General features: G+C 43.9%; 56 protein-coding genes, 1 tRNA gene and 2 other annotated features (1 of these 59 running past the window's edge). Of the genes, 54 read left to right on the top strand and 3 right to left on the bottom strand.

What is annotated here, in order from left to right; all coding sequences use genetic code 11:
* The 11 genes from HOP45_RS13100 to yihA form a co-directional block, all read left to right on the top strand.
* Positions 1 to 621, top strand: partial view of a GerMN domain-containing protein gene (locus HOP45_RS13100; RefSeq protein ID WP_181349755.1) — the 3' portion only. Its footprint begins 477 nt before the window's first position; the window shows 621 of its 1,098 coding nt (coding positions 478–1,098); its start codon lies beyond the left edge, outside the window; the stop codon is at positions 619 to 621.
* A gap of 596 nt (positions 622 to 1,217) precedes the next feature.
* Positions 1,218 to 1,451, top strand: coding sequence for a DUF4367 domain-containing protein (locus HOP45_RS13095; RefSeq protein ID WP_181349754.1), 234 nt, complete (start codon positions 1,218 to 1,220; stop codon positions 1,449 to 1,451).
* A gap of 202 nt (positions 1,452 to 1,653) precedes the next feature.
* Entirely contained in the window at positions 1,654 to 2,430 is a 777-nt protein-coding gene (gene rph / locus HOP45_RS13090) for a ribonuclease PH (protein ID WP_181349753.1), read from the top strand.
* Positions 2,427 to 3,017, top strand: coding sequence for an XTP/dITP diphosphatase (locus HOP45_RS13085; RefSeq protein ID WP_181349752.1), 591 nt, complete (start codon positions 2,427 to 2,429; stop codon positions 3,015 to 3,017). The genes rph and HOP45_RS13085 overlap by 4 nt, the downstream gene beginning before the upstream one ends.
* Before the next feature lie 18 nt (positions 3,018 to 3,035).
* Positions 3,036 to 3,548 carry a metallophosphoesterase gene (locus tag HOP45_RS13080; protein WP_181349751.1) on the top strand — a complete coding sequence of 171 codons (513 nt, stop codon included), beginning with the start codon at positions 3,036 to 3,038 and terminating at the stop codon, positions 3,546 to 3,548.
* Between the two features lie 357 nt (positions 3,549 to 3,905).
* Positions 3,906 to 3,979 (top strand) — tRNA-Gly (locus HOP45_RS13075).
* Positions 3,980 to 4,411: 432 nt separating this feature from the next.
* The gene (locus HOP45_RS13070) at positions 4,412 to 5,389 is read left to right on the top strand and encodes a hypothetical protein (RefSeq protein WP_181349750.1); all 978 of its coding nucleotides are present in this window, start codon (positions 4,412 to 4,414) and stop codon (positions 5,387 to 5,389) included.
* 168 nt (positions 5,390 to 5,557) lie between these two features.
* On the top strand, positions 5,558 to 6,844 hold the full coding sequence (tig, locus tag HOP45_RS13065) for a trigger factor (RefSeq protein ID WP_181349749.1): 1,287 nt from the start codon (positions 5,558 to 5,560) through the stop codon (positions 6,842 to 6,844).
* Positions 6,845 to 7,146: 302 nt separating this feature from the next.
* Positions 7,147 to 8,427, top strand: coding sequence for an ATP-dependent protease ATP-binding subunit ClpX (gene clpX / locus HOP45_RS13060; protein WP_181349748.1), 1,281 nt, complete (start codon positions 7,147 to 7,149; stop codon positions 8,425 to 8,427).
* 325 nt (positions 8,428 to 8,752) lie between these two features.
* A complete protein-coding gene (lon, locus tag HOP45_RS13055) occupies positions 8,753 to 11,092 on the top strand; it encodes an endopeptidase La (protein WP_181349747.1) in 2,340 nt (779 codons plus the stop codon).
* The gene (yihA, locus tag HOP45_RS13050; RefSeq protein WP_181349746.1) at positions 11,073 to 11,657 is read left to right on the top strand and encodes a ribosome biogenesis GTP-binding protein YihA/YsxC; all 585 of its coding nucleotides are present in this window, start codon (positions 11,073 to 11,075) and stop codon (positions 11,655 to 11,657) included. Before lon ends, yihA begins: the two co-directional genes overlap by 20 nt.
* A gap of 127 nt (positions 11,658 to 11,784) precedes the next feature.
* On the opposite strand, the gene HOP45_RS13045 is transcribed toward yihA, so the two are convergent.
* Positions 11,785 to 12,267 carry a LiaI-LiaF-like domain-containing protein gene (locus HOP45_RS13045; RefSeq protein ID WP_181349745.1) on the bottom strand — a complete coding sequence of 161 codons (483 nt, stop codon included), beginning with the start codon at positions 12,265 to 12,267 and terminating at the stop codon, positions 11,785 to 11,787.
* A gap of 218 nt (positions 12,268 to 12,485) precedes the next feature.
* Between HOP45_RS13045 and hemA the strand changes: the two genes are divergently transcribed.
* The 7 genes from hemA to spoVID all read left to right on the top strand — a co-directional run bounded on the left by hemA (position 12,486) and on the right by spoVID (position 20,387).
* The gene (gene hemA / locus HOP45_RS13040) at positions 12,486 to 13,859 is read left to right on the top strand and encodes a glutamyl-tRNA reductase (protein WP_181349744.1); all 1,374 of its coding nucleotides are present in this window, start codon (positions 12,486 to 12,488) and stop codon (positions 13,857 to 13,859) included.
* A 12-nt stretch (positions 13,860 to 13,871) separates the two neighbouring features.
* Positions 13,872 to 14,690, top strand: coding sequence for a cytochrome c biogenesis protein (locus HOP45_RS13035; protein ID WP_181349743.1), 819 nt, complete (start codon positions 13,872 to 13,874; stop codon positions 14,688 to 14,690).
* Between the two features lie 15 nt (positions 14,691 to 14,705).
* Positions 14,706 to 15,635 (top strand): hydroxymethylbilane synthase, encoded by a 930-nt coding sequence (gene hemC, locus HOP45_RS13030; RefSeq protein WP_181349742.1) that lies wholly within the window; start codon positions 14,706 to 14,708, stop codon positions 15,633 to 15,635.
* Entirely contained in the window at positions 15,635 to 16,396 is a 762-nt protein-coding gene (locus tag HOP45_RS13025; protein WP_181349741.1) for a uroporphyrinogen-III synthase, read from the top strand. Before hemC ends, HOP45_RS13025 begins: the two co-directional genes overlap by 1 nt.
* A 17-nt stretch (positions 16,397 to 16,413) precedes the next feature.
* Positions 16,414 to 17,382: a porphobilinogen synthase gene (hemB, locus tag HOP45_RS13020; RefSeq protein ID WP_181349740.1), complete on the top strand. Its 969-nt coding sequence runs from the start codon at positions 16,414 to 16,416 to the stop codon at positions 17,380 to 17,382.
* A gap of 23 nt (positions 17,383 to 17,405) precedes the next feature.
* Positions 17,406 to 18,692: a glutamate-1-semialdehyde 2,1-aminomutase gene (gene hemL / locus HOP45_RS13015; RefSeq protein ID WP_255437643.1), complete on the top strand. Its 1,287-nt coding sequence runs from the start codon at positions 17,406 to 17,408 to the stop codon at positions 18,690 to 18,692.
* A gap of 645 nt (positions 18,693 to 19,337) precedes the next feature.
* On the top strand, positions 19,338 to 20,387 hold the full coding sequence (spoVID, locus tag HOP45_RS13010; RefSeq protein ID WP_181349738.1) for a stage VI sporulation protein D: 1,050 nt from the start codon (positions 19,338 to 19,340) through the stop codon (positions 20,385 to 20,387).
* On the opposite strand, the gene HOP45_RS13005 is transcribed toward spoVID, so the two are convergent.
* The gene (locus tag HOP45_RS13005) at positions 20,384 to 20,572 is read right to left on the bottom strand and encodes a hypothetical protein (protein WP_181349737.1); all 189 of its coding nucleotides are present in this window, start codon (positions 20,570 to 20,572) and stop codon (positions 20,384 to 20,386) included. The genes spoVID and HOP45_RS13005 overlap by 4 nt on opposite strands.
* A gap of 80 nt (positions 20,573 to 20,652) precedes the next feature.
* Positions 20,653 to 20,875 (top strand) — a binding site (T-box leader).
* Positions 20,876 to 20,925: 50 nt separating this feature from the next.
* Between HOP45_RS13005 and HOP45_RS13000 the strand changes: the two genes are divergently transcribed.
* The 16 genes from HOP45_RS13000 (at position 20,926) to radC (ending at position 39,861) form a co-directional block, all read left to right on the top strand.
* Positions 20,926 to 23,568: a valine--tRNA ligase gene (locus tag HOP45_RS13000; protein ID WP_181349736.1), complete on the top strand. Its 2,643-nt coding sequence runs from the start codon at positions 20,926 to 20,928 to the stop codon at positions 23,566 to 23,568.
* A 72-nt stretch (positions 23,569 to 23,640) separates the two neighbouring features.
* Entirely contained in the window at positions 23,641 to 24,936 is a 1,296-nt protein-coding gene (locus HOP45_RS12995; protein ID WP_181349735.1) for a bifunctional folylpolyglutamate synthase/dihydrofolate synthase, read from the top strand.
* A gap of 100 nt (positions 24,937 to 25,036) precedes the next feature.
* On the top strand, positions 25,037 to 26,776 hold the full coding sequence (locus tag HOP45_RS12990; protein ID WP_181349734.1) for a sensor domain-containing diguanylate cyclase: 1,740 nt from the start codon (positions 25,037 to 25,039) through the stop codon (positions 26,774 to 26,776).
* Positions 26,777 to 27,136: 360 nt separating this feature from the next.
* Positions 27,137 to 27,850 (top strand): hypothetical protein, encoded by a 714-nt coding sequence (locus HOP45_RS12985; RefSeq protein WP_181349733.1) that lies wholly within the window; start codon positions 27,137 to 27,139, stop codon positions 27,848 to 27,850.
* Between the two features lie 320 nt (positions 27,851 to 28,170).
* A complete protein-coding gene (locus tag HOP45_RS12980) occupies positions 28,171 to 29,499 on the top strand; it encodes a VanW family protein (RefSeq protein WP_181349732.1) in 1,329 nt (442 codons plus the stop codon).
* Between the two features lie 34 nt (positions 29,500 to 29,533).
* On the top strand, positions 29,534 to 31,153 hold the full coding sequence (locus HOP45_RS12975; protein WP_181349731.1) for a GspE/PulE family protein: 1,620 nt from the start codon (positions 29,534 to 29,536) through the stop codon (positions 31,151 to 31,153).
* A gap of 12 nt (positions 31,154 to 31,165) precedes the next feature.
* Positions 31,166 to 32,206, top strand: coding sequence for a type IV pilus twitching motility protein PilT (locus HOP45_RS12970; RefSeq protein ID WP_181349730.1), 1,041 nt, complete (start codon positions 31,166 to 31,168; stop codon positions 32,204 to 32,206).
* Entirely contained in the window at positions 32,207 to 33,412 is a 1,206-nt protein-coding gene (locus tag HOP45_RS12965; protein ID WP_181349729.1) for a type II secretion system F family protein, read from the top strand. It begins immediately after the preceding gene.
* A gap of 154 nt (positions 33,413 to 33,566) precedes the next feature.
* Entirely contained in the window at positions 33,567 to 33,971 is a 405-nt protein-coding gene (locus HOP45_RS12960) for a prepilin-type N-terminal cleavage/methylation domain-containing protein (RefSeq protein ID WP_181349728.1), read from the top strand.
* A gap of 335 nt (positions 33,972 to 34,306) precedes the next feature.
* Positions 34,307 to 35,059, top strand: coding sequence for a prepilin peptidase (locus tag HOP45_RS12955; RefSeq protein ID WP_181349727.1), 753 nt, complete (start codon positions 34,307 to 34,309; stop codon positions 35,057 to 35,059).
* A gap of 19 nt (positions 35,060 to 35,078) precedes the next feature.
* Positions 35,079 to 36,044, top strand: a complete 966-nt coding sequence (gene pilM, locus HOP45_RS12950; protein WP_181349726.1) for a type IV pilus biogenesis protein PilM — start codon at positions 35,079 to 35,081, stop codon at positions 36,042 to 36,044.
* A 27-nt stretch (positions 36,045 to 36,071) separates the two neighbouring features.
* Complete coding sequence (locus HOP45_RS12945) at positions 36,072 to 36,659, top strand: hypothetical protein (protein ID WP_181349725.1); 588 nt, start codon at positions 36,072 to 36,074, stop codon at positions 36,657 to 36,659.
* A complete protein-coding gene (locus tag HOP45_RS12940; RefSeq protein ID WP_181349724.1) occupies positions 36,652 to 37,377 on the top strand; it encodes a hypothetical protein in 726 nt (241 codons plus the stop codon). The genes HOP45_RS12945 and HOP45_RS12940 overlap by 8 nt, the downstream gene beginning before the upstream one ends.
* Positions 37,378 to 37,513: 136 nt before the next feature.
* A complete protein-coding gene (locus HOP45_RS12935; RefSeq protein WP_181349723.1) occupies positions 37,514 to 38,374 on the top strand; it encodes a hypothetical protein in 861 nt (286 codons plus the stop codon).
* 187 nt (positions 38,375 to 38,561) lie between these two features.
* Positions 38,562 to 39,134: a Maf family protein gene (locus HOP45_RS12930; protein ID WP_181349722.1), complete on the top strand. Its 573-nt coding sequence runs from the start codon at positions 38,562 to 38,564 to the stop codon at positions 39,132 to 39,134.
* A 55-nt stretch (positions 39,135 to 39,189) separates the two neighbouring features.
* On the top strand, positions 39,190 to 39,861 hold the full coding sequence (radC, locus tag HOP45_RS12925; protein ID WP_181349960.1) for a RadC family protein: 672 nt from the start codon (positions 39,190 to 39,192) through the stop codon (positions 39,859 to 39,861).
* 166 nt (positions 39,862 to 40,027) lie between these two features.
* On the opposite strand, the gene HOP45_RS12920 is transcribed toward radC, so the two are convergent.
* A complete protein-coding gene (locus HOP45_RS12920; protein WP_181349721.1) occupies positions 40,028 to 40,456 on the bottom strand; it encodes a DUF4181 domain-containing protein in 429 nt (142 codons plus the stop codon).
* Positions 40,457 to 40,954: 498 nt separating this feature from the next.
* Between HOP45_RS12920 and HOP45_RS12915 the strand changes: the two genes are divergently transcribed.
* The 20 genes from HOP45_RS12915 (at position 40,955) to HOP45_RS12820 (ending at position 57,248) form a co-directional block, all read left to right on the top strand.
* Positions 40,955 to 41,995, top strand: coding sequence for a rod shape-determining protein (locus HOP45_RS12915; protein ID WP_181349720.1), 1,041 nt, complete (start codon positions 40,955 to 40,957; stop codon positions 41,993 to 41,995).
* A 15-nt stretch (positions 41,996 to 42,010) separates the two neighbouring features.
* The gene (gene mreC / locus HOP45_RS12910; protein WP_181349719.1) at positions 42,011 to 42,895 is read left to right on the top strand and encodes a rod shape-determining protein MreC; all 885 of its coding nucleotides are present in this window, start codon (positions 42,011 to 42,013) and stop codon (positions 42,893 to 42,895) included.
* A complete protein-coding gene (gene mreD, locus HOP45_RS12905; RefSeq protein WP_181349718.1) occupies positions 42,892 to 43,419 on the top strand; it encodes a rod shape-determining protein MreD in 528 nt (175 codons plus the stop codon). Before mreC ends, mreD begins: the two co-directional genes overlap by 4 nt.
* 48 nt (positions 43,420 to 43,467) lie before the next feature.
* On the top strand, positions 43,468 to 44,154 hold the full coding sequence (gene minC / locus HOP45_RS12900; protein ID WP_181349717.1) for a septum site-determining protein MinC: 687 nt from the start codon (positions 43,468 to 43,470) through the stop codon (positions 44,152 to 44,154).
* The gene (minD, locus tag HOP45_RS12895; protein WP_181349716.1) at positions 44,147 to 44,944 is read left to right on the top strand and encodes a septum site-determining protein MinD; all 798 of its coding nucleotides are present in this window, start codon (positions 44,147 to 44,149) and stop codon (positions 44,942 to 44,944) included. The genes minC and minD overlap by 8 nt, the downstream gene beginning before the upstream one ends.
* A gap of 185 nt (positions 44,945 to 45,129) precedes the next feature.
* Positions 45,130 to 45,891 (top strand): M23 family metallopeptidase, encoded by a 762-nt coding sequence (locus tag HOP45_RS12890; RefSeq protein ID WP_181349715.1) that lies wholly within the window; start codon positions 45,130 to 45,132, stop codon positions 45,889 to 45,891.
* Positions 45,878 to 46,735 (top strand): site-2 protease family protein, encoded by an 858-nt coding sequence (locus HOP45_RS12885; protein ID WP_181349714.1) that lies wholly within the window; start codon positions 45,878 to 45,880, stop codon positions 46,733 to 46,735. The genes HOP45_RS12890 and HOP45_RS12885 overlap by 14 nt, the downstream gene beginning before the upstream one ends.
* Before the next feature lie 883 nt (positions 46,736 to 47,618).
* Positions 47,619 to 47,692, top strand: a sequence feature (ribosomal protein L21 leader region).
* 13 nt (positions 47,693 to 47,705) lie between these two features.
* The gene (gene rplU, locus HOP45_RS12880; protein WP_181349713.1) at positions 47,706 to 48,014 is read left to right on the top strand and encodes a 50S ribosomal protein L21; all 309 of its coding nucleotides are present in this window, start codon (positions 47,706 to 47,708) and stop codon (positions 48,012 to 48,014) included.
* An 11-nt stretch (positions 48,015 to 48,025) separates the two neighbouring features.
* The gene (locus HOP45_RS12875) at positions 48,026 to 48,355 is read left to right on the top strand and encodes a ribosomal-processing cysteine protease Prp (protein WP_181349712.1); all 330 of its coding nucleotides are present in this window, start codon (positions 48,026 to 48,028) and stop codon (positions 48,353 to 48,355) included.
* A gap of 16 nt (positions 48,356 to 48,371) precedes the next feature.
* Entirely contained in the window at positions 48,372 to 48,662 is a 291-nt protein-coding gene (gene rpmA, locus HOP45_RS12870) for a 50S ribosomal protein L27 (RefSeq protein WP_181349711.1), read from the top strand.
* 234 nt (positions 48,663 to 48,896) lie between these two features.
* The gene (locus HOP45_RS12865; RefSeq protein ID WP_181349710.1) at positions 48,897 to 49,433 is read left to right on the top strand and encodes a Spo0B domain-containing protein; all 537 of its coding nucleotides are present in this window, start codon (positions 48,897 to 48,899) and stop codon (positions 49,431 to 49,433) included.
* Positions 49,434 to 49,437: 4 nt separating this feature from the next.
* Positions 49,438 to 50,718 (top strand): GTPase ObgE, encoded by a 1,281-nt coding sequence (gene obgE / locus HOP45_RS12860; RefSeq protein ID WP_181349709.1) that lies wholly within the window; start codon positions 49,438 to 49,440, stop codon positions 50,716 to 50,718.
* A gap of 23 nt (positions 50,719 to 50,741) precedes the next feature.
* A complete protein-coding gene (locus HOP45_RS12855) occupies positions 50,742 to 51,191 on the top strand; it encodes an ACT domain-containing protein (RefSeq protein WP_181349708.1) in 450 nt (149 codons plus the stop codon).
* A 20-nt stretch (positions 51,192 to 51,211) separates the two neighbouring features.
* Positions 51,212 to 52,090, top strand: coding sequence for a prephenate dehydratase (gene pheA / locus HOP45_RS12850; RefSeq protein WP_181349707.1), 879 nt, complete (start codon positions 51,212 to 51,214; stop codon positions 52,088 to 52,090).
* Between the two features lie 199 nt (positions 52,091 to 52,289).
* Entirely contained in the window at positions 52,290 to 53,438 is a 1,149-nt protein-coding gene (gene safA / locus HOP45_RS12845; RefSeq protein ID WP_181349706.1) for a SafA/ExsA family spore coat assembly protein, read from the top strand.
* A complete protein-coding gene (locus tag HOP45_RS12840) occupies positions 53,422 to 54,387 on the top strand; it encodes a phosphotransferase (protein WP_255437642.1) in 966 nt (321 codons plus the stop codon). Before safA ends, HOP45_RS12840 begins: the two co-directional genes overlap by 17 nt.
* Positions 54,388 to 54,420: 33 nt before the next feature.
* On the top strand, positions 54,421 to 55,161 hold the full coding sequence (gene nadE, locus HOP45_RS12835) for an NAD(+) synthase (protein WP_181349704.1): 741 nt from the start codon (positions 54,421 to 54,423) through the stop codon (positions 55,159 to 55,161).
* Between the two features lie 69 nt (positions 55,162 to 55,230).
* The gene (locus tag HOP45_RS12830) at positions 55,231 to 55,791 is read left to right on the top strand and encodes a YhcN/YlaJ family sporulation lipoprotein (protein ID WP_181349703.1); all 561 of its coding nucleotides are present in this window, start codon (positions 55,231 to 55,233) and stop codon (positions 55,789 to 55,791) included.
* Positions 55,792 to 55,883: 92 nt separating this feature from the next.
* Positions 55,884 to 56,636 carry a YebC/PmpR family DNA-binding transcriptional regulator gene (locus HOP45_RS12825; protein ID WP_181349702.1) on the top strand — a complete coding sequence of 251 codons (753 nt, stop codon included), beginning with the start codon at positions 55,884 to 55,886 and terminating at the stop codon, positions 56,634 to 56,636.
* 75 nt (positions 56,637 to 56,711) lie between these two features.
* Positions 56,712 to 57,248, top strand: coding sequence for a BofC C-terminal domain-containing protein (locus HOP45_RS12820; protein ID WP_181349701.1), 537 nt, complete (start codon positions 56,712 to 56,714; stop codon positions 57,246 to 57,248).
* The last annotated feature ends 423 nt before the right edge of the window (positions 57,249 to 57,671 follow it).

Raw genomic sequence — 57,671 nt, 5'->3', positions numbered from 1 at the left:
GCGGAAGAAGAAGCGGATATTTTGCAGGCGATGACTTTCACTCTTACACAATTTGATAATGTAGACAAAATAAAGTTATGGATCAACGGCTATGAAAAAACGGAAATGCCTGTGAGCGGAACACCTATATCTGATGGCGTATCGCGTTCAAACGGCATTAACTTGCAAGGCGGGCAATCAGTAGATTTAGTGGATAGTAGAGCAGTAACGCTCTACTATCCTGCTCAAAACGAAGCCAATCACGTGTATCATGTACCTGTCACCACAAGGGTCAAAGGTGATGGTGAACTGAACGAAGCCATTGTACAAGCTTTAGTTGACGGACCTGCCTTTAATCTTCCATTGCTCAGTGCATTCAATGACGGGGTACAATTGCAAAATACGGCACTAGATGACGGTGTTTTATCTCTCACATTCAATGAAGCTTTGCTAACAAACGCTGAAGAAAGTTCTGTGTCAGATGCAGTCATGAAGAGTCTGGTTATGTCTTTGACTGAACAGGAAGGCGTCGAGGCTGTAAACGTTCAAATTGAAGGGTTCGAGCAAATTTATAATGAAAACGGCGAGGATTATGCTGAGCCCGTTACCCGGAATGATGTGACAGGGGCGGAGCCGCTATAACCCTTAACAAGGCGCTATCATCCATATGGATATTTCAGACCAGGTTGGAATAAAACTAAATAAAACACAAAAATCCCAAACGATTCAGCGAAACGTTCGGGATTTTTGTGTTTTAGAAAGGTGTTCCATGACCGCTCCGTCAAAACACGCCGCTTTCCCACGGGCACGGACTCTGCTCCAAAGGCAAAGAACGCTTTTCTGCGGGATCGTCGACTCGCGCTGTTCGGAGGAGACTACGTGTTTTGACGACGCTCATGAACATCGTTGAAACGTATATCCATTTTCAATGGTTCATTCCTTTTGGAGAGAAGTTGAGTTGATGTAATATTTTTGAAATAATAATGATTAAGTTAAATTTGAAAGGGGAACTTACTTTGGCGAAAAAATGCGGTTGTCTTGCGTTTTTCTTATTGATGCTGTTATTCGGGTGTTCAGGGAAAAGTTCCGAGATGTATCAAGTGGAGCAATCAAACGTGAGCAACCAACTATAAGGAGTCGACTTTGAATATCAATTGCCAGTAGAATTACCTTTTGAACTAGTCAAAGTTGATGTTACTCAACCTTCTCATAGCCAACCTATTTTTATAGTGGATTACATGGGTGAAGAAGATGTGCATATCTCGTTAGAAGTAGCCCATGCAGATGTTAATCTATCGAGTCAAACGGATATAGAAGAAGTTGGGATTGATGGCGAAACAGGTGATTATTTCGAAAATGAACAGGATGCTCGTTTTCTTGTTTGGGAAGTAGAAGGTGTCAATTATCTAATGAGCACTAGACGTGAGATTGGTAAAGAGGCATTAATTTCTACTGCGGAGTCATTCCAGTAAAGCGTTTTGATAAATTATGATAACGGAAAAAGATATAATATCACCGTCCTTTCCTTAGTTACGAATCCTGCTATTATGAATAATGCACGCTGAGCAATTCATATCAACACGTTTATTTTTATACACGACCCGCTTTCATCTCTCACTCAAGAATTAAAATATGTTACGATAGGCTAGGATAAGGAATAAGGAGGCAAACGTCATGAGAGTGGATGAACGTGATAGTAATCAATTGAGACCTATAAAAATAGAGACGAATTATATAAAGCACCCGGAAGGATCGGTGTTGATTTCAGTCGGGGATACGAAAGTGATTTGCAACGCCAGTGTGGAGGACCGCGTCCCCCCATTTTTGCGTGGGCAGAACAAAGGCTGGATCACAGCGGAATATGCGATGCTTCCCCGGGCGACGGAACAGCGGAATATCCGCGAATCGTCCAAAGGCAAAGTAGGGGGGCGGACAATGGAAATCCAAAGACTCATCGGGCGCGCTTTACGTTCAGTCGTTGATCTTGATCAAATCGGTGAACGGACGCTTTGGGTCGATTGTGACGTCATACAAGCTGACGGGGGTACGCGGACCGCCTCCATTACCGGAGCATACGTAGCCGTCGTACTAGCGTTTGGCAAACTGATCGAGAATAAGACGCTCAAAAAAATGCCGATAACAGACTACTTAGCAGCCACGTCGGTTGGCGTGCTGCCTGAGGGATCTGAAATTCTAGATTTATGTTACGAAGAAGACAGCCAGGCACAAGTAGATATGAATGTTGTGATGACCGGTAACGGTGAATTTGTTGAACTGCAGGGAACGGGAGAAGAGGCTACCTTTTCAAATGTTCAGCTTCAGAATATGCTCAGTCTAGCCCATGAAGGAATAGAAGACATTTTTAAGCAGCAGCAAAGTGTTCTGGGTCAATTGAGCGAGAAGATTGACGAAAACCGACTCAAGCATAGCTCAGCGGAGGCACAGAAATGAACCAAATCGTAGTCGCAACAAAAAATCCGGGAAAAGTAGAAGAGTTCAAGACGATGTTGTCCCGCCACGGATATGCGGTTAAATCCTTACTGGACTTTGACGAACCAATTGATGATATCGTTGAAAATGGGCAAACGTTTGAAGAGAATGCTGCTATTAAAGCAGAGACGATTTCACAGCAATTCGGAGTCGCCGTGTTAGCTGATGATTCCGGGTTAGAGGTCGACGCGCTAGAAGGCCGACCTGGCATCTATTCTGCCCGTTACGCTGGAGAACATAAAAGTGATCATGATAATCTTCAAAAAGTATTGAATGAATTACAGGATATGCCTGATAATGAGCGGGCTGCCCGTTTTGTATGCAGCATTGCGCTTGCCACTGTAAACGAAGAAACATTATTCGTCAGAGGTACGTGTGAAGGCTCGATTGCCAGAGAGCCCCGGGGGCACAATGGATTTGGTTATGATCCGATCTTCATCCCGAATGGAGCAAACCGGACATTGGCCGAGCATTCCGCAGAGGAGAAAAACGCAATCAGTCACAGAGCTGAAGCCATCCGTCAAATCGACCAATGGCTCACACACTAATGTAAAAGAGGTGGTATTATGCCTAGTGTACTTATCATAAGTGACAGCCATGGGCTGACTCAAGAAGTACAAGATATAAAAGCACGCCATCAGCAGCAAGTCGATGCCATGATTCATTGCGGCGATGCAGAGTTAAGTTTAGAGTCTGAACCATTACAAGGATTTTATTATGCAAAAGGTAATTGTGATTTTGAGTCCTCTATGGAAAATGAACAGGTTTTTTCAGTGGAAGGCTTAACATTTCTCGTAACCCATGGTCATCTTTTTCAAATCAAATCGACCTTGATGCCACTTTCCTATCGAGCAGAACAAGTTGGTGCTGATGTGGTGTGTTTTGGTCACTCGCATCAAGTAGCCGCAGAGAAAGTGAAGAACCAATTTTTTATCAATCCAGGAAGCTCTAGACTGCCTCGAGATCGCAAGGAAGCCACGTATGCCATCTTGGAATGGGAAGGCAACGATTTAACACTCCACTATTATGAAGTGAATGGAAAGCCGCTGGAGTCGTTGCGCGTAGATGTAACCCTTTAAGCAGAGGAAAAGCCTCTGCTTAAAAGGTATTGACAAAAGCTGTCTGGATTTATATAATTACTCTTGTCTGAAAACAGCCACGAGCAATGCATCCACCGAATAAGCTACGAGTTGCCTCGACGGATACGCCTCTCTGAATCAGCTAGAAGAGGAAGAGGCATGCCGGTTTAACAGCCGACAAGGCTAATGGCAAAAATGTTATGCGGGTGTAGTTTAGTGGTAAAACCTCAGCCACGAGCAACGCATCCACCGAATAAGCTACGAGTTGCCTCGACGGATAAGCTACTCTGAATCAGCTAGAAGAGGAAGAGGCATGCCGGGTTAACGGCCGACAAGGCTAGTGGCATAAAATGTTATGCGGGTGTAGTTTAGTGGTAAAACCTCAGCCTTCCAAGCTGATGTCGTGGGTTCAATTCCCATCACCCGCTCCAATAGAATAGTAATGTCCCAGTAGCTCAGTAGGATAGAGCAACGGCCTTCAAATAGGAGCCTTTATAGGGAAAATCAACCTGTAAAGTGGACGACACTGTATCGGTGAAACCTTAACAGATAAAGCTGATGGTAATACCGAGGAAACTCTTAGCCTGAGAGGATCCGTAGAGACTATACGTGTCGCACCTGAAATGGTGAAGATATAGTCCAGACTACAAACAGTTTTTACATTGGTGGCGAAAGCCATAGTGGTAAGCTAAGCCGTAGGTCGGGAGTTCGAATCTCTCCTGGGACACTATAAATGATTACATAGAAGCTTCGGTCAATCCGAGGCTTTTTATTTATACCATGTCCTGGTTTTATTTTTCAGAGAATAGGATAAAATAAATACACAAGCAACCCAGTAATTTGATTTACAGGAAGGGTGTCCTATGGAAAACAATAATGGAAACATCGTGATGTTTCCCGGATGGAAGACGACATTAGAGAAAGAGGGCTTAGAGGCTGTCCGGAAAAAGCGCTATCAGGAAGCACTTGATAAGTTCAAGCCTTTGTTTGATTATAATGTAGCTTCAAAGGAAGTCGTAACTGCCCAATTAGTCAGTTTAATGGAACTCGGGCAGTATGAACCCGCAGAAGAGCTCTGTCAGCAGTTGATGAAAACTGAAGAGAATGACTATTTCGAGTACTTACATATTTACTTGACGATTCTATTCCAAACCAGTCGATATCAAGAATTGGTGGACCTGTTAGATGAAATATTTGAATCAGAAGAGATTCCTCAGCAAAGCCGTACCCAGTATTGGCACCTTTATGAGGTCAGTAAGAAGCTGTTAGAAGAATCGAATGTGGAGATGGGCAGTCAGTTTATCCAGGAATGGAAGCGAAGCATTGAATCCGAGGATTTACATAAACAATGGAAAACGATCAGTAAATTGAAAGAAATTAACGCCCAGCCTTTTGTTGAGCCATTTATTGATTTCCTGACTTCCCAATCAGGCCATCCCATAATAAAAACAGGGGTGATCCAGTGGCTGCAGGAAAGTAAAGTCGACCGGGAGATTCCTCTGTATAAATTAGGTGTGACAGAGAAGATTAACCCGGCTCACCTGAAAGAACTACGTTCAGACTATGTAAAAAACCAAATACAACTTCGGCTTAGTAATATTGAACAGCAAAACCCGACATTATATAAGTTACTCGATCAGCTTCTCTATCGTTATATGTTCGTCAGGTATCCTTTGTTTCCGATGGAAGAAGAAGTTCCTTCCATTGTACAAGCCTTAAAATATCTGGGGCATCTGTACTTACAAATGCCGTTTGATGATAAACTCAATGAAGAGACTCATCATTACATAGAAGAAATTCAACTTTGCGAACAGCATTATTCGCTTATCATAGGTGAATAATGCTCGTTATTTTCAAATCTTGTAAAGCAAGATACATAGGTTGAAAGCACGCATGATTATGTTATAATGAAATGGTTGCAAATAGCACCGTGTAGATAAAATGATGACTATTTATTAGAATTGTCATCTTATTAGAATGGAATTAATAGATGTTGGAGGGAATTTTTTATGTCAGCAAAATGGGAAAAACAAGAAGGGAATCAAGGGTTACTTACAGTAGAAGTACCTGCTGATGAATTTGATCAAGCTTTGGATCAAGCGTTCAAGAAAGTTGTGAAAGATGTACAAGTACCTGGATTCCGTAAAGGAAAAGTACCACGTAAGCTTTTTGAACAACGGTTTGGAGTTGAATCGTTATATCAGGACGCCCTTGATATTGTTCTTCCTCAAGCTTATCAACAGGCAGTAGAAGAAACAGGGATCGAGCCCGTCGACCGTCCTGAAGTGGACGTTAAAGAAATTGAAAAAGGTGAAGGTGTTGTATTCACAGCAGAAGTGGTTGTTAAACCGGAAGTAGAACTCGGTGAATACAAAGGGCTTGAATTCGACGAGTTGAGCACCGAGGTTACAGACGAAGATGTAGAAGATGAGCTCAAACAAATGCAGGAAAAACAGGCAGAGCTCGTCGTAAAAGAAGAAGGCGAAATTGAGGATGGCGACACCGTCGTTATGGACTTTGAAGGGTTCGTTGATGGTGAAGCGTTTGAAGGCGGCCAAGCGGATAACTATTCCTTGGAAGTCGGTTCCGGCACATTCATTCCAGGCTTTGAAGAGCAGCTTAAAGGTAAGCAAAGCGGTGAGGAAACAGATGTTACCGTGACTTTCCCAGAAGAGTATCACGCCGAAGAGCTGGCTGGTAAAGAAGCAACTTTCAAAGTGAAGATTCATGAAGTCAAGGCGAAAGAACTTCCTGATCTTGACGATGAATTTGCTAAAGATGTTGATGAAGAAGTAGAATCTCTTGAAGAACTTCGTCAGAAAACACGCGACCGTCTTGAAGAGCAGAAGAAAACCGAGGCAGAAAACCATAAACGTGACACTTTAGTCGAACAGGCAGCTGAAAATGCTGATGTTCAAATCCCGCAATCCATGGTGGATACAGAACTTGACCGCATGATAAGCGAATTTGAACAACGTCTGCAAATGCAGGGAATGACGAAGGACATGTACTTCCAATTCACCGGATCTGATGAAAATGCACTTCGTGAACAAATGCAAGAAGACGCAGAGAAGCGTGTGAAAACGAACTTGACCCTCGAGGCAATCGCTGCAAATGAAGACGTTGCTGTAGCGGAAGAGGATGTCGACGCTGAACTTGAAAACATGGCTTCAATGTATCAAACAGATGTTGGTAATTTGAAGCAGATGCTCGGTGGCAATACCGATATGGTTAAAGAAGACCTTAAAGTTCGCAAAGCGATTGATGTTCTTGTAGCTAACAGTAAAGTTCAATAGTGTCTAAACAAACAAGGCGCGCACGACGTGCCTTGTTTTCTAATTAATTCTGAAAAAATTGGCAGGAAAATGAATGAAAGAAGGAGAAAAATACATATAATATAAGAACAGGGCTATGATTTGACTTATGTTTTGAATATCTACATAATGAGATTGATGTAAAAGGTCATGAGCTCATTCGATGGTGTATTGCTTTTTTGAGTAAAGGTAATCTGTTATGATGAGCTAAAGATGACATGAAGAGATGAACGCAGGTTCTAACCTCCAAATCGTAAGTGTTATATAAACAAGGGGTGAAATGAATGTTTAAATTTAATGATGAAAAAGGACAGTTGAAATGTTCTTTCTGTGGCAAGAGTCAGGAACAAGTCCGTAAACTTGTAGCCGGCCCGGGTGTCTATATATGCGATGAGTGCATCGAGCTTTGTACCGAAATTGTTGAAGAAGAATTAGGTAGCGAAGAGGAAGTGGAATTCAAAGAGGTACCTAAGCCTCAGGAGATCCGCGGCACACTGAATGATTATGTAATTGGCCAGGAGCAAGCTAAGAAGAACCTTTCTGTGGCTGTTTATAACCATTACAAACGTATTAACACGTCAACTCAAAAGAATGACGATGTAGAACTGGCTAAAAGTAACATTCTTATGCTCGGTCCGACCGGGAGCGGCAAGACGCTCTTAGCTCAGACGCTCGCTCGAATCTTGAATGTACCGTTTGCTATTGCTGATGCCACATCACTCACTGAAGCAGGTTATGTCGGGGAAGATGTGGAGAACATTCTCCTTAAACTGATTCAGGCAGCGGACTACGATGTCGAGAAAGCTGAAAAAGGTATCATCTACATTGATGAAATTGATAAAGTGGCCCGGAAATCAGAAAATCCATCCATCACACGAGACGTATCAGGCGAAGGTGTCCAACAAGCATTACTGAAAATACTTGAAGGCACATCTGCCAGCGTTCCGCCTCAAGGGGGACGTAAACATCCTCATCAGGAGTTCATCCAAATTGATACGACCAACGTCTTGTTTATTGTAGGCGGTGCTTTCGACGGTATCGACCAGATCATTAAACGTCGCCTTGGTAAAAAAGTGATCGGCTTCGGCTCTGAAGATGCAAATCAAGATATGGATCGTTCAGAATTGCTCACGAAAGTCCTTCCGGAGGATCTACTCCGTTACGGATTAATCCCAGAGTTCATCGGGCGTGTACCGGTTCTTGGAAGCTTAGAGCCGTTAGACGAAGATGCCTTGGTGGAGATTTTGACTCAGCCGAAGAACGCGCTCGTCAAACAGTATGAAAAGCTCTTCCAAATTGATGATGTGGAATTAGAGTTCGAAGAAGGTGCGCTTCGTGAAATAGCCCACAAAGCTATTGAGAGAAAAACTGGGGCACGCGGACTGCGCTCCATCATTGAAGATATCATGTTAGATGTGATGTATGAGCTGCCATCTCGCGATGATATCGAAAAGTGCATCATCACAAAAGATACAGTCATTGCAGAAAATGGGCGTCCTAAACTTGTTCTGACTGATGGCACGATCGAAGATGATAACGAAGAATCACCGAAAGAAAGTGCGTAACACACACGAACATGATAAGTTTGGTCTTGTGACTAAACGAGGATGAATAGAGTGAGACCGACTTTTTCAGGCCGCGCTACGCCAAGACAGTAGCGTGGCCTGAGTTGTTTCACATGTGAAAAAGTACATAGGATGAAATGTTGCCGCTGCGCAAATAATACAGAGGAAACGGTTCTTATTCATGAGGCAGGCTCGCTCTTAACCATCGCTCCATCACTTTTTTTTCGATAAGATTCTTTATCCGAACCCCAACGATTTACTTTGAAACATGTTTTCATTATGATGATTATACTATATGATTGTTTATATTTCGGAGGTGCAAGCAATGACAGATAAACAAAATGTACAAATACCCCTCCTTCCACTTAGAGGTTTACTGGTATATCCATCGATGGTCCTGCATCTGGATGTTGGTCGTGATAAGTCTGTTAAGGCGTTAGAGCAGTCCATGATGGAGAATAGCGAGATTTTTCTCGTCTCCCAAAAAGAAGTGAATATGGATGACCCTTCGGACGAAGATCTTTATCGGATTGGGACAGTAGCCAAAGTGAAACAGATGGTAAAACTCCCGAACGGTACGCATCGCGTACTGGTTGAGGGTATCAAACGGGCTGAGATTGCAGAATTTCTCGATGAAGAAGATTTTTTCGTCGTAAATATACTTAATGTTGATGATATCCATGAAGATCAAAACGAAGAAGAAGCGCTGATGCGCAGTTTGATGTCACAGTTCGAACAATATGTTAAAGTCTCAAAGAAAGTGACCCAGGAAACGTATGATACAGTCGTAGACATAGAGGAACCAAGCAGACTTGCTGATATTGTGAGTTCTCACCTGCCGATCAAAATGAAAGAAAAGCAGTCTATTTTAGAAACAGCCAATGTAAAACAAAGACTCCAAAATTTGGTCGATATCATCAGCAATGAACGTGAAGTCCTTGAAATTGAGAAGAAAATCGGACAACGCGTCAAAAAGTCAATGGAAAAAACCCAGAAAGAGTACTACTTAAGAGAACAAATGAAGGCGATTCAGAATGAGTTGGGCGACAAAGATGGCAAAACAGGAGAAGTAGCTGAACTCAAACAGAAAATTGAAGATGCTCAAATGCCAGAGCGCATTGAAAATGTTGCTTTAAAGGAATTGGGACGCTATGAAAAGGTTCCCCAGAGCTCCGCGGAAAGTTCAGTGATCCGAAACTACATTGAATGGCTTGTCACTTTGCCATGGGAAACGGAAACCGTTGATAATCTTGATGTTCTGCATGCAGAAAAAATATTAGATGAGGACCATTACGGTTTAGAAAAAGTAAAGGAACGTGTGCTTGAGTATTTAGCAGTCCAGCAGCTTACTCAATCGATTAAAGGCCCGATTCTTTGTTTGGTAGGCCCGCCCGGTGTGGGGAAAACGTCCCTTGCTAAATCCATTGCAAGGGCAATCAATCGCAAATTTGTGCGAATATCAGTGGGCGGCATCCGTGATGAAGCGGAGATTCGTGGACACCGCAGAACTTACATCGGTGCGATGCCAGGGCGGATTATCCAGGGAGTGAAGCGCGCCGGCACAGTCAATCCAGTATTTTTACTCGATGAAATCGATAAAATGGCCAGCGATTTCCGTGGAGACCCGTCTTCAGCAATGCTTGAAGTCCTCGATCCTGAACAAAACAGTACATTCAGTGACCACTTTATTGAAGAAAACTATGATCTCTCCAAGATCATGTTCGTGACGACAGCTAATACGATGCAAACCATACCCGGGCCGTTGCTTGATCGTATGGAAGTGATTTCAATTGCAGGCTACACGGAAGTCGAGAAACTTCATATAGCTAAGCAGCATTTGCTGCCAAAACAATTGAAGGAGAACGGTCTGACTAAAAGCAAAATGCAATTCCGTGATGACGCCATGTTGAAATTGATTCGCACGTATACAAGGGAGGCGGGTGTCCGTGGTTTGGAACGTGAACTTGCCTCCATTTGCCGGAAAGCTGCAAAGAAAGTGGTATCGGGCAAAAAGAAACGTATTATTGTGACGGAAAAGCAATTAGAAGAACTATTAGGACAACCGAAATTCCGTTATGGACGCGCGGAAGAAGAAGATCAAATCGGGACAGCGACGGGTCTGGCTTATACGGCATCCGGAGGGGATACGCTCTCGATAGAGGTTTCCATTTATCCAGGTAAAGGTAAACTCACATTGACAGGAAAGCTCGGTGATGTCATGAAAGAATCGGCGCAGGCGGCTTTCAGTTATATACGTTCGCGCGCTGAAGAATTGAAGATCGACCCAGAATTCGGGGAGAATAATGATATTCATATTCACGTTCCTGAAGGTGCTACGCCCAAGGATGGACCGTCTGCCGGCATCACCATGGCTACCGCGCTCGTTTCAGCGCTAACTGGCCGTCCTGTAAGAAAAGAAGTAGGCATGACAGGCGAAATCACGTTGCGAGGGAGAGTGCTGCCCATCGGCGGGTTGAAAGAGAAGGCACTAAGCGCCCACCGTGCCGGCCTTACCACCATCATTATTCCAGCAGAGAACAAAAAGGATTTAGAAGATATTCCGGAGAGTGTCCGGGAAGGATTGAAATTTATTACGGTTAAACATTTAGATGAAGTGTTAGACCGTGCATTAACGGAGGAAAAAGATGAAAGTCAATCAAGCTGAAATCGTGATCAGTGCGGTCAGCCAAAAGCAGTATCCCAAGGAGCCTATTCCGGAGATTGCTCTAGCCGGTCGATCTAACGTAGGGAAATCATCGTTTATCAATAAGCTTATCCAGCGGAAAAGCCTTGCCAGGACGTCGTCAAAACCAGGAAAAACACAAACAATCAACTTTTACCGGATCAATGATAAATTTCATTTTGTCGATGTGCCAGGGTATGGCTACGCCAAAGTTTCGAAAAAGGAACGGGAAAAATGGGGCCAAATGATGGAAGAATATTTCTCCACACGTGAGTTTTTGCGTGCCACCGTTTTAATCGTAGATATGCGCCACAAACCATCTGAAGGGGATCAGATGATGTATGATTATCTCAAGCATTTTGACTTGCCTGTGATCGTCATTGCAACGAAAGCTGACAAAATTTCAAAAGGGAAGCGTCATAAACATCTGCAAACGATCATACAGACGCTTCAGATGGAGGACGAGGATACGATCATCCCGTTTTCAGCTGAAACGGCAGAGGGTAAGGAGTACGCTTGGCGCGCACTCTATCCGTACCTTGATTGAACATCATCCGCCTTTATAAATAAGAGCCCTTAGGCTCAAAAGACCTTCAATACACAACACGTTATCACCTGTTCTATATTGAAGGTCTTTTTAATGGCCAAAATACTGTGCCATAGTTTTGTTAAAGTTATTTTCGTTTATATAAAAAATATAACCCGATGCCGATTAATAAGAGCGGCCAAAAGTTTTCGATTAGATTAATGAGTTGGTTGATCCATAAGAACCAGCCCGGATTAGATGAAGAAAAAATAGCGAAACATGCTAGCCCTACTAAAATCAAACCAGGCAACAAGCCGCTTTTTGTCTTTTGGTAGCGCAGGAGAAACGCGCCGCCGATGATGAGTGGATACACAGCCCAATGATCGATCCAAAAAGAATACGTGTTCACACTGTGGAAATGCAATCCAAACCCTAACAGTAAAGCTCCAGTCAAAATGTTTTGATGTTCATTTGCAATATAACTATGTAATAAGAAGGCGACACCTATAATGATCAGCAGCGTGGGCCAAGAATAAAAATTATCCAGTACGGGTATATTTAGTTGTTGGAGAAAGAAATAAGCGCCGATTCCAATCAATAGAAAACCGATGAAGGTGTTTTGTTTTTTCACGCGTCTCAACTCCTTTGCAATTGATGTCGATTTCTTGCGATTAGGCCAGTATTATGGTAAAGTACAATCGGGTTTGAACAGATGAAGGAAGGACATATCTATCGTACCATAATAGATTCAATCTCTGTTCACATTTATACTGAAAGATCATGATGGTTTCATGTTATAATAATGATTATAAATTGTTCGTAACGAAAGATTCTTTGGGGGTAGAATTCATGCATATTATAGCTGTCGGACTAAATTATAAGAGCGCCCCTGTGCACATTCGGGAGAACCTCGCATTTTCTGATGATGCTCTTTCAGATGCTATGATTCATTTGAATCAGCAAAAGAGTGTGCTCGAGAATGTGATCATTTCCACATGTAATCGCACCGAAATTTATGCGGTCGTGGACCAGGTCCATACCGGTCGCTATTATATTAAACAATTCTTAGCCAACTGGTTTGACGTAGATAAAGAAAGTTTTTCTCCTTATTTGTCCATTTATGAAGCAGAGGGTGCGATTGAGCATTTGATGCGCGTCACTTCGGGACTGGATTCAATGGTGCTCGGGGAAACGCAGATCCTTGGTCAAATGAAATCGGCTTTCCAGCTTGCGCAAGAAGCAGGTACAACGGGGACGATCTTTAATCATTTATTTAAACAAACAGTTACATTAGCCAAACGAGGCCACAAAGACACGGAAATTGGAGAGAATGCCGTGTCTGTCAGTTACGCTGCTGTGGAACTTGCCAAGAAAATTTTCGGCGATCTCGTCAATAAGCATATTGTGATTCTTGGGGCTGGCAAAATGGGTGAGTTAGCTGCAAAGAACTTGCAAGGCTCTGGAGTCAAGCAAGTGACAGTGGTGAATCGGACCCTCGCAAAAGCTCAGGTCGTTGCAGCTCAGTTCAATGGCCATGCCAGAACAATGGAAGATATGGACGCCATCCTTCAAGATGCTGATATTTTGATCAGTTCTACTGGTTCAAATGAGTATGTCTTGACGAAAGAATCAATGGAAGCGGTCCATCGCAGTCGCAAAGGGAAACCGCTTTTCCTCGTCGATATTGCAGTGCCAAGGGATATTGAGCCTGCGATTGAAAGCATGGATAGTGTGTTTTTGTATGATATCGATGATCTGCAAGGAATCGTCGATGCAAATTTAGCTGCCAGAGAAGAAGCGGCTGAAGGAATTGAATTAATGATCGAAGCTGAAATCGTCCAGTTCAACGAATGGCTGCAAACCATTGGTGTCGTTCCGGTCATTTCTGCGTTGCGCCATAAAGCATTATCGATCCAATCTGAAACGATGCAAAGTCTTGAACGAAAATTGCCTGATTTGACGGATCGTGAGAAAAAAGTATTGAACAAGCATACGAAAAGCATCGTCAATCAAATGTTGAAAAGCCCGATTTCTCAAGCAAAAGAGTTAGCAGCACAGCCGGATTCGGACAAGTCCCTTCAACTTTTCATGCAAATATTTGATATAGAAGACGAGGTTGAAAATGAGATGAAGGTTAAAGATCAGCAGACAGAGAAGGAGTCTGATCAAAGCAGCGAAACGGCTTCGTGGCAAACAATGAACAGCCTGACGTCTCATTCTTAAGGTGGCCCATTTATGTTGGAATTGAAATGGGTATATGAGCTGATCATTTTTCTTTATGGATTAAGTTTAATTGGATATTTTATGGATTTCATTCAACATAACCGGAAGGTGAATCGCACTGCCTTCTGGTTACTTAGTATGGTTTGGGCGTTACAAACCATTTTTTTGTTAATTGAAGTATTGGTTAAACATAATTTTCCGGTTCTCAATGTTTATGATGGTTTATATTTTTACGCCTGGATTTTGGTAACCTTTTCGTTAATCATCAACCGGTTGTTCCGGGTTGATTTTCTAGTTTTCTTTACAAATGTCCTTGGTTTTTTTGTCATGTTGATTCACTTATCGACGCGCGCACAAAGTCAAGCTGTCGGTGAAAGTGTCCGTTTGGTAGACGAAATGCTGATTGTTCATATTACCCTTGCGATTATTTCGTATGGCTTTTTCACCTTAGCGTTTATCTTCTCGATTATGTATTTGCTTCAATATCGTTTGTTGAAACAAAAAAAGTGGAATACAAAGTTATTGAGACTGGCAGACTTGAATAAACTTGACAATTTTTCCTATATCGCGATTGTACTTGGCGTACCGCTCCTGCTTATAGCTGTGATACTGGGCGTTACATGGGGGTATACGTCAGAGGATGTGTTTTATTGGTACGACTCTAAAACGCTTGGATCTTTCTTAGTATTGATCGTCTATTTTATTTACTTGTTTTTACGGGTTGTCAAAGGCTATCAAGGACGGGCAATATCCTGGTTTAACACCGGCGCATTTTTGTTTCTGCTCATCAATTTTTTCTTATTCGGTTCCTTATCTAATTTTCATTTCTAATAGGAGGCAACGCATGTGCAAAAAATCGTAATCGGCTCTCGCAAAAGCAACCTTGCCATTACTCAGACTGAATGGGTAATCGAACAATTGAAAGAAATCGACCCCTCTTACGAATATGAGATCAAACGCATCTCTACTAAAGGGGATGAAATCGTCAATGTCACCTTATCCAAAGTGGGAGGCAAAGGTTTATTCATCAAAGAAATTGAGAAAGCGATGTACGAAGGTGAAATTGATATGGCAGTCCACAGCATGAAGGATATGCCTTCAGTCGTTTCTGAGGGGTTGACGGTCGCCTCCATTCCGAAACGTGAAGATCACCGAGATGCGTTCGTTTCCAATGATTATGTTCCGTTCCTGGAGCTCCCGGCAGGCGCAGTAGTTGGTACGAGCAGCCTGAGGCGCGGCGCCCAACTTAAGGCGGTGCGACCGGAGATTGATATCCAATGGATTCGCGGTAACATTGATACTCGCTTACGCAAATTAAGGGAAGAAAATTTTGATGCCATTGTCCTGGCTGCTGCAGGATTAAAACGCATGGGTTGGAGTGATGATCTTGTCACGGAGTACTTAGAACCTGATGTATGCGTGCCCGCAGTCGGCCAAGGTGCGCTTGCGATCCAGTGCCGTGAAGAGGACCATTCATTACGCGATTTTCTTATGAAAATTAATGATGCTTACACTGAACGTACAGTGGCGGCAGAAAGAAAATTTCTCCATGACCTAGAAGGTGGCTGTCAAGTCCCCATTGGGGGCTATGCTTACTTAGATGGTGATGAAGTTGTTCTCTCCGCTCTAGTCGCAAAACCAGATGGAACTTACGTGCTCCATGACACCATAAGAGGTCACGACCCTATTGCGGTTGGCAAGGAAGCGGCTGATAAATTGAAAGAGCGTGGGGCTCAGGAAATTGTCAATGAAGCAAAAGAGGAGTATGGAGAGTAATGTCCGGGTTAATGGGGAAACGGATCATGGTCACACGTGCGAGCCCCCAAGCGGAAGCTTTTTCTCATCTGATTCAACAGCATGGCGGGGACCCTGTGGAGGTTCCCCTGCTTACGTTTCGTGTGAGGGATAATCAAACGAATAGATCGATCATGAATAAACTTCACGCGTACACTTGGCTATTTTTCACCAGTTCCAATGGCGTGAAGTTTTTTTTCGATATGCTGGACCGATTACAATTAGAGGTGCCTCACACTGTACAATTCGCCGTCGTGGGACGAAAAACAGAGCAAGCTTTGGATGCGTTTGGTTACACCGCAGATTTTATTCCTGATGTGTCTTCTGGCGCTGCCTTAGGAAGTCAGTTTGCTTTGGCAGTTCCCGAATCGGGTAAGGGGTTAGTGGTGTGCGGTAATCTCTCTAGAGGGGACCTGGCCGAAGAGTTATCTCGTCGTGATGTTTTTTTTCACCAAATGATTGTATATGATACCATAACCATGGAGAACCATGCCGGACAATTGCAATGTTCATTTGAAAACGGGGGGCGGATAGACGGCTTGACGTTTACGAGCCCTTCAACGATTCAAGCATTCATGGATTTGATTGGGGATGAAAAAAATGACGCTTTGGCGTTACCCTGCTTTTGTATCGGTCCTACGACAGCAAATGAAGCCGAGCAAAAAGGCTTTCAAACGATCAGAGTACCGACACGTTATACAATTGAAAGTATGATCGATTGCATGAATCGGTATTTTAATTAAGAAAGGAAACGATCGATATGGACTTTAAACGGCATAGACGCTTGCGCCGGACAGATGCCATCCGCTCAATGGTTCGTGAAACGGCGTTACGGCAGGAGGATTTGATTTATCCGATTTTTGTAGTTGAAGGGGAAGGCTGGAAGCATGAAGTGCCTTCTATGCCCGGGGTGTTTCAGATTTCGCTCGATTATTTGACCGAAGAAATGCAAGAGGTTGAATCGCTTGGGATACGCTCGGTCATTGTATTTGGCGTCCCTAAAGTGAAAGATGAACAAGGCTCAGAAGCTTATCATGACCATGGCATCGTCCAGAAAGCTATCCGACAAATCAAGGAAGATGTACCTTCCTTGGCCGTCATTGCCGACACGTGTTTGTGCCAATACACAGACCATGGGCATTGCGGGATCGTTTCAGATGGTGTAATTGAAAATGATGCTTCCTTGAAGGTGTTAACCGAAACGGCGATCAGTCAGGCCAGGGCAGGAGCGGATATCATTGCCCCGTCGAATATGATGGATGGATTTGTCACGTCCATACGTGAAGGACTGGATGAAGCAGGGTTCAGTCAAATTCCCATTATGTCTTATGCTATAAAATATTCTTCCGCTTTCTTCGGACCGTTTCGTGATGCGGCTCACAGCTCTCCGCAGTTTGGGGATCGACGCACCTATCAAATGGATCCGTCTAATCGAAGAGAAGCGATGCGAGAGGCAGCATCTGATATGGAAGAAGGAGCGGATTTTCTCATTGTTAAGCCTGCCCTCGCTTATTTAGATATAATGCGCGAGGTGAAAGACCGTTTTAATGCGCCGCTGGTAGCTTATAATGTGAGTGGTGAATATTCCATGATCAAAGCGGCAGCTCAAAATGGCTGGGTAAATGAAGAGGAAATCGTGTTAGAAAAACTCACGTCCATGAAACGGGCGGGGGCAGATTTGATTGTCACGTACTTTGCTAAAGATGCAGCGAGATGGCTGTCTCAATAAGTAATGAGAAAGGTGGAGTCGTCATGAAGTTTGATCGATCGATTGATGCGTACAAAGAAGCGGTGCAGCTGATGCCCGGTGGTGTGAATTCGCCCGTTCGAGCTTTCAAGTCAGTTGGAATGGACCCCATTTTTATGGAAAGAGGCAAAGGCTCTGAAATTTACGACATAGATGGTAACACGTATATTGACTATGTGTTGAGCTGGGGGCCGCTTATCCTTGGCCATGCTAACGATCAAGTAGTAGAGAGATTGAAACGTGTAACCGAAATGGGGACAAGCTTTGGCACACCGACTGAGATTGAGAATAGTCTTGCTCAGCTGGTGATTAATCGAGTTCCATCGATTGAAATGATACGTATGGTGAACTCGGGCACTGAAGCCACCATGAGTGCCTTGCGGATTGCCAGAGGCTATACGGGTCGTAATAAGATTCTTAAATTTGAAGGAAATTACCATGGTCATGGTGACTCCTTGTTAATTAAAGCGGGTTCCGGGGTAGCTACATTGGGCCTCCCGGATTCCCCAGGAGTGCCGGCATCGACTGCCGAAACCACCATTACGGTGCCTTATAATGATAAGGAGAGTTTACGCTACGCCTTTGAACAATTCGGAGATGATATTGCAGCTGTTATCGTAGAGCCTGTCTCAGGTAATATGGGTGTTGTTCCGCCTATCGATGGTTTTCTGCAAGAAACACGCGCCATCACCGAAGAATATGGCAGTGTCCTCATCTTTGATGAAGTCATGACTGGCTTCCGTGTCGGTTACTCATGCGCACAAGGACACTTTGGTGTTACGCCCGATATGACCTGCTTCGGGAAAGTTATTGGAGGCGGTCTGCCAGTAGGAGCGTACGGTGGTAAAAAAGAAATTATGGAGAAAGTAGCTCCAACAGGTGATGTCTATCAAGCAGGCACGTTATCGGGAAATCCTCTGGCTATGACAGCAGGGTATGAAACCTTAATTCAAATGGATGAAGCCGCGTATGATGCCATAAATAAAAAAGTGGACAGGCTCGTTGCTGGATTTACTGAAGCAGCTCAGGAATTTGATATTCCGTTGACCGTCAACCGTGCAGGCTCAATGGTCGGTTTCTTCTTCAATGCTAATGAAGTCAAAGACTTTAAGACAGCGAACAAGTCTGACTTAGATCTATTTGCAAAATATTACCGTGGCATGATTGAAGAAGGCATCTTCTTACCACCTTCACAGTTTGAGGGCACGTTCTTGTCAACAGCTCATACGGAGGAAGATATTGAGCGAACGATCACGGCAGCTCGAAACGTATTCGCATTGATTAAGAAATAAGGCCCTGGCACACAATGTTGTTGCTTGATTTTGAAAAAGTTAATCAAATGGGAGACTTAAATTTGAAATAAGGGTGGTTCGTTACGGTGTAAGGAAAAGGGGTGGCTTTGAAACAACTCGCTTTCCTGCGGGGGAACCGGCAAGCCTCCTCGGTCGTTGTCACTCCCTGTGGGGTCTCGCCGAGCTCCTTCTCCCGCGGGAGTCTCGTCGTTTCAAAGTCACCCCATTCGATAAGGAATGAACGAACCCTCGAATAAGAGAATAAGTCCAAATTTTGTTTATAAAAAAAACGTCTTCCGGCGCGACTCTTATGCAAGATATGTTCTGGGCCGCTAGAAGCCGGAGTTAGAAAGCTCATGTATGGCAGACCTTATATTGAGAGGGACTATAATTTCCCATCTAATGGAAAGAGAGTGAATTCCCTGCCCTTCATGTGCCATCTTTCGTAACGGAAATCGCCAGGAAATCCCGAAGGCTATAAACGGGGCTTAATTGAAACAGGGACACTGTGATTTAAAGAACCCACTATAAAATTAACCCATTGCTCTGACAGGATAAAGAGGGCGATGGGTTTTTTATGTATATTATGTTAATCAAGACATAGATTGTTTATAGAAGGAGTTTCCTAGAAAGGGGGAAAAGGGAGTGAATTTTGACGACAAACATGTCTTCACATTCTATCTCGATGAGTCATTATCATTTCAATTAGGACAGGAAGTTCAGGAATTAGTAGGAATTTCCCTGGAGCCCGAAATATCAATTCAGCCGCGAGATGGACAAATAAAATTATCGGGTGATCTAGAGCTTTCCGGCGAATATGTGGCCAAAAAAGAAGCGGATCAAAGGGGGTACGCCCCTCCACTCATCAATGAAAGAATGATTGATTCTGTGGAACAGGATGAGGATGGCGTTCAGTGTTTTAATCATAAATTTCCTGTAGATATTTCTATTCCAGACTACCGCGTACCTGATCTCGATAACATTTCGATCAGTGTCGCAAGTTTTGACTATCAACTGCCTGAAGATCGAAAGCTTCGTTTGCATGCCGAAATAGCTATCCACGGGGTGGAAAATACAGAAGCCCAACCGACCTCAAGAGATGCGGGCCAATCATATGAGGCGGAAGAAGCGGGTGAGGATGCTTTTGATGAACCTGCCAGTTTTGAAACCGTATTTGAAGAAAAACAGGATCAACCGCCGGCGAGGCCTTTTACAGCAGTACCTAATCTTCCAAAATTAGATGAAGCACCTTATCCAATGGATGAGGCGTATCACGATAATCACGGAGACCAGGACCAAGACGATGGCAGGTGGAAGTATAATAAAAAAGTGCAAAGTTTCGCAGAATTCTTTGGTAATCAGCAAGATGTAACACCAGATTACTATGAACAAGCGGAACAACCGTCCTTAATGATGGAAGAAGAAAGTGGCGAGCCTGTGGAATCGAGTTACCAAAGTCCGACAGATGAATCACCACAGCAGAAAAAAAGCTTGTTTCAGTATTTATTTCATAGCCGCGAGGAACGCTACAGTCAAATGAAAGTATGTATTGTCCAGGAAAATGATACCCTGGACACACTGGCGGATAAGTACGATGTTCCTAAACACCAAATTTCACAAGCGAATGATCTTCTCACGGATGATGCCTTAACCGATGGCCGCATCATCTACATTCCCACACCTGCTGAGAATTAAATCCATTCAAAATGAAAAGCCACATAAATGCCGATTAATATGCCAAGTAAGAATACATCAAGTGAGGTAGGGAATATTAAGGTACGAATCAGTTGAAAAACTGCAAGCGGTAATGAGCATTTTTCCAGTATAAAGAGCCAATGTCTGCACCAGGGGGGCAAGCGGTAACGGTATAATCGACTCATTCCATCATCTCCCATCAATGAAAAAAATAGTTGACTTAAGTAAAGCTTTCTATATACAATATGAAATATAATCGAACACGTGAAATGCTATGATGAGGAAAAGTACTCATTTAACACCTTCAGAGAGGAAAACATACTGCTGAAAGTTTTCCAGGGAGTTTGAATGATGAAAGTCACCTCGGACGCTGTTTCTTTGAATCAAGTAGAAGAAGCCGGTTTGCAGCCGTTAAGGAATGAAGTGTGCAGGATGGTCATCCTGTAAATTAAGGTGGTACCACGGAATCAATCCCTTTCGTCCTTTTATGGATGGAAGGGTTTTTTTATTTTATGAAAACTAAGGAGGCTGATGCGTCATGTCGCATGAAGATATCTCACTACCCCCTAAATACAACCCGGAAATGGTTGAAAAAGGACGCTACCAGTATTGGGTGGATGGTAAGTTTTTTGAAGCCAGCGGCGATGCTGAAAAAGAACCGTTCACTGTTGTTATTCCCCCTCCCAATGTAACGGGAAGGTTGCACCTCGGCCATGCCTGGGACACAACCTTGCAGGATATTATCACGCGTGTGAAACGCATGCAGGGGTATGATGTGCTCTGGTTGCCGGGTATGGATCATGCCGGGATAGCGACTCAAGCTAAAGTAGAAGCGAAATTACGGGAACAAGGCACCTCGCGTTATGATTTGGGACGTGAGAAATTTTTAGAACAAGCCTGGTCGTGGAAAGAAGAATACGCTGATTTTATTCGCACACAGTGGGAGAAGCTCGGACTAGGGCTTGATTATTCCAGAGAACGTTTCACATTGGATGATGGTCTGTATGACGCTGTACAGGAAGTGTTTGTCCAGCTGTATAATAAAGGCTTGATCTATCGCGGCGAGTACATCATTAATTGGGATCCGGCTACTCAGACAGCCTTGTCCGATATTGAAGTGGTGTATAAGGAAGTCAAAGGTGCTTTCTATCACATGAAGTACCCGTTGAAGGATGGAAGCGGTCATATCGAAATTGCAACCACACGGCCGGAAACGATGTTGGGTGACACAGCGGTTGCCGTCCATCCCCAAGACGATCGTTATAACCATTTGATTGGTAAAACGGTTATCTTACCTGTGGTGGGTCGTGAAATTGAAATTATTCCCGATGATTATGTAGATATGGAATTCGGTTCCGGAGCGGTGAAGATAACACCTGCCCATGACCCGAATGATTTTGAAATCGGGAACCGCCATAATCTTGAACGCGTATTGATTATGAACGAAGACGGGACGATGAATGAAAACGCGGGTAAGTATCAAGGCATGGATCGTTTTGAATGCCGGAAACAGTTGATTCAAGATCTTCAAGCATCAGGTGTATTGTTTGAAATTGAAGACCATGAACATACTGTTGGTCATTCTGAGCGAAGTGATGCAGTGGTAGAACCTTATTTATCTACACAATGGTTTGTAAACATGCAGCCCCTGGCGAATCAAGCTATAGAACTGCAGCAAGGTGAAGATAAAGTTCGTTTCATTCCCGACCGTTTCGAGAAAACTTACTTACACTGGATGGAAAACATCAGGGACTGGTGCATTTCGCGTCAATTATGGTGGGGGCATCGTATTCCTGCCTGGTACCATAAAGAAACGGGAGAACTTTATGTCGGAAAAGATGCACCAGAAGATAGCGACAACTGGGAACAGGACGAAGACGTTTTAGATACGTGGTTTTCCTCTGCTTTATGGCCGTTTTCCACGATGGGATGGCCGGTTGAAGCGAGTGACGATTACAACCGTTACTTCCCGACGAATGCCCTGGTAACGGGCTATGATATCATCTTTTTCTGGGTCAGCAGGATGATTTTCCAGTCGATTGAGTTTACAGATCGGAGACCGTTTAAAGACGTATTGATTCATGGCCTGGTCCGTGATGCAGACGGTCAAAAAATGAGTAAATCGTTAGGTAACGGCGTAGATCCGATGGATGTCATTGATCGATACGGAGCAGATTCCTTGCGTTACTTCCTTTCGACGGGATCATCTCCGGGACAAGACTTGCGTTTTTCTTGGGAGAAAGTCGAGGCCACATGGAATTTCGCGAACAAAATTTGGAACGCCTCCCGTTTTGCTTTAATGAACATGGGGGGGATCAAATTTGAGGATATCGATGTGTCAGGAGAGAAATCTGTAGCTGATCAATGGATTCTCACACGCCTGAATCAGACAGTTGAACGCGTAACCCATAACATCGATCGCTACGAATTCGGAGAAGCAGGACGCCATCTGTATAATTTTATATGGGACGATTTTTGTGATTGGTATATCGAAATGGCCAAAATTCCGCTATACGGAGAGGATGCCGGCAGAATCCACACAACACGATCGATTCTCGCTTATGTCCTGGATCGCATTATGCGGATGCTGCACCCATTCATGCCGTTTATTACAGAAGAGATTTGGCAAAGTCTGCCCCACGAAGGAAGTTCTATTACGCAGGCTGCCTGGCCAGAGGTTGAAGCGGCGTTCCATAACGAGCAAGCTGCCTCTGAGATGGATCGGTTAGTGTCCATGATTCGTTCGGTCCGTAATATCCGATCTGAAGTGGATACCCCAATGTCAAAACAAATTCAGCTGTTGATTAAAACGAAAGATGAAGCCATAACGCACGAGCTTGAGAAAAATCGCAGTTACCTTGAACATTTTTGTAATCCGAGTGAGCTTTCCATCTCCTCGACGCTTCAAGCTCCGGAAAAAGCGATGTCTGCGGTGGTGACAGGAGCAGAATTGTATTTACCGCTTGCCGGATTGATCAATATCGAAGATGAAATTGTTCGCTTGCAGAATGAATGGGAGAAGTGGCATAACGAAGTAGAACGTGTCCAGAAAAAGTTGGCGAACGAAGGATTTGTAAGCAAAGCACCCGAGCAAGTCGTACAAGCGGAACGGGATAAAGAAACAGATTATCTCGAGAAGCGATCCAAAGTTGAACGAAGAATACAAGAACTTAAATCGTAACGATAAACAAGGAAAGGGAGGGTATCAGAGGTTGATACGCTCCTTCCTTTTGTAGAAATGGGGATTGTCGCGATGGAATATGAGGAAGCACTTGAGTGGATCCACTCCCGGGAAAAATTCAAAATAAAACCCGGACTGGAGCGGATGAAAGCGATGATGGCGGAATTGGGGCATCCTGAAAAACAGCTGCGTGCTGTTCATATTGCAGGGACAAATGGGAAGGGGTCGACCGTTTCTTTTTTGAGGAGTTTGCTCCAGCAACAAGGTTATCAAGTGGGAACCTTTACTTCGCCTTACATCGTGCGATTCAATGAGCGGATCAGTTTGACCGGAGTGCCTATAGATGACGAGGAACTGGTTAAGCTGGTTGAGAAAATAGAGCCGATTACAAAGAAGATAGCAGCCGGTAAATGGGGCGAACCTACAGAGTTTGAAACGATAACGGCGATGGCCTTCCTTTACTTTGCAAACAAGGAACCGGATGTTGTCTTATTAGAAACAGGTTTAGGCGGACGCTATGACTCTACAAATGTGATTGAACCGATGCTCGCCATCATTACGAATGTCGGCTTGGACCACCTTCAGATTTTGGGTGACACACATGAAGACATCGCGTATGAAAAAGCAGGAATCATTAAACCTGCCATTCCGACGATAACAGGCGTGACAGTTGAGCGTGCTTTTAAAGTAATCAGAAAGCAAGCGTTGCAGATGCACAGCCCGTTGTTGACATGGCAGACAGATTTTAAGACAACGCCATTATTCAGTGATGAAGAAGGAGAGCATTTCAATTTTTTCAATGATCGAGGCGAGAAGTACGCAATGACGTCTCCATTGAAAGGGCGACACCAGATAAGCAATGCTGCATTAGCATTACAAGCTGCTGAGATCTTGCATGATCAGGGGTTTACATTAAATTCCTCTCTGTATCAGCAGGGGTTACGTGCTACTAACTGGCCGGCAAGGTTTGAAATCATGCAGAAGGAGCCGACTGTCATATTGGATGGGGCTCACAATTTAGAGGGCGTCACTGCTTTAATGAACACTTTGGAAGCATATTATCCCGATGAGAAAAAGACGTTACTATTTACAGCATTAAAAGATAAACCACTTGATAAAATGGTGCCTAAACTGACGGCATATTTTGATCAAACGATCTTTACTACGTTTGATTTTCCCCGATCGCTGACGGGGGAAGAACTACGGGCTTTTTCTCCGGTGGGCGGAGCAGTGGAGAACACGTATCAAAAGGTTATATCAAATTTCCAAGTCACGGGGACGGAAAACGAGATATTAGTCATTGCTGGTTCTCTATATTTTGTATCAGACGCAAGGAAATATTTTGAAAAAAATACAGGACTATGCTAGGATAAATACATTATATTTGAATGAATTTTGCTTGATTTACCCTTTTATTGCATCAATATTAGTAGTATGGTATTAGGTAAATGTGGGGGGTGAGGTGACCATGGTGAATGCAAGAAGTAAAATCGTGGTTTGGATGTCATGGTTGTTCATTTGGCCGGTAAGCGTGTTGACGCTTTATCACGTACTTGAACCATCATTCGCTGGCCGGGAATTGGATATCCTGTCCTTTGCAGTACTCATGGTGATTCTCTCCCTGTTTCCACTGTTAGTCGGTGACTCATCCGTTTTTGTTGTCCATGGTGTCGGGTTGGCTGTTTTTTTATACTTCGGTTTTTTTGCTGAAATGTTGCTGACTCAACTCTCTGTCCTGTTCTTATTGCTCAAATTGCGGGTGGGAAAGACAGAAGGCTACCGCTTCCCCTTGAATATGCTTCTCTTTTTGACGGTTTCCTGTGCATCAGCAGCTGTTTATTACATATTAGGCGGTCAACATGGTGGGGCGGCTATTGATTCGAGTTATGACGCTGTTCCGATCGCGGGTTATGCATTCACACAAATTCTTGTCAATCAATCGATTCTAGCCGTGCTCGGTAAAGTGTTACACCGACGCAAATTCCGCTTGTTTGATGTTGGATTTCTGTGGGAGTGCCTGACTTCGCTGCTCGTCTTTCCGATTGGGTTAGTCTTGTTTAAGCTTTATTTAGAAATCGGTTTGACTGCCATATATTTTGTCGGTATCCCTTTCATATTTATCTCTTTCATGCTGATGCTTTACCATAACAGTCGGGAGATGAATGGTTATCTCCAGCAAACGAGTGAATTCGGTCATGAATTGACGGGGAAATTAGGTGTATCTGAAGTGCTGGATGTTTTCGTATCGCGATTAAGCAATCTGTTGCCCGTCGACTACATTTATGTGTTTGATGTTGTAGATAACAAGCAGCTGGAACTCATCCGTTTCTACGATCGTGAAGAAAAAATGAGTTTCCCCCAATCGCATTTAGAGCATGGAGAGGATGTCAGCGGGAATACCTGGTTGAAACAAAGCGGTTTTCATTTTTCTTCAAAGAAAGAATGGAAACCGTATGTCTCAAGCTATACGCCAGTTGACGCAGAAAGTATTATGTCACTCCCGGTGCAACGTAAGAATGAAATCGTCGGCATCATTTCGGTCTATGCCAAGAAACGCCGCGCATTCCACAGATACCAATTTATGATCATGGAAATACTGGCAAACTATTTGGCGGTTGCGATGGAAAATGCCCGCCATTATGAAAAAACAAAGAAGGACAGTGAAATTTGCCCGCTTACGGGTCTCTATAATTATCGTTACTTTGAAAATTACTTGCAGCACGTATTTGATGAGATGAAGACATCCTACGAAAAAGGACCGCTCTCGTTGATATTGCTGGATATCGATCATTTTAAAAGTGTTAATGATACATATGGGCATGAAAGTGGCAATGAGATTTTAAAAGAATTGGCAGAACGCTTAAGTAGGACCTTCGATGAACATGAGGGGGCGGTTGCCAGGTATGGTGGTGAGGAATTCGTCATTCTTCTGCCTTGGCTTTCACAGGATCAGTGCTATAAAAAGGCTGAAGAGGTGAGGCAAACGATTTCTGGACATCCATTTTCAATCCGTGAGCATATCTTGTCTCAAGAAGGTACGCTGTCTGTTGATATTACCGCCAGTGTCGGGATTGCCACTTTCCCTCATGATTGCGACGAACCATTGGATTTAATCAGGCACGCTGATCGCGCGATGTATGTCGGAGCAAAGCAGCAGGGGCGTAATCGTGTAGCCAAATATATAAAAGATGTCACAACGGTTGAATAATATTTCAATGCTTTAAGCTGCCGAGTAAATCTCTGCAGCCTATTTATTTGTCTCCAACAGCTAACTTTATCTCCGCAATCATAGGTGAGGGCCCTTATCTAACTAAGACGTTCGGGAAGAATTTCAGAAGTGTTATGTGATTGGTCATTGTGTTCCATAGAAGTCATCAACATGACCAAACCTTTTGTATTTTTTTCTTCGAATTACAACAATGAACGACAAATCATGGGTAATACGTTATAATTTAAGTGGATAAGCATGGATATAAGGAATTAATAGACTTTAAATATGTGGAAAATAGCCCGATATAAGAGAGAGAAGATTGGATAGGTTTTAGCTATCAGGGGAGAGGGGGACAACATGACAGTTATATTTATCGCTGTTCCAGCAGCTTTCCTTGCATTCTTGGTATTATACTTTCTCCATTCATTCGGTTTAACTGTAAACGGCACCATCTTTATCGTTAGTACTGCCTTACTTGTCAGTTTAATAGGTGTCGTGCTTACGATGAGAACTTCGTTGTGGGTTGCCCTCCCGAGTATGTTCGTATTAATGATTGCCTTGTATTACATAGGAAGCAGCCGGATTCAAATCTCACAGGAAGATCAAGCGGACAGACCCGCTACAGATAAGTCCCCGCACCCTGCTCAAACGAAGGGCGACTTGCTCATGCATCACCCATTGTTTCGTGAACGAGACGAAAATAAGGAAAGCACGGGTTCTTTCCAAAATGACGAAGAATCATTGAATTTAGATGAAGCAGCAGCAACGTCCCAAAATGGAATGAACGAGGCACCAGTTTCGCCTCCTGTAACCACAACGGGTGAAACAGAAAACGCCTTAAATTCTCCTCCCACAATGGATCAAATTGAACCGTTTGATGACAATGAGTTGATTGATTCACATTCAATCGAAGAAGAGGTGGCTGCTGCACGAGAACGGGCTGTTTTTTCTGCTGACGAAGCAGCGGCCGACATTCCGTCAGAAGAAGGGGATAAAATTTCAACGGCTTGGGATGAATCAACCCTTGTCGATCACCGTAAAGTGTCATCGGGGACGAGCGGAAGCGAGTAGGCATGCGGAAATGAAACCCTTTATAGCTTTATTGATTAATCCTAAAAGCATTATTTAAATATGGGGCAGGATTATGTAAAAGTTTTTTCGAGATAGCGTGGATTTGTTACCTCATAAGGGTGAGGAGTGGCTTTGAAACAACTCGCTTTCCTGCGGGGGAACCGGCAAGCCTTGCCACTCCCTGTGGGGTCTCGCCGAGCTCCTTCTCCCGCGGGAGAAGGAGCTGTTTCAAAGCCACTCCTTTCGATAGGGAGATGAACTAATCCTCTTCCCATTTGAAAAAAACGCCCCCAAAAGATATCACGGAAGGGAGGGCCCCCATGAGCGGAAGGTTTAGACTACGGACTTTTTTCATATTATTTCTGACGACCTTCTTTATATTTTCATTCACGAAATTGGGGATCGCGTCGGCGGACATGTTTTCTGGCAATTTTCATTCCTTTGAGGAAGGAACAACGGTGGCGACGGTGCCGATTGAAAACCTTTCACAAGAAGAGGCTAGGCAACGTTTGGAGCAACGGGCTGAACAATGGCGGACTAAAAACCCGGTGACCCTCCAATTGGACAATAAAGAGTTGGTATTTCCGGAATCGTTCATACAATTCGATATAGAAGCAACGACAGACAAAGTGGCCGCAGGTGAACAAACGGCTTTTGTCACCACAATCGATCGCTCGTATATAGAAGACATAGCCAATGAAATGGGGCACGAGAAATTTGACCGCGTGTCCATCGATGAGTTTATACACGATATAGAGGCCAAGGCTTCTGTTTTAGCTGAAGAAGACCTTTCATTTTCGATTTATAATTATGGTGATGCTGATGCGGAGGTGCTGCAGGAGACAGTGGGCGAGCATTCTGTGGAACTTCCGGGTAACGTAAAGACGGATTTGCTCATAGAGCAACTCCATGATCAGGTGATAAAAGGAGAACGCGCTTTTTCTGTTCTCGACCACATTGACTTAATGCACGTGGATAGTCATGCCATCAGTCCATTGGCTACAGCGATTTATGGCGCGGTGCTGGAGACTAACTTTGTGATTCAAGAACGTCACATCAGCCATAAACTGCCGGGCTATGCTGAGGTTGGAATGGAAGCGAAAGTAGAACCACAAACCGGGCGTGATTTGGTCGTAGCCAACCCTAACCCCTATGATTATCGGTTGAGTATCGTAAAAGAAGGCAATGAGGTCACTGTGAAAGTCAAAGGATTTCCCCTGGAACAGGAAACATCCGTGGCCGTTCAATCGCAGGAGCAGCTCGATCCTGATACTGTCGTTCACTATTCCGCCTTTTTAGACAAAGGAGAAGTCGAAGAAAAACAGGCAGGCAAACAAGGCCATGCAGTAGACGTCGTTCGCTATACACAAACCAAGGAGGGACAAACGGACACGCTCATCTCAGAAGATTATTACCCTCCCGTTCCCCGAATCGAATTGCATAGCATAGCAGCAAAGGAAGACACGTCTTCCGCTGATCGTGAGGAAGCGCCTGATAAGCCTTCCGAATCTCCGGATAAAAGGCAGGGAGAGAGCGAGGATCAACACCCTTCTATCCCAGATGAAGGGGCAGTGGATCAAGATGAAGATCCGGACGAGAATCAGCGTTCACAAGATTTATGGGAAAAAGACGCCCCTGTGTTTAAATGATGAGGGATAGACTCTAAGGGAGAGGTGAACGGCAATGGCAAGGCGAAAACGGCTGGGGGATCTACTGAAAGAAGTCGATTTAGTGACAGAACAGGACATACAAGAAGCGCTAGAACGGAAAAAAAAGAATCAGAAGCTGGGGGATGTGCTCGTCAGCAGTGGTTATGTGACCGAAAAACAATTGATTGAAGTGTTAGAGCGGCAGCTTGGCATCCCTCATGTTTCCCTTTACCATTACCCAATCGATCCTAAAGTCATTACGATTGTGCCCAAAGACTTTGCAACGCGTAACTTACTCGTCCCCATCGAAATGAAAGATGATCAGTTAATTGTAGCGATGAATGATCCCATGGATTACTACGCGATTGATGATATGAAAATATCCACAGGCTTTCAAATTTCCCCGGTCATCGCGGCTAAACATGAAGTACTGCAATCAATCAACCGATTTTATAATCTTGACGAAGGAGCTTCAGTGGAAGATGAAGCGGAAGATGACGCTCCGGCGATCCGCTTGATGGACCAGTTGCTGCAAGCGGGTGTACAACTGAAGGCGAGCGATATCCATTTGGATCCGCAAGAAACGAAAGTTTTAGTCCGTTACCGGATCGACGGTGTGTTAAGAACAGAGCGGACGCTCCCAAAATCCTTTCAGAACAGTTTAACAGCGCGTGTCAAAATCATGGCGAACTTGAACATTACAGAATCACGGCTTCCTCAGGACGGACGCATCAAAACGACGATAGATATGTCGCCTGTTGATTTACGCATTGCCATCCTTCCGACTGTGTACGGAGAAAAAATCGTCATACGTATACTTGATCTCGGAAACGTGATGACCGCACTTACTGATCTGGACTTCAATAAAGTGAATTATAAGAAGTACAAACAATTAGTTGATCAACCTTCTGGATTGATCTTAATCACCGGGCCAACAGGCTCCGGTAAATCATCTACTTTATACGCATCGTTGAATTATTTGAACACGGATGATGTCAACATTATTACTGTAGAAGATCCGGTGGAATATCAAGTCGAAGGATTGAATCAAGTCCAGGTTAATCAACCGGTCGGCCTCACGTTCTCCAAAGGGTTACGTTCGATTCTCAGGCAGGACCCTAACATCGTCATGGTGGGGGAGATCCGTGATTCCGAAACGGCGGAAATCTCGATTCGCGCTTCCCTGACCGGTCATCTTGTCCTCAGCACACTGCACACCAATAGTGCGATTGCGACAATTCCGAGACTGTTTGATATGGACGTGGAACCTTATCTCGTCGTGTCATCGTTGGCTGGAGTTGTAGCGCAGCGTTTAGTACGGAAGATCTGCCGGGATTGTAAGTACGCTTATGCTCCGAGCGAAATGGAACGACAACACTTCCAAAAACGAGGGATTCCAGTGGATGAAATTTATCAAGGCAAGGGCTGCAACAGTTGCCAAAACACCGGATACCGCGGACGTATGGCGATCCAGGAAGTGTTGGTCATTGATGATGAAATCCGGAAACTGATGATGGAAAATATGTCTATGGAAGAGATCCACAGACATGTTATGAACAACGGGATGCTCTTTTTATTGGACGATGGATTGTTGAAGGCAAGACAGGGAACCACGACGGTAGAGGAGGTCTTGCGCGTTGCTAAATCGGATTAAGGAGGGCTCATGTTGAAAGAACAATTTGATCGTCTCTTACGGGCTGCATTTCAACTCGATGCTTCTGACATTCATTTAACCGTAGGGGTGCCGCCGGTTTTTCGTATTCATGGGGACCTCAGGCAATACGGCAAAGAAAATATGACGCCGGAGGATACGTATGGCATGAGTCGAGCTATCCTATCAGATATCATGTGGAAGCAATTAGAGGATGTAGGAGAAGTTGATTTTTCTTACGGGATAAAGGGAGTATCGCGGTTTCGCATCAATGTTTATCATCAACGCAACTGTGTCTCCATGGCTGTAAGAATCGTCCCGAAAGAGATTCCGGCTATCGAGGAATTACATATGCCAGAAGTCCTGAAGAAGATAACGAAAAGTGCCCAGGGTTTAGTGCTCGTCACCGGGCCCACAGGATCGGGAAAGTCGACCACACTCGCCTCCATGATTGATCATTTGAACCAAACAGCGCGTAAACATATCATCACCCTTGAAGATCCGATTGAATATGCTCACGCCCATAACCATTGTATTATTGACCAGCGTGAGATTGGGTTTGATACGCGCAGTTTTGCGAATGGTTTGCGGAGTTGTTTACGGCAAGATCCAGATATTATTTTGGTAGGGGAGTTACGGGACTTTGAAACCATCTCGACCGCTTTGACAGCAGCAGAAACTGGCCATCTCGTTTTAGGTACGCTGCATACAACAAACGCTGCCGATACGATTGACCGGATCATTGATGTTTTCCCTCCCAACCAGCAAGGACAAGTGCGTGTCCAACTGGCGAATGTCCTTGAAGCGATCATCTCCCAGCGACTGTTTCAACGGACTGATCGAAATGGACGCAGAGCAGCAGTCGAGGTACTGGTCAATACGCCTGCTGTGAAAAATTTGATCAGGAGTGAAAAGATCCATCAAATCACGAATGTGTTGCAAACGTCTAAGTCCCAAGGCATGCAGACGTTAGAAATGGCCATCAAAGAATTGATTGCCAAAGACATCATCTCAGAAACGGAAGCCACTCCGTATTTAACGGAGGGAACCGTCTAGATGGCATATTACGCGTATCAAGGTCGCAATCGTGTGGGGAAACTCGTAAAAGGGAAAGTGAAGGCAGAATCACGCAAAGAAGCCGTTCAAACGATTAAGCAAAAAGGGGTCGCAACGACGAGTCTGACAGAGATTCAAAGCGTTCTTTACAAAGAGCTTTCATTTGGACAAAAGGTGAAACCCAAAGATTTCGTGGTTTATCTTCGTCAGTTTGCTACGCTGATCAATGCAGGGATTTCACTGCTTGAAACGACGCGCATCCTTCAAGAACAAACGAACAGCAAGTTTTTGAAGTCGGCGTTAGGAGATATCGCTCAACAATTAGAAGGAGGAATAGCATTTTCCGATGCTGCTGAACAGCATTCCAAAATTTTTTCCACTTTATTTGTCAACATGGTCCGGGCAGGGGAAGCAGGTGGAAATTTAGAGGAGGTCTTAGAACGGCTGGCCGTTTACTATGAAAAACAATATGATACGCGGCAAAAAGTGATTTCAACTCTTACATATCCTGCTATAGTCGGGGTCATAGCCATTATCATCGTCACGTTTTTATTAACCTTTGTCGTTCCTCGTTTTGCTAATATGTTCGCAAACATGGGTGGCGAGTTGCCGTTGATCACACAAGTCACACTGCAACTAAGCCACCTCATCCAACACGTCTGGTATCTGGGGCTGCTAGTGCCCATCCTGGCTATCTTCCTCCATCAAACGGCGTCTCGCTCGCCAGGGTTCACAAGCGCGATGGATCAAGCCAAATTGCGCATCCCTGTCTTCGGCCCTTTACTTCTAAAAGCTTCGCTCGTACGCATGACGAACACATTGAGCTCGTTGATGAGCAGTTCAGTGCCCATCTTACAGTCGCTGCACATTACGCAGAAAGTCGTGGAGAACAAGGTGATCGAGCAGGCCATCGAAGACAGCTACCATGCTTTAGAAAGAGGCGAGTCATTATCAGAACCATTAAAAAAACAGTGGATCTTTCCGCCTTTAGTCGTGCAAATGATTGCGGTAGGCGAGCAGACAGGCTCTTTGGATTATATGTTGGCAAAAGTCGCCGGGTTCTATGAATCCGAACTGGATTACACAACCGACCGGCTTAAGACCATGATTGAACCCATTATGATCTTATGCCTGGCCATCGTTGTCGGAGGGATTGTAGCGGCTATCGCGATCCCGATGTTTTCAATTTTTGAACAAGTCAACTAAACCATTGAGTAATTATTCCTAAAAAATTATAGATATTTTCCTTTTATACCATTATAATGAACGATATAGGTTGATATAACTAAATGACAGTCACGGGTTTAGGTCTATCTGTCTAAATTAAGGGCAGAAACTAGTGAAAAGGGAGAGAATTAAGATGAGCAAAATCAAACAATTGGTCAAACAGGAAAAGGGTTTTACGTTAATTGAGCTTTTGGCGGTCATCGTTATTTTGGGGATCATTGCCGCAATTGCTGTACCTGCTATCGGCAGCATCATCGGTGACGCTGAAGAGGATGCCCATGATGCCAATGCATTGTCCTTGTTGGGAGCGGCCCGCCTGGCCGATACGAGCGGGGAAGAGACTAACGAAGAGAGTCAGTATACTATGGATTTCTTGGTACAAGAAGGATACTTAGATAGCACGCCATCTAACCCGGAAGGCGGCGAATATAGTAAAGGCTTCGTGACTGTAGCAGAGGATGATACTTTTACAGTGACACTTGGCGAAGACATTGGAATTGATGGTGCCAGTAAAAGCGAATTAAATTCAGACGAATAAGCTAATGAAGAGGTTGGGACATAAGTAAATAAGAGGTGTTTAAGCGAACATAGGTAACGTATATATAAGAGCAACGTTCATGAGCGTAGTCAAAACACGCAGACTCCTACGGGAACAGCGCGAGCCGAAGATCCCGCAGGAAAGCGGTCTTTGCTTTCTGAGGAAGCTAAGGCCGTGCCCGTGGAAAGCGAAGTGTTTTGACGGAGCGGTTTTGGACCTCTTTCTTTAAACACACAATGCCAAACATTTTCAGTGATATAGTTCGACATTTGTGTGTTTTATTCAGTTTTGTCCCAACCTCTTTACCTATACTGAAATGAATAGGAATTATGCCCATGCAAATTGTCATGACCAGTATCATATTTACATATGGCCTCATGTTCGGTTCTTTTTTCAATGTGGTCGGCATCCGTTTTCCAACCGGGCAAGCGCTCAGTAAAGGACGATCCCATTGTCCGACCTGTCACACAGCCCTAAAGCCGAGGGATCTTTTTCCCCTCCTATCCTACCTTTCGTTAGCCGGTAAATGTCGTTATTGCCAATCCCGTATTTCTCCGCTTTATCCTCTGATTGAATGCGTAACTGCCCTCTTGTTTGCGGTAAGCTACCTGACATTCGGATGGTCGATGGCCTTTCTGGCGGCGATTATGCTCGTGTCTATGGCAGCGATTCTAACAGTATCTGATTTACACTACATGATCATACCGGACAAAGTGTTGATCATCTTTTTGGGTTGCTTTGGCGTCCTGCGGGTTATGTCTCCGCTTCAGCCGTGGCACTCCTCACTCACTGGCGCTGCTGTGGCTATGGTCTTGCTTGCTCTCATCATCATCGTTAGCCGCGGGGGAATGGGTGGAGGCGATATGAAGCTGATGGGCGTTCTGGGGGTTTTACTCGGACTGCAATCGGTCCTATTAACGTTTTTTCTAGCGACGCTCATTGGAACGATCATCAGTATGGGACTGCTCGGTTTTGGCATCATTGACCGGAAACAGCCGATACCGTTTGGGCCCTATATTTTAACGGCAGCTGTCATAACCATGTTTGTCGGTGAGGATCTCGTAACGTGGTATTTGAACTTTTTTTAGATAGGAGTGCGATTTAAGATTGTTTACGTTTACACCAGCGAGAGATCGGGTCAATTTAGTCGTCAAAGATCACACTATCCGCTATATTCAAGCAAAACCAGGTTCTACTGAGGTCATCACGTTTGGGGAAAAGCACCTGGCTCCAAACATTGTGGAAAATGGAAAAATTATCGATGGTTTGGCATTTCAATCTGTTTTGGCAGAATTAGCGACTGAGAAAGAATGGAAGGCGAAACCCTTGTATTTCTGTGTGTCAGACTCAGCGATGGTGATTCGACCATTCACTGTGCCACGAGATATTAAGGAAGATGAGATCAAGGGCTACCTGTTTATGCAGCTTGGCGAAAGCTTGCATTTACCCTTTGATACTCCCGTTTTTGATTATAGTATCATAACTGCTGGTCCCTCTGGTTATAAACTGCTGCTGTTCGCTTACCCCGAAAAAGAAATTCAGCAGTATAGGACGGCTTTTGAAGAGGAGCGTTTGAAAGCGAAGTCAGCTGACCTCACGTCTTTATCTGTGTATCGTTATTACGAGTACTTGGGTTATCATAATGCTGAGGAACATGTGCTGTCGATCCAGTGGAATATTGATGCCTGTATCGTAACAGTTTTCTATGCGCATAAGCCAGTGTTTGTCCGGAATATGAAATCAGATCTTCCTCTCGATCAATGGACCATCAAGGACGACACATATGTATTTGATGGATTTGAAGACCAAATGAAAACGTACCTGGAATATCAGTTGAATGAAATAGAGCGGATCATGGATTTTTATAAATTTTCGATGATGGGAGGGGAGCAGGGTGTTGATAAGCTGCTCGTTTCTGGTGATTGGCCAGATTTTCATAGAGTAGAAACCCTGCTGGATCAGACGTTCAATTTACCGATTGAGTCCTTGCGTCCCAATGAGATTCATTCTGAAGGCGATGACTTTGTGCCGCCGAGTTATGCCGAAGTGATAGGACTGGCTTTAAAGGCATGATTATGAGGAGACAGGAGGTGCTGTAAGTTGACTGTAGAAATAAATTTATTAGAGCAGCGAGAGAGGAAAAACTTACGGCCCTCTATCATTCTAGGGGGATTCATTCTGATCATCCTTATGATGGGGGCTTATTTCTATCATCAGCACCACCAGCTTAAGGCAAAAACCCAACACGTTGAAGAGCAGATTGCAGAGGTTATGGCAGAACAAGACAAGTTGGCTGAGGCTGAAACAGGGAATGTGGAAGCTAGCAGGGAGGACCTGACGACCCGTCTCGCTCATCTGGAGGACGCTGTTATTCCTGCGTTGCCTTTGCTGGAAAGTTTTGTAGCCTCCCTGCCGGAGAGAGGTTTTTTTGATGCGTATCGGTTTGAAGAACCAGGAACAGTAGAAGTCGTTGTACGCTTTGATATGATGCAGGAAGCTGCGGCGTACGCAAGCCGTCTGAAGGACAAACCGTTCGTCCAATCAGTTGAAGTCAGTCGCGTTACAACAGACGATGTACCATCAGCTGAGGTTCCTTCCTCCGATTATCTCCCCCGTTACATAGCGGAATATCAGGTTCGTTTCGACCCAGATGACGTAAAAGAAGTGGGGGCGAAAAATGATGCATGAATGGAAACGCCGTGACACGTTTATGGCTCTGATTGCTGTATGCACTCTGATAGGCCTGTTCTTTTTAGCTGAGCACCTTTACGTGAAGCCTGAAGAGCAGGATTTGGCTACCGCCGAAGCCACTCTTGAAACAGAAAGGGACAAAGTGGCAACGTTAGAATCAAAGGAAGATCAAGCGGATCAGGCGTTATCACAAAGTTCACGCACCGCTCAACAAAAGCTGCCGGTCGTTCCTTTGCTCGATCAGCTGTTCATTGGTTTTGAACGTGCACAAGTCTCAACGGAAACTGCAATTGAAGAAATAGAAATCGCCTATAACGAAGAAGGCGTAAGTTTACCTGATAAGCGTGAAGAGCAGAACGATTCGGAGGAAACGCCAGACTCTGGCCGTTCCTCTGCTCCTGATACATCTTCAGCTGATGAGGAGAGCGATGGACAAGGGAGTTCGACAACTCAATCGGGTTTGAACACTATCGAGTTTTCCATCCAATTAACAGCTGCTAATTATGAGGAGATGCTGATGTTTTTACAGAATGTCACTGGCCAAGCTCGCATCACTCAGGTGAGCGCCCTTGAATTTGAAGAAACGGAAGGAAGCGAAGAGGTGGCGCTGTCAGTTGTGTTGAGCAGTTACTATGCCTCGGATTTACAGGAACTCGCCCATGAAACACCTCAGTATGACTACGGAGAAACGCCGGGGAAAATTACACCTTTTTAACGGTTTGGCTAACGTATCATGATGAACAGAATCAGACATAAATATCGAAATAAACAGACGGGTGAGCGACAATACTCGTCCTCTTTTTTTCCCTTACTGTGATAGGGTTGATATAGATGAGGAAAGGATGAGAGTGATGAGTAAAAATAATAGAATTCCGGTTAATATAAATAAAAATTCTGTCTCCTCCACGTCAAATGTCGCACCCAAACCAAAGCAGAACGATTCGCTCGATACATCTGAATCGCCTGAATTACCTCCACCTGCACCGTTTAATAAATACTCAAAGAAACGTCCATTAATTTCAGAACATTCGTTTATTAAACGTGTGATCATTTCGGCCAGTATCGCTTTTATCGCAGGGAGTTTCATTGGCATCCTTTTACTTAGAATGTTTGTCGGTATGACCGAAGGCGAAGCTGTCAACACCAATCCAAATGTAACAGGAACGTCCAATGTTGCTGAGGAAGAGACAGCTACCGTTTCTGGTTCGACTGATCCGTCATCCGTACCCTCTTTAGAAGCTCATGTTGTTCAGCTCGGTGTATTTTCCAGTCGTGACAAAGCGGATGAATGGAAAAGGGATCATTATGGTGATAAGTCGACCTTCGTGTGGGAACGGGACGGACAGTTTTTCATGTTCGCTCAAGCTGCCCCAAACTATGGACAGGCTGAGGCTTGGGCGGAGGAGCATCTCCTATCAGGGCAAGATTATTATATTAAGCATTGGCAAGTGGAGGGAGAAAACGCAGTGTTATCAGCACCTGAACAAGCTCTGATGCAGGATCTCCAAGAACTCTGGTTGTCGACCCTCCATGGAAAAGAAGTAAATGAAGACGGAGAAGCGGTGCTGGATGATTTTAATCAGGTTGATCATGAAGGCTTTTCTGATTTGGAAGCGGCCATCCAACGTGTAGTGGAGGAACCGGGAGATGTTTCCACCGTTTTAAATGTAGGGTATGAATATGAACAAGCCATCCTTGCTTCTGGTGAATAGGAAAAGTTTAGTGAATAATGAAAAATGCTGCAGGAAATATCGGTGAATAATGCCTTTATTTCCAGGCATTTTTTTATTTATTGAAAGTATCAGCATTCAAAGTGACATGAACAGCTATTAAAAAATTGGGGAAATCTTACGTATAATAAGACTAACCTCAGGATCATGAAGAAAGCGAGATGATATGATGGGCACCTTGGTTCTTGGATCAGGCTCACCACGGAGATACGACTTATTAAACATGGCAGGATTCGCGTTCACCACACGAACAGCAGCAATTGATGAATACGTGAATCCTGATGAACAACCGCAGCAAACTGTTTGTCGCTTGGCTGACGAAAAATCAGATGCGATTCCTCTTAACGAACATGAAGTTTTACTAACAGCAGATACACTGGTTGTTTATGAGGGGCATGCACTCGGAAAACCGAAAGATAGACATGATGCCTTTGCCATGATAGAAAAACTGAATGGACAGACTCATACGGTCATGACTGCTGTCACGATTCGGGACAACTGGGAGAAGCATCAGCTTATGGTCACGACAGAAGTGGATTTCCATTCGTTTTCCAAAACCGATATTCATCGGTATATTGAGCGCGGGGATTATCAGGATAAAGCTGGCGGTTATGGCATCCAATCGCTCGGAGCTTTACTCGTGGAAGGGATAAGGGGGGATTATTATAATGTAGTCGGTTTACCTCTGTCACGGGTCGTCCTTGAACTGAGAGCGTTCGGCATTCATCCCGAGTTCGAATGATTGACCTGAGGCAGGCTATAGGAAAGGGAGCGTGAATGTGTCTGATAGTCAAGTTATGATCAAAGATGTGCCGAAGCAGGATCGGCCGCGCGAGCGCTTAATGGAGGTCGGAGCTTCGCTTCTTTCCAATTCAGAATTGGTTTCGATTTTGTTAGGAAGCGGAACGCGGAACGAATCAGTTACAACGTTGGCACAGCGGCTTCTCATCCATTTTGAAGGTTTATCGTTGTTGAAAGATGCCACCGTAGAGGAATTGAAAGCGATCAGGGGCATCGGGGAAGCGAAAGCGATTTTAATTATGGCGGCTATCGAGTTGGGAAAACGGGTCCACCAGCTTAAGCCCGGAGATCGTTACGTGATTAGGAGCCCTGAAGAAGGTGCTGATTTCGTGATGGAAGAAATGCGCGACCTTCAGCAGGAACATTTCATATGTTTGTTTCTGAATACAAAAAATCAGGTGCTCCATCGACAGACGATCTTCATCGGAAGTTTAAATGCCTCAATAGTCCACCCCAGAGAAATATATAAAGAAGCGGTCAAACGGTCCGCAGCCTCCATCATTTGTGCCCACAATCATCCTTCCGGCGACCCAACCCCATCACAAGAAGATATCCATGTAACGCGCAGGTTAACTGAGTGTGGCAAAATGTTGGGTATAGAAATGCTTGATCATATTGTCATTGGTGACAGGAAATTTGTCTCTTTGAAAGAGAAGGGGTATTTGTAACTGACTTTCAACTCTACACCTGACTATTGATGAAACAAGTTATGTCTCAATTACTTTAATTCACTTTATTTTCACACTCGAACAAGCATTATGTTTATCAGGTACCAACTATCAACCAAAGCGCAAAGATTTTATTATCCAAGCGCTTTGGTCTTAGATGATCAAGCTAAACGAGCCCCCAAAAATCAGTCGTTAATAATGTGAAATACAAAAGAATGATAATAAGTGTATCACCTATGGTTACTTTATAAGCATTAGGGTTTTGTGCATACTTGCGTTTCATAACAGCTCTGCTTAATTCAGAAACTACAACAAAGCACATGAGTATAGACCACGGTTGTAAGAACCCATAAACATTTGTGTGGGGTCGTGCGCTGTTTATACCATAACCTAACAAAAGAATGGCGAATGTCGTTATTCTAATGATAGAATCTATCTTTTGATGTTTCTCGTTAACGTGGTCAAAAGACAAAAGTTTCTTTCTCTCTACCTTCAACCATTTTCTCATTAGTGTATTGAACGAAATCCACAAAAAGAAAACAATAGCTAACACTAATACTAATCGCAGCCAAAAAACAGCTTCTACACCAAACATGACTTAACCCCCTCTGTTTATAAAGTTAATTTCTATTAGTTCCTGACACTTATGTAGAAAAAGCGAGTACGTTGAATATTATCTTATTACATCTACGATACCCAAACCAATTTCAGTTTCAGAGGTAACCTTGATCATGAATGCAAAAGCTTAAGTTTTCATACATGATTTAATTGCCAAATAGATCCTTTTAAAGCTCAGGGCAGGTTTTTCATATATTAATTTAAAAATCACATCAATGTTCTGTTGGTGATAGAAGGGTAGGATCGCTTTCTGATTTAAAGTCAAATTAAGGATGACATACAAAAAATCTCCTCATATGATTCCTGTAACACTATCTATTTGAATTAATTTTTTATATAATTGAATAGATGAATAATGAAGAGCGTCTCTTATAAGAAATTCACTTATAAAAGGCGCTTCTTATCATGTTCGCTCATGAAATAATTCAAACATAGATTATGCGACTATCAGAGAGAGATAGAAAGGAAGATACATGTGGGATTATTTGGTTTTTCACAAGATCTAGGAATTGACCTTGGTACAGCAAATACGTTGGTGTTTATTAAAAATAAAGGGGTCGTGCTGCGAGAGCCGACTGTTGTGGCACGAAATACAAAATCAAATGAAATTGAGGCGGTGGGCAGCAACGCCCGGAATATGATCGGTAGAACCCCTTACTATATATCTGTAATCCGTCCTATGAAGGATGGCGTTATCGCTGATTATGATACGACGGCAGAAATGATGAAGTACTACATCAAAAAAGCGCTCAAAACGCGTTCCTCGTTTGCAAGCAAGCCGAATGTAATGATTTGTGTTCCTTCGGGCATTACAATGGTGGAAGAACGTGCGGTCATTGATGCGACAAAACAAGCAGGTGCGAAAGAAGCTTATCCGATTGCTGAGCCATTTGCAGCCGCCATCGGGGCTGGACTGCCTGTTTGGGAACCTACCGGCAGTATGATTGTGGATATTGGCGGTGGTACGACAGAGGTAGCCATCATATCACTTGGTGGCATCGTGACGAGCCAGTCGATCAGAGTCGCTGGTGATGAGATGGACGAGGCGATCACCCAGCATGTCCGAAAAACATATAACTTGATGATAGGGGAACGGACGGCTGAAGAAATCAAGATTGAAATTGGTGCAGCTGGAGAACTTGATATCTATGATGAAATGGATATCCGCGGACGTGATCTTTTGACGGGACTTCCTAAAACCATTACGATTCAATCAGATGAAATAAGAGGGGCTCTGAAAGACACAGTCGATTCAATCGTTGAAACAGTCAAAACAACGTTGGAAAAAACCCCTCCCGAGTTAGCTGCAGATATAATGGAGAGAGGCATCGTTCTTGCAGGCGGAGGAGCTTTATTAAAGCATTTGGATCAAGTGATCAGCAATGAGACCAATATGCCTGTTTTCATAGCCGATGACCCGCTTGATTGTGTGGCTATCGGTACTGGGAAGTCATTAGAGTACATTCACCATTTTCGTGCCCAGCCCAATGTAGCTAATCGTCAAAAAATGGAATAGGCAGGTTTAGCAGCAATGATATTTCGAAAAAAAAGATTAATCATGATTCTAATCAGTCTCATCATACTTGTTGCCCTAGTCGGACTTTCGTTAGGAGATCGTGGCGAGAAAACGATGCCGGAGAAATTTCTGCATGACACAGTCGGCTGGACTCAGAATATCTTTGGCAAACCTGTCAGGTTTGTGAACGGAGCCGTTGATCATTTTCAGGAACTTTATGATGTGCATGAGCAAAATCAAGTATTGAAATCACGATTGACGGAAAATCGCAATCTCTTGGCAGAAAACCAACGTTTGAAAGAACGTAATCAGGAGCTGCGTTCGGTGATTGATAAAGCTGAAACACGGAGTGATTACGAGCCGATCCATGCTACGGTGATTGCCAGGAGTTCAGAAAGATGGTTCCAGCAGATGACCATTAACCAGGGGGAATCAGACGGTATTGAGCAGAATATGGCTGTCATAACCGGAGAGGGTATGGTTGGAAAAATTCAGTCCGTATCAGAGTTTCACTCTACGGTGAAATTGTTGAGTGGATTCGATCGCTCGAACAGGATATCTTCCTGGGTGGTCAAAGAAGGTGAAGATACAGAAAACGGCTTCGGCTTGATTGAAGGATTTGATGAAGAATCTGAACGGTTACTTCTAAAAGAAATTCCGTTTGAAGATGAAGTGAAAAAGGGAGAAACCGTTATCTCTTCAGGTCTTGGCGGTGTGTTTCCGGAAGAATTGGAAATAGGCGTCATAGATGAAGTTGAAAATGATGAGTATGGCTTGACCCAGATCGCTTACGTAAAGCCTTCTGCCAATCTTTATAATATTAATCATGTCATTGTGGTTAACCGCAGCATGGAAACCGTCGAAAGTGAGAATGGAGAATCGGAGGAAGAAGGATCATGAGCCGCGTTTTACTGCCGTTGTTAATCTTAATCCTGGTGGTAATGCAAGGCATGGCCATGAATTTACTTCCGCCGGCTTTAATTTACTCTGATTTGTTATTTACACCTCATTGGGCCCTGGTGCTGATTGTATTGATCAGTATGTTTTATGACAGGGATGATACCTATTACTCTGTTCTTTATGGTGTTATCTTCGGTTTCTTAATTGATATGATTTATACCGATATCCTCGGCGTGTATATGTTTACATATGGAATTGTCATCTACATTATCCATGGACTGAAAAAAATGCTGCATGCCAATTTTATCGTAGCCGTTTTATTGGGTGCATTAGCTTTAATCCTGGCTGATTTCTGTTTATACATGATGTATTATACCGTTCAAATAGTGGATGTGCAGCTGCAGGAATATGTATTGATTCGATTGCTCCCTACAACTATTGCTAACATTATTTTCTTCATTGTCCTTTATCCATTTGTTAAAGAGAGAATGGAGATGTGGTCTGAACAAATTGGACAACCTTAAATGGTTTTTATAGATTTCCCATAATGGGTCGGTTAGAGGTGAACATGCGTGACGACAAACCTTCAAAAGATAACAATTAAAGGAACAAGGGACGGCTTGACATTATATATTAATGACCAATGCTCGTTTGATGATATTCTGCGTGATCTGCAGGATAAAATTTCTATGAATGGTATTACAGACGACCAGCCCATGATTGGCGTAACCATAAAGCTTGGTAACCGGTATTTGACAGAAGAACAGCAAACGCATCTTCGCACCATCATTCGGGAGAAACAGAAGTTGGACGTTGAACATATCGAGTCTAATGTGATGAGCAAAGAAGAAGCGATGCAATGGAAAGAAGAAGCAGAAATACGTCCTGTAACGAAGGTTGTTCGCTCCGGACAAGTTTATGAAGTCAAGGGGGATCTGCTTTTATTAGGGGACGTCAACCCCGGGGGCAAAGTTATCGCATCGGGCAATATTTTTATCATGGGCAGCTTAAAAGGGGTGGCGCACGCAGGCGCAGAGGGCGATCCTTATGCAGTCATTGCGGCCTCTTACATGCAGCCCAGCCAATTGAGAATTGCAGAGTCGATCAGTCGTGCTCCTGATCACGAAGTAAATGGTGTTTATATGGAGTGCGGTTATGTCGATGAAACGGACAACAAAATTCGTATCGATCGACTGCAGGACGTCATACGGAAGCGCCCGGAGATGACCAGTTTTGAAAGGAGAATGCTAAATGGGTGAGGCGATTGTGATAACCTCCGGTAAAGGAGGGGTCGGCAAGACGACAACATCAGCTAATTTAGGTACAGCCCTGGCACTTCAGGATAAAAAGGTTTGTTTAATTGACACGGATATCGGACTTCGTAATCTGGATGTCATCATGGGGCTGGAAAACCGGATCATCTATGACATAATCGATGTCATTCAAGAGCGTTGTAAAACGCAGCAAGCTTTAATCAAGGATAAGCGATTCGATTGCCTGCATTTACTTCCTGCAGCCCAGACAAGTGATAAATCAGATTTAACAACGGATGGAATGGAACGGATCGTTGATGAATTGAAGCAGGATTTTGATTATATCATTATCGATTGCCCGGCTGGTATCGAACAAGGGTTCAAAAACGCTGTATTCGGTGCAGATCAAGCCATTGTGGTGACAACTCCAGAAAAATCCAGCGTGCGTGATGCGGATCGGATCATTGGTTTGCTTGAGCAAGAAAATATTGAGGCACCAAAGCTCGTGATCAATCGCATCAGGAATCATATGATGCAAAATGGTGATATGCTCGATGTAGACGAAATAGTCTCCATATTATCTATTGACCTGCTCGGCATCGTTATCGATGACGAGGCCGTTATCAAGGCTTCTAACCATGGTGAACCTGTGGCTTTGAAACCGGATACTAAAGCGGCTTTAGCCTACCGGAACATTGCCAGAAGAATTCTTGGAGAGTCCGTGCCTTTACTCAATATTGAAGATGAAAAAAGCATGCTTGCAAAAGTTAAACAGTTTTTTGGATTGAGGGCATGAAGTAAGGCGAAGGATGCTCCATCTATTAGAGCCTGTCCTGTTAATACGCCAAGTGGTTCACTTTTCAACGTGGACGCCTGCCGTATTAACAGGACAGGCTTATTTTGTTTTTCGCTCTCGCGACTCATATTCTTTTATTTTGTTCCATAGACTTGTACAAACGAATGGAAGAAGGTTGGGTGACAATGACGAGAGAAATTGAAAAGATACGTAAAAACATTTCCCAGCGGAAACGCGATAAGGCCAGCTCCAGCCCACGCTCAAAAGTTTTGCCTTACCACGTGCAGGATGAAGAGAGATATGGTTACCCGCCATTTGATTCAAGTGTGGCTGCGCCGGTAAAGTTTGACCAGTCGCCGATGGTGAAAAAATTTTTGCTTCGTTTTATTTTAGCTGCTTTCTTGTTTGTGTCAGTGGCGGTGACTTATCGGGTTGAACATGAACTCGTCGCGGGACCAAAAGTATGGCTTTCTCAGCAACTAGAAGAAGAGTTTCCATTTGCTAAGGTCACAGCATGGTATGAAGGGCGTTTCGGCTCTCCTTTGGAGCTAGTAGACGGAAATGGTGAAACGGGTTCATCTTCTGCAGCAGCGATGCCCGTCAATGGCGACGTAACGGAATCATTTCAACATCACGGGGAAGGTATTCTGATGACAGCTGACTCAAATGAAGACGTGATGGCAGTGGAGTCCGGGACCGTGATTTTTGCTGGTCATGATGAAAAATTGGATAAAAAAATCATCATTCAGCATGCAGATGGAAGTAATAGCATTTATGGTCATTTATCTTCAATCAATGTCCATCTATATGAAAATATTAAAGCGAACACGGCCATCGGTAAGCTAGCCGAACAAGGTGATGAGGCAAGTCAGTTGTTTTTTGCTATAGAAAAGGACAAGGAGTACCTCGATCCCATTGAGGTAATGGAAGTCGATGACCAAAACTAATAAGACTTCACTTGTGCATATCCATCCGGTGGTCATACTATTTGCACTGGTGGCACTATTAACTGGGGCTTTTCTAGAGCTCCTTGTTTTATTTGCTGTTGTCGCAATTCATGAGCTTGGCCACTATATGGTCGCTCAGCATTATAACTGGCGCATACAGCGTATCGTATTCTGGTTGTTCGGGGGAGCAATGGACTGCGAAGAGCACGGGTCGCGCCCATTTAAGGAGCAAGTTCTCGTAACATTGGCCGGACCGGTTCAACATGTATGGATGTTGGCTGCTCTTTACATGCTTTCATCGTTTACCAGTCCAACAGCGGTTATAGAACTAGCTATCCATTATAACTGGCTGATATTGTGCTTTAACCTTTTGCCGATTTGGCCCTTGGATGGAGGAAAATTGGCTTTTTATGTTTTAACCCAGTTCTTTACATATCGAAACAGTCAAACGCTGGTGATCTGGCTGTCAGGAACGTTTATATTAATGGTGGCAGTCCTGTTAGTGATGCAGTCGGTTTGGACCCTTCATGGCATGATGCTTGCTTTATTTTTATTAATAGAAAACCGACTTGAGTGGAAACGGAGAACCTACACGTTTATCAGGTACTTATTATATCGGAAGGAACGTGGTTGGGAGCATCTTCAAACAAAACTTGTAAAAGTCGATGAAGATGAAACGGTTTGGCAAGTATTAAAACGGATACGGTGTAATCGCAATCATTACTATGTATTATCTCCATCATATGGTTACCGTATGACGCATGAAAGTGTATGCTTGGATGCCTATTTTGATGCTAAGCAGCCTTCTGCTCCGATGAAACAAATAGTCGCGATCCAGGATTAGCTTGTGTGATCTCTTTTATGTAGGCTCTGTTAAAGTTTGTTGTTGATATTTGAAGTGGATATTTATCTCAAAACGGAGTCTTTCGCGAAAGAGCAGTATTGCGTAAGACTCTATTTCGAGATGTTTGTGGGAGTGAAGGGCCGTTGGGGAAGGATTCGCTTTCCTGCGGGGGAACTGGCAAGCCTCCTCAGGCAAGCCTTGCGGGGTCTTGCCTCGCTCCTTCTCCCGCGGGAGTCTCACCCTTCCCCAACGGCCCTTACCATATAGGCTTCTCGAAATCACTTGGTTACGAATCTGCTTATAGGGAACCGACAGCGCATATAATCACGCGTACGAAAGCTTTTTCAGTGCAAGCTTCCTGCTACGGAAGATCGTTTCGAGCACATTCCTATTGCATGGTGGCTGGGAAAACGGTGAGACTCCTGTGGGAATAACATGAGCGGTGAGATCCCGGAAGGCGAAGCCTGAGGAAGCTCACCCCATGCCCACGGAAAGCGATCCGTTTTCCCAGCCACCATCCGCAAACCTAAAAGTCTCGAAACGGAGTCTTCCACAATAGGTGGCTTTAGTTGGAGTAGCCCAATATATAAAAAATGAAGAACTTCCATAATATTGGACGTTCTTTTTTGTTAGTCATATCAACACTAAACTTTAACAGAGCCTTTATGTAAGCCTAGCTAGCCGGATACAAATTTATAATAATTATTTCATTGCTTCAAGAAAAATTCTCTAGTAAAATATTCTAGGAGTGTTTGCAATGAGATTAAATTTTGCATTCAACTCCAAGGTTGCATTCAAGTTCGAAGCCTCTTGAAGTCGCACTGCGTGTGTTGACAACTTGTTTTGATTCGTGGTAATATCGTTATGTTATTCTCGTAGCACCGCAATGCTACAACCGCTCAGAACAGGTTTTCAAACCAGCATTGGTACCTGAAGATGGCGAGTCTTAGTTAAAAGAGGAGGTGCAGTTATGTACGCAATTATTGAAGCTGGTGGCAAGCAGATCAAAGTTGAAGAAGGCCAGGAGATTTATGTTGAGAAAGTCAACGGAGAAGCTGGTGATTCTGTCACTTTTGATAAAGTTCTTTTCGTTGGAGGAGACGAGACTAAAGTTGGCGCTCCTTACGTAGACGGTGCGTCTGTGACGGCTCAGGTGGTTAAACAAGGGCGTCAAAAGAAAATCACCGTGTTCAAGTATAAGCGAAGAAAGAATTATAAACGTAAACAAGGTCATCGACAGCCATACACAAAGCTTACTGTAGAAAACATTAAAGCTTAAGCAGGTGTGTTATGATTAAGGTGACACTATTCCAAACGGATGGACATTTGACCGGATTTGAAATCGCCGGCCACGCTGAAAGTGGGCCCTACGGTTATGATTTAGTGTGTGCGGCTGTCTCAGCCGTGTCATTCGGTGCAGTCAATTCCATCATACGTTTGTGTGAGCTCGAGCCTGACATTCAACAAGGCGGTGAAGGCGGGTATTTGGCCGTACACCTCCCGCGCTTCATGGATGAGCAGACAGCGTCAAAAGCTGAACTGCTTCTTGAGGGCATGCGTGTCTCACTGGAATCGATAGCTCAAGAGTATCAAGATCATATATCCATCTCTGAAAACTAGAAGGAGGTGCAAAACCATGCTACGTCTGGATTTGCAATTTTTCGCCCAGAAAAAGGGTGTAGGTAGTACAAAGAACGGTCGTGACTCTGAATCAAAACGACTTGGTGCTAAACGCGCAGACGGACAAACTGTCACTGGAGGATCCATCCTTTACCGTCAACGCGGTACGAAAATGTATCCTGGAGCAAACGTTGGCCGAGGCGGCGATGACACGTTGTTCGCGAAGGTGGATGGCGTTGTGAAATTCGAACGCTACGGTCGTCACCGTAAAAAAGTCAGTGTTTATCCTGCAGCACAAGAAGCGTAATGTAAGGGTAATAATTTAACGACATAAAAGCCACGCTATGCTTACCCGCTATAGCGTGGCTTTTTCATTTTGAGGAAAATGTGCTCCCTCTTACCCCCTTGCAATTAGATAGGCATCTTTTTATTATGCGTTTTAGAACCATAGGGCTGCTGCAGGTGACCAAAGCGGGTATTTTAGTTCCTAGTCTTTTTCTGCTATACTTTCTTTATTATAATGCCAAGGGAGAGTGCCATGATGGGACAAAGTGAAGATATCATTCATTTATTAAGACACAAGCGTCATGATTGGATGAACCATTTGCAGTTGGTGCAAGGATATGCTGCTATGGGGAAGCAGGATGAAGTGGTCGATAAAGTGAAAAGTCTGATTGCAGAGGCTGAACAGGAGCGAAAATTATTGAATGCGAACGCCCCGCATTTTACCCTTTGGCTATTATCCTTTAATTGGTATCATGACAATTATCGGCTATCCTATACGGTTGATAAGGACGGTTTTTCCGGAGAACGATATGATTTATCATTATTAGCACGGTCGAAACGCGTTCTATCTGTTTTATTGGATCACAGTGATCCTGACGTGTTATACGAAGGTGACATTTACATATCTGGAGGGGCAAAGGAAGAAACGCCGCCGTTGCTTGAATGGCGCATTACCGGCTCTTACAAAGATGAGGCAGCTTTGAAACGTGACTTGTTACAAGAAACCTTCATCACTGACGTGCAAATGGAAAATACAAAGCAAAGTGTTATTATAAAAGCGAAAATGAGGTGATCGCATGTTTGTCGATCAGGTCAAAGTTTATGTGAAAGCAGGAGATGGAGGAAATGGTCTCGTTGCTTATCGCAGAGAGAAATATGTTCCAAAAGGCGGGCCAGCCGGCGGAGACGGCGGCAATGGCGGAGATGTGGTTTTTGAAGTCGACGAAGGACTCAACACCCTGATGGACTTTCGGTATCAGCGTCATTTTAAAGCTAAACGTGGCGAAAACGGTATGAACCAGAAGCAGCATGGTAAAAATTCTGAACCGTTTGTCATCCCTGTCCCGCCTGGGACCACGGTTAAGGATGCCAATACGGATGAAGTGATTGCGGATTTGACTGAACATAAACAGCGTGCTGTTATTGTAAAAGGCGGACGTGGTGGTCGTGGAAACGCCCGGTTCGCATCCGCTAGAAATCCAGCTCCCGAAATTGCTGAAAACGGGGAACCCGGTCAGGAGCTGGATATCCAAATTGAGCTTAAATTGTTGGCTGATGTAGGACTGGTAGGTTTTCCAAGTGTGGGGAAGTCAACACTCCTTTCTGTCATAACAGCAGCTAAGCCTAAAATTGCCGATTACCATTTTACGACGTTAAACCCGAACCTTGGCGTAGTGGAAACGCCAGACAATCGCAGCTTTGTCATGGCTGATCTCCCCGGGTTGATTGAGGGGGCGCATGAAGGAGTGGGCTTAGGACACCAGTTTTTAAGGCACGTGGAACGAACACGTGCAATTGTTCATGTCATTGATATGGCGTCATTGGAAGGGAGAGATCCTTACGACGATTATGTCACAATTAATGAGGAATTACAGGCCTATGATCAACGGATTCTCGATCGGCCACAAATCATTGCAGCCAATAAAATGGACATGCCGGAAGCCCAAGAAAACATGGAAAGGTTCAAGGCTAAATTAGGTGATCGTGCAGCTGTGTATCCGATTTCTACTATTACGCGCGATGGGCTGGATGAATTGCTATATGCTGTAGCCGATTTACTCGATCGCATCCCGAAAGACCATACGCCAGTTGAAGAAGTAGATGAACGCGTTTTATATAAGTATGAAAAGGAAGCAGCACCCTTCCATATCACACGTGCCGATGATGGTGCTTATGTGGTTTATGGAGAAAAGATCGAAAAACTCTTTAAAATGACCGATCTAACCCATGATGAATCAATTCAGCGCTTCTCTAGGCAGATGCGGAAAATGGGGATTGACGATGCGTTGCGGAAACGCGGAGCCAAAGATGGGGATATCGTACGCCTCCTTGAATTTGAGTTTGAATTTATAGAATAAGTGTGCATGATGGAGGGACGGAAATGGCGGATTATAACGAACAATTTTATTTGGTGCGAAGGGATATATTGCCTGAAGCGATGAAAAAAACGATGGAGGCTAAAGCCTTGCTTGAAAGAGGCAAAGTGGAGTCCATTTTTGATGCTGTTCATCAAGTCGGGTTATCCCGTAGCGCTTTTTACAAGTACCGAGATGCAGTCTTTCCATTTCAAGCTATGGTAAAGGAGCAGATGATCACCTTGTTCTTTCATTTAGAGGATCGGGCGGGTACTTTGTCTAAACTTCTTTCCACTGTCGCTGAAGCAGGGTGTAACATTCTGACAATCCACCAGACCATCCCTCTCCAGGGGAAAGCTAATGTCACGCTATCTTTGAATACCACTGGGTTAAATACGACGATTGAAACGTTACTCCAAAGACTTCATAAACTTGACTTCGTTGATCGAGTAGAAATATTAAGCTCAGGAGCATAATTACGATGGGAGAGAAATGTATGTCACAACAACAAAGAATTGGCTATCTCGGGCCGAAAGGGACGTTTACCAAAATGGCGGTGGACGCTTTCTTTGAAAGTGGGGATTTTCATAGCTTTGAAAGCATTCCAGCTTGTCTGGACTCCGTTGAGCATCAACAAATTGATACGGGTGTAGTCCCTTTGGAAAATGCGATTGAAGGGTCTGTTCATTTGACCATTGATTATCTCATCCATCACGTTAATCTTTCCGTCATTGCAGAATTGACAGTGCCTATAAAGCAGCATTTATTAGTTCATCCGGATTATAATGGTGAGCCGATTACACGGCTTTATTCTCATAGTCATGCCATTGCCCAGTGCCATCAATATTTGCATAAGCATTACCCGGAGGCAGATATTGAATATACGCCTTCAACAGGTCGTGCGGCTGAACTCGTCGCTTCTTCCGGTAAAACGGTAGCGGCCATAGGCAATTATTTAGCTGCTGAAGAATACGGATTGTGTATCTTAGATGAGAACATCCATGATTACGACAATAACCATACGCGATTCGCTGTCGTTCAAAAAGAAGCGAAAACGTTGAAAGTAAAAGACCATCCTGTTATCAAGCATAAAACCACTGTGATGGTGACGTTGCCAAAAGATTTTGCTGGTGCGCTCCATCAAGTGCTTGCCGCATTCGCATGGCGGAGAATGAACTTATCCAAAATCGAGTCCCGTCCGATGAAAACTGGTTTGGGGAATTATTTCTTTTTGATTGATGTTGATCAACCGTATGATCAAGTATTATTTCCTGGCGTGCAACAGGAGTTAGCTGCATTAGGATGTAACGTTACGGTCCTGGGAAGTTATCCAAGTTACGAAATTGAAATACCCTTTACAGCAAAAAATATCTAATCCCAGCTTGTTTTTATTTTTGCCGCAGAACGTGATGTTCTGTGGTTATTTTTATGAAAAATCAGTCTAACGCCCATAGCACAATAGAAAAATATAGGCAGATTCATCAACTTTTCCAATCTTACGCATAAATTGTTATGAAGGTGGAGAAGCTTATCTGTTTAAATTCCAGATACGTGTAGAAGGGAGTTACGACACATTGAGAATTCATATTGTTCAAAAAGGTGATACGCTCTGGAAAATTTCCCAGAAGTATGGTGTGAATTTTGAAGAGTTGAAGAAAGTCAATTCGCATTTATCCAATCCTGATATGATTATGCCGGGTATGAAAATTAAGGTGCCTCAACAGAAAAAACAAGTCAAAAAGGAGGCCCCTAAAGCAAAGGAAATGCCGAAACATCCATCTCAAAAACCTTATAAAGATACGTCTCCTAAACCAATACCTGTCGTCAAGGAAGATGAGAAACCGAAAAAACCCAAAGAACAGCCTAAGGAAATGCCTAAGGAAAAACCTGCAGAAAAACCGATGATGCCTTTCCATATGAACATGCCGGTCCAAATGCCAACAATGGAGAACCAATGGCAGAACTATTACACGACCCTGAATTTACCGCAGATGACGTATCAGCCTCCTGAGGCCCCTAAAGAAAAGAAAGCGGAAAAAGCAGATAAAGAAGGACATGAAATGAAAGGCGAGCATGTTGCGCCTCAGCAATCTATGCCTATGCCGATGATGCCTTATCATCACCCACCGATGCCAGTTTACTGTGGACCTCCTATGCCTCCTAACCCATGGATATATGGAGAAATATGCTGTTATCCACAACCAGGCTATCCGCATCATGGACAGATGCCTATGCAAGGACAAATGCCTATGGTAGAAGGTGCGGAAGATTTTGATGATGACGAGTCAGAAAACCAAATGATGGAGCAGGCGTGGCAGCCGCAGCAACATGATTGTGGGTGCGGTCCGCAGCCTCAACCGATGCATCAGGTCTCCCCATACGCTCATCATCCAATGATGCACCACCCAGGTATGATGATGCCAATGCAAGGGGGACATCCTCAGCATCCCATGCACATGCCGCAACAAGGGAATAAGGGCATGCCAATGATGATGCCGCAACAAGGAAACCAAGGCATGCCAATGATGCCACAGCAAGGAAACCAGGGTATGCCAATGATGCCGCAACAACAAGGAAACCAGGGCATGCCGATGATGCCACAACAAGGTAATCAAGGGATGACGAAACAAGGGCATCATAACCCTAATGCTCAACCTCAGAATACGTATCCAGGCCCTATGTTCCAAGACCAACGAGGCGATGATTTTGAAGACGACGAGTGAGGTAAAGGGCGATTCTTTTCGGGATCGCCTTTTCGATTGGTTAAGACGTGAGCATGATTTGCCTGTCGAACAGATACAACCGATCAAAGATAATATTTATCAAGTCACCATAAATGGGCGTCCCCTTTTGCTGAAAGGTTACCGAAGACGCTCGATTCTAGACCAGCAGGTCCGTTTTTTCAAATTGTACCGTCAGCCGTATTTATTAGCGGCAAAACCAAAACCGTTCAAAGCTCAAACCTACATTTTATCCGGGTTGGATTATCATTGGGGCTTATTTGAATGGGTGGACGGCAGGCATTTGAATTTCAGAATTAATGATGAAAGGCAATCTGCGGTTAAGCTTTTAAAGAAATTTCATCAAACGAGTAAGGGGATCGACTTTATCGCACTACCGAAAGATCCACTGTATTTAAAATGGCGGCATCGACTCGATCAGTTCAACAGTCAAAAAGACGTATTTACTGACCATCATAAACGCCCGTTATTTGATGAAATTTCCTCGATAGCCGAAGCACGATTGGAACAATTTCAACAGCATGATTGGGCGCGAAAAGAAGATGCTGCCTGGCATGACAAAACATGGCTTCACGGGGATGTTGCGCACCATAACTTTTTACTGCATCCATCTAATGAAGAAGTCACATTGATTGATTTCGATTTATTACAGAATGGCCCGCATCTTTATGACCATATTCAACTAGCACATCGTTTTTTACCGTATATGGCCCATGATCGTGCTTCATTGTTTAAACACTTCAAACATATTGAAGACTGGCAGCCCTGGCTGGATGGTGTGATGGTTCCTACAGATTTATTGAGAGAATGGCTCTATGGATATAAAAAAACACGAAATAGTAGTGCAAAGTTAAACCGCCATATGGAGAAGTTGGAAGTCGCCTGGGAACAGCGCAAGCATTTTGTTCGATATGCTCAAAATATGCTATGATGGTTTATTATAGCGTAAAGGAGAGCATAACGTATGGAAGAAAAAATTGAACATATTGTGTCCTGGCTACGTAATCAAGTTGATCAAGCCGGCGTGAAAGGCTTGTTAGTTGGTGTCAGCGGAGGTATCGACTCAGCTGTTGTGGCCAATTTAATTAAACGTGCTTGTCCCGATCAGTCTTTAGGTGTCATTATGCCATGTAAAAGTTCCCCTGAGGATCAGACCGATGCCAAACAGGTGATTGAATCGTGCGGCATCGCGTCTGTTACTTTTGATTTAACCCGGACGCATGATGTTATGTACAGCACATTTAAAGAAGAGCTTGAGGGCAAGGATAGCTATCATGAAGAAGATGAACAAATCATCGATGCTAATCTTCGAGCTCGGTTACGGATGAGCACCTTGTATGCGACGGCCGCTAATTTCAAGTATCTCGTTGTAGGTACAGATAATGCAGCAGAGTGGTACACAGGGTACTTTACTAAATTTGGCGATGGGGGAGTGGATTTAGTGCCGCTCCTCAACCTGACCAAAGGAGAAGTAAGAGAAATGGCGACCTATCTTAATGTGCCTGAATCCATCATAAATAAACAGCCGAGTGCAGGTTTGTGGGAAGGTCAGACAGATGAAAATGAGATGGGAACCAGCTATGATATGATCGATCGCCATTTAAAAGGCGAAAAAGTACCTGAAAAGGATCGCGCCATTATAGAGGAGATGCACCGTCGCAGCGAACATAAACGGAATTTACCGCCGAGTCCAGATCCATTGTAAGCTTTGGTTGATTTTAACAGACTAAAACCTCCTGATTTGCTTCACATTAAAGCAAAAGGAGGTTTTATTATGGTTAAAATCCTGCTTACCATGTTTAGCATGCTGGTGTTAATATCAGGTTGTGGAAACGATGAGGCCCAGGAAAACGAGAAGGACAATGAGCTATATCAACCAATCGAATATCGTGCCAGTGAAAAGGAAGATGAAGGCACGATTCCTTATGGAAATAATCGATACCAGAAACGAGCTGAACGAGATGAAATCCGGGACTCGTTATATAAAGAAACGAATCGAAGCCATGACAATGATTTTTACAATGAAGAATCATTGCAAATAAGTGAGGCGATCAATGAGATTCCTGAAGTTACGATGACCCAGGCTTTTTCAACAGACGAACGCGTTATGATTGCCGTTATGATTGAACCTTATAAAAGACGACAGAACGATATTGATGACAAAATCAGAGCCAAAGCCAAAGAAATTGTGCCTGATAAAAAAATAGTCGTTTACACGAATAATAGTCATTGGGATCAGATGAAAGACTTGAATGCCCGTTTGAAGGCGACAAAAGCTCCAGAAGACGTTCAACGAAAAATCAAAGCGTTCTTCGACCAGTTCAAAGGGGAATAGGTCATGCGACCGCTTTAACACGCTCAGTTCCTTATGATATATTGATAAGAGTGGATCATAAAAGGTCTGAGAGTGGAGAGGAGAATTGAACCATGGCTGGCCATTCAAAATGGAGTAATATCAAGCGGCGCAAGGGTGCCCAGGACGCTAAACGAGGAAAGCTGTTCATGAAATTGGCCCGTGAGATTTATATGGCAGCAAGACAAGGGGGAGGCGACCCTGAAACGAACCCCAATTTGCGTCTAGCTATTGATAAAGCGAAAGCGAATAATATGCCAAATGACAATATTGATCGGGCGGTCAAAAAAGCGACCGGTGATCTTTCTGGGGTGAATTACGAGGACTTTGTCTATGAGGGGTACGGCCCTGGTGGCGTTGCCGTTATGGTCAAAGTCCTTACAGATAATAAAAATAGGACAGCTGCCGATGTCCGGCACGCCTTCAATAAAAATGGCGGGAACCTTGGGGAGAATGGCTGTGTGTCTTTCATGTTTGATCGTAAGGGTTATTTGGTCGTTAATCGTGAAAGTCACGAGGTGGATGAAGAAACGTTTATGCTTGAAGTCATTGAAGCAGGGGCAGAAGAAATGGAAACACAATCGGACGTATTCGAAATTTATGCTGAGCCTGACACCTTTTCTGACGTTAAAGCATCGCTGAAGGATAAGGGATACCATTTTCAAACAGCTGAGTTAACGATGATTCCACAAACGTACTCCCACTTAGGCGAAGAAGAAGCAGAAAAAATGCTTAAACTGATCGACATGCTTGAAGATAACGATGACGTGCAGGATATATGGCATAACTTCGATGCAGACGAGGAAGTGCTTGAAAAGCTCTCATAAAATTCCACCTTTTTCATAATTGCTTCTATTTCTGGACATAATGGAAATAGAAGCTTTTTAATGAGGTGAAAAGATATGAAATATGCGGTGTTACTATGTTTATCTGTGTTGGTCCTGGCAGCTTTATTCACGGATGGTAGGCAAGTCGCTTCGGAAGCTGAACAACCGGAAACTGAAAAAGCAGAGCCGTCACGCGTAAAAAAGGACCCGTTGCAGTTGACGGTCATTTTGAAAACGGAATATATCGACGGGGTGACGGAACGACAGGAAGAAGTTGAAACCATTTGGTCCATGGCTGACTTTTGGGCTGAATATGAAGGATGGACCGTGTCAGACCAATCTCTGGATACGATTGTTTTTGTGAAACAAGCAAATGAGATATCACCGTTAACTGAACAGAATGGATATTTTGGTCTGAATTCGGAAGGTGATTTAGCTGTATTCAATGGAAAACCCGCTCAAGGAAACGTCATTGAATCTTTTCAACCTATACCTGTCAAGCAGCTAGAGTCATTGAAACTGAATCAATTGCAAGAAGGTATAAAAATAAAAGATGCCCATCATTTCCGGCAGGTTACGAAAACGTATCGTGCTTCATCGGGCGCCTATTGATCTAGAACGTAATAAATAAGTCAGTCATTTCACCGGGATAACTCAGGTCTACAAAGGCCTGGCTATCCTTTTTTTGTTGTTATGAATAAGCCTCTGTTAAAGTTTAGTGTGATATGACTAACAAAAAAGAACTGCCAATTTTATGGAAGTTCTTCATTTTTTATATATTGGGCTAATTCAACTAAAGCCCCACTATTGTGGAAGACTCCGTTTCGAGATGTTTGTTTGGGTTTTGGGCCGTTGGGGAAGGATTCGCTTTCCTGCGGGGGAACTGGCAAGCCTCCTCAGCCTTCGCCGAGGCCACTGAAAAAGTCCCTCTTATTCTAAAATCGCGAATTTTTCTCTAATCCCGAGAAAAGTTTGCGGTTTTCTTGTACACTGAACCCAATACATAAAAGTGAGGGATTCGGATGATTGAACGTC

It is taken from the genome of Thalassobacillus sp. CUG 92003 (assembly GCF_013618635.1).
GTDB lineage: Bacteria > Bacillota > Bacilli > Bacillales > Halobacillaceae > CUG-92003.
Note: the sequence above shows the minus strand (reverse complement) of the source record. Positions and strands in the feature narration are given on the sequence as shown.

What these genes read in the sequence shown, in the direction of transcription:
- HOP45_RS12830 (WP_181349703.1), top strand. Translation starts at nt 55,231, where the DNA reads ATGGTTAAAATCCTGCTTACCATGTTTAGCATGCTGGTGTTAATATCA.
- nadE (WP_181349704.1), top strand. Translation starts at nt 54,421, where the DNA reads ATGGAAGAAAAAATTGAACATATTGTGTCCTGGCTACGTAATCAAGTT.
- mreC (WP_181349719.1), top strand. Translation starts at nt 42,011, where the DNA reads ATGATATTTCGAAAAAAAAGATTAATCATGATTCTAATCAGTCTCATC.
- yihA (WP_181349746.1), top strand. Translation starts at nt 11,073, where the DNA reads ATGAAAGTCAATCAAGCTGAAATCGTGATCAGTGCGGTCAGCCAAAAG.
- HOP45_RS13085 (WP_181349752.1), top strand. Translation starts at nt 2,427, where the DNA reads ATGAACCAAATCGTAGTCGCAACAAAAAATCCGGGAAAAGTAGAAGAG.
- hemB (WP_181349740.1), top strand. Translation starts at nt 16,414, where the DNA reads ATGGACTTTAAACGGCATAGACGCTTGCGCCGGACAGATGCCATCCGC.
- HOP45_RS12980 (WP_181349732.1), top strand. Translation starts at nt 28,171, where the DNA reads ATGAGCGGAAGGTTTAGACTACGGACTTTTTTCATATTATTTCTGACG.
- lon (WP_181349747.1), top strand. Translation starts at nt 8,753, where the DNA reads ATGACAGATAAACAAAATGTACAAATACCCCTCCTTCCACTTAGAGGT.
- HOP45_RS13035 (WP_181349743.1), top strand. Translation starts at nt 13,872, where the DNA reads ATGTTGGAATTGAAATGGGTATATGAGCTGATCATTTTTCTTTATGGA.
- HOP45_RS13070 (WP_181349750.1), top strand. Translation starts at nt 4,412, where the DNA reads ATGGAAAACAATAATGGAAACATCGTGATGTTTCCCGGATGGAAGACG.
- mreD (WP_181349718.1), top strand. Translation starts at nt 42,892, where the DNA reads ATGAGCCGCGTTTTACTGCCGTTGTTAATCTTAATCCTGGTGGTAATG.
- HOP45_RS12935 (WP_181349723.1), top strand. Translation starts at nt 37,514, where the DNA reads ATGAGTAAAAATAATAGAATTCCGGTTAATATAAATAAAAATTCTGTC.
- HOP45_RS13005 (WP_181349737.1), bottom strand. Translation starts at nt 20,572, where the DNA reads ATGAGTCGATTATACCGTTACCGCTTGCCCCCCTGGTGCAGACATTGG.
- HOP45_RS12965 (WP_181349729.1), top strand. Translation starts at nt 32,207, where the DNA reads ATGGCATATTACGCGTATCAAGGTCGCAATCGTGTGGGGAAACTCGTA.
- HOP45_RS12885 (WP_181349714.1), top strand. Translation starts at nt 45,878, where the DNA reads ATGACCAAAACTAATAAGACTTCACTTGTGCATATCCATCCGGTGGTC.
- HOP45_RS13000 (WP_181349736.1), top strand. Translation starts at nt 20,926, where the DNA reads ATGTCGCATGAAGATATCTCACTACCCCCTAAATACAACCCGGAAATG.
- obgE (WP_181349709.1), top strand. Translation starts at nt 49,438, where the DNA reads ATGTTTGTCGATCAGGTCAAAGTTTATGTGAAAGCAGGAGATGGAGGA.
- HOP45_RS12825 (WP_181349702.1), top strand. Translation starts at nt 55,884, where the DNA reads ATGGCTGGCCATTCAAAATGGAGTAATATCAAGCGGCGCAAGGGTGCC.
- rpmA (WP_181349711.1), top strand. Translation starts at nt 48,372, where the DNA reads ATGCTACGTCTGGATTTGCAATTTTTCGCCCAGAAAAAGGGTGTAGGT.
- HOP45_RS12985 (WP_181349733.1), top strand. Translation starts at nt 27,137, where the DNA reads ATGACAGTTATATTTATCGCTGTTCCAGCAGCTTTCCTTGCATTCTTG.
- HOP45_RS12875 (WP_181349712.1), top strand. Translation starts at nt 48,026, where the DNA reads ATGATTAAGGTGACACTATTCCAAACGGATGGACATTTGACCGGATTT.
- HOP45_RS12955 (WP_181349727.1), top strand. Translation starts at nt 34,307, where the DNA reads ATGCAAATTGTCATGACCAGTATCATATTTACATATGGCCTCATGTTC.
- HOP45_RS12820 (WP_181349701.1), top strand. Translation starts at nt 56,712, where the DNA reads ATGAAATATGCGGTGTTACTATGTTTATCTGTGTTGGTCCTGGCAGCT.
- HOP45_RS13025 (WP_181349741.1), top strand. Translation starts at nt 15,635, where the DNA reads ATGTCCGGGTTAATGGGGAAACGGATCATGGTCACACGTGCGAGCCCC.
- hemL (WP_255437643.1), top strand. Translation starts at nt 17,406, where the DNA reads ATGAAGTTTGATCGATCGATTGATGCGTACAAAGAAGCGGTGCAGCTG.
- rph (WP_181349753.1), top strand. Translation starts at nt 1,654, where the DNA reads ATGAGAGTGGATGAACGTGATAGTAATCAATTGAGACCTATAAAAATA.
- HOP45_RS12995 (WP_181349735.1), top strand. Translation starts at nt 23,641, where the DNA reads ATGGAATATGAGGAAGCACTTGAGTGGATCCACTCCCGGGAAAAATTC.
- HOP45_RS12990 (WP_181349734.1), top strand. Translation starts at nt 25,037, where the DNA reads ATGGTGAATGCAAGAAGTAAAATCGTGGTTTGGATGTCATGGTTGTTC.
- hemA (WP_181349744.1), top strand. Translation starts at nt 12,486, where the DNA reads ATGCATATTATAGCTGTCGGACTAAATTATAAGAGCGCCCCTGTGCAC.
- HOP45_RS13095 (WP_181349754.1), top strand. Translation starts at nt 1,218, where the DNA reads ATGGGTGAAGAAGATGTGCATATCTCGTTAGAAGTAGCCCATGCAGAT.
- HOP45_RS12855 (WP_181349708.1), top strand. Translation starts at nt 50,742, where the DNA reads ATGGCGGATTATAACGAACAATTTTATTTGGTGCGAAGGGATATATTG.
- minD (WP_181349716.1), top strand. Translation starts at nt 44,147, where the DNA reads ATGGGTGAGGCGATTGTGATAACCTCCGGTAAAGGAGGGGTCGGCAAG.
- HOP45_RS12930 (WP_181349722.1), top strand. Translation starts at nt 38,562, where the DNA reads ATGGGCACCTTGGTTCTTGGATCAGGCTCACCACGGAGATACGACTTA.
- HOP45_RS12940 (WP_181349724.1), top strand. Translation starts at nt 36,652, where the DNA reads ATGCATGAATGGAAACGCCGTGACACGTTTATGGCTCTGATTGCTGTA.
- HOP45_RS12865 (WP_181349710.1), top strand. Translation starts at nt 48,897, where the DNA reads ATGGGACAAAGTGAAGATATCATTCATTTATTAAGACACAAGCGTCAT.
- HOP45_RS12920 (WP_181349721.1), bottom strand. Translation starts at nt 40,456, where the DNA reads ATGTTTGGTGTAGAAGCTGTTTTTTGGCTGCGATTAGTATTAGTGTTA.
- radC (WP_181349960.1), top strand. Translation starts at nt 39,190, where the DNA reads ATGATCAAAGATGTGCCGAAGCAGGATCGGCCGCGCGAGCGCTTAATG.
- HOP45_RS12975 (WP_181349731.1), top strand. Translation starts at nt 29,534, where the DNA reads ATGGCAAGGCGAAAACGGCTGGGGGATCTACTGAAAGAAGTCGATTTA.
- HOP45_RS12960 (WP_181349728.1), top strand. Translation starts at nt 33,567, where the DNA reads ATGAGCAAAATCAAACAATTGGTCAAACAGGAAAAGGGTTTTACGTTA.
- rplU (WP_181349713.1), top strand. Translation starts at nt 47,706, where the DNA reads ATGTACGCAATTATTGAAGCTGGTGGCAAGCAGATCAAAGTTGAAGAA.
- pheA (WP_181349707.1), top strand. Translation starts at nt 51,212, where the DNA reads ATGTCACAACAACAAAGAATTGGCTATCTCGGGCCGAAAGGGACGTTT.
- clpX (WP_181349748.1), top strand. Translation starts at nt 7,147, where the DNA reads ATGTTTAAATTTAATGATGAAAAAGGACAGTTGAAATGTTCTTTCTGT.
- HOP45_RS12890 (WP_181349715.1), top strand. Translation starts at nt 45,130, where the DNA reads ATGACGAGAGAAATTGAAAAGATACGTAAAAACATTTCCCAGCGGAAA.
- HOP45_RS13080 (WP_181349751.1), top strand. Translation starts at nt 3,036, where the DNA reads ATGCCTAGTGTACTTATCATAAGTGACAGCCATGGGCTGACTCAAGAA.
- tig (WP_181349749.1), top strand. Translation starts at nt 5,558, where the DNA reads ATGTCAGCAAAATGGGAAAAACAAGAAGGGAATCAAGGGTTACTTACA.